The organism is Micromonospora sp. RTGN7 (genome assembly GCF_033804645.1).
Classification (GTDB): domain Bacteria; phylum Actinomycetota; class Actinomycetes; order Mycobacteriales; family Micromonosporaceae; genus Micromonospora.
The window spans coordinates 57,672-115,342 of record NZ_JAPZLF010000019.1; the positions used below are offsets into that span (position 1 = coordinate 57,672).

General features: G+C 71.2%; 46 protein-coding genes (2 of these 46 cut by a window edge). 36 read left to right on the forward strand and 10 right to left on the reverse strand.

The features are described from left to right. Together SNR22_RS23465 and SNR22_RS23470 are read right to left on the reverse strand one after the other, a co-directional pair. Positions 1–1,793, reverse strand: partial view of an amino acid adenylation domain-containing protein gene (locus SNR22_RS23465; protein WP_320068810.1) — the start only. It extends 2,167 nt beyond the left edge of the window; only the first 1,793 of its 3,960 coding nucleotides appear in the window; the start codon lies at positions 1,791–1,793; the stop codon falls past the left edge of the window. A 233-nt stretch (positions 1,794–2,026) separates the two neighbouring features. Beyond that, on the reverse strand, positions 2,027–2,920 hold the full coding sequence (locus tag SNR22_RS23470) for a DUF2306 domain-containing protein (protein ID WP_320068811.1): 894 nt from the start codon (positions 2,918–2,920) through the stop codon (positions 2,027–2,029). Between the two features lie 158 nt (positions 2,921–3,078). Here SNR22_RS23470 and SNR22_RS23475 point away from each other — a divergent pair, with 158 nt between their 5' ends. Next, positions 3,079–3,528 (forward strand): DUF6069 family protein, encoded by a 450-nt coding sequence (locus SNR22_RS23475; RefSeq protein WP_320068812.1) that lies wholly within the window; start codon positions 3,079–3,081, stop codon positions 3,526–3,528. A gap of 124 nt (positions 3,529–3,652) precedes the next feature. Here SNR22_RS23475 and SNR22_RS23480 read toward each other — a convergent pair whose 3' ends face one another. Next, a complete protein-coding gene (locus tag SNR22_RS23480) occupies positions 3,653–4,531 on the reverse strand; it encodes a DUF2306 domain-containing protein (RefSeq protein ID WP_320068813.1) in 879 nt (292 codons plus the stop codon). A gap of 156 nt (positions 4,532–4,687) precedes the next feature. Here SNR22_RS23480 and SNR22_RS23485 point away from each other — a divergent pair, with 156 nt between their 5' ends. Both SNR22_RS23485 and SNR22_RS23490 read left to right on the forward strand, forming a co-directional pair. After that, positions 4,688–4,981 carry a hypothetical protein gene (locus tag SNR22_RS23485; protein WP_320068814.1) on the forward strand — a complete coding sequence of 98 codons (294 nt, stop codon included), beginning with the start codon at positions 4,688–4,690 and terminating at the stop codon, positions 4,979–4,981. A 58-nt stretch (positions 4,982–5,039) separates the two neighbouring features. Beyond that, positions 5,040–5,399, forward strand: a complete 360-nt coding sequence (locus SNR22_RS23490) for a Rieske 2Fe-2S domain-containing protein (protein ID WP_320068815.1) — start codon at positions 5,040–5,042, stop codon at positions 5,397–5,399. Position 5,400: 1 nt separating this feature from the next. On the opposite strand, the gene SNR22_RS23495 is transcribed toward SNR22_RS23490, so the two are convergent. Next, entirely contained in the window at positions 5,401–5,982 is a 582-nt protein-coding gene (locus SNR22_RS23495) for a GNAT family N-acetyltransferase (RefSeq protein WP_320068816.1), read from the reverse strand. 344 nt (positions 5,983–6,326) lie between these two features. On the opposite strand from SNR22_RS23495, the gene SNR22_RS23500 reads away from it, so the two are divergent. The 3 genes from SNR22_RS23500 to SNR22_RS23510 all read left to right on the forward strand — a co-directional run bounded on the left by SNR22_RS23500 (position 6,327) and on the right by SNR22_RS23510 (position 8,801). Continuing rightward, positions 6,327–7,145: a basic amino acid ABC transporter substrate-binding protein gene (locus SNR22_RS23500; protein WP_320068817.1), complete on the forward strand. Its 819-nt coding sequence runs from the start codon at positions 6,327–6,329 to the stop codon at positions 7,143–7,145. A 79-nt stretch (positions 7,146–7,224) separates the two neighbouring features. Then, the gene (locus SNR22_RS23505; protein WP_320068818.1) at positions 7,225–8,019 is read left to right on the forward strand and encodes an amino acid ABC transporter permease; all 795 of its coding nucleotides are present in this window, start codon (positions 7,225–7,227) and stop codon (positions 8,017–8,019) included. Positions 8,020–8,024: 5 nt separating this feature from the next. Then, complete coding sequence (locus SNR22_RS23510; protein WP_320068819.1) at positions 8,025–8,801, forward strand: amino acid ABC transporter ATP-binding protein; 777 nt, start codon at positions 8,025–8,027, stop codon at positions 8,799–8,801. A 22-nt stretch (positions 8,802–8,823) separates the two neighbouring features. Here SNR22_RS23510 and SNR22_RS23515 read toward each other — a convergent pair whose 3' ends face one another. Next, a complete protein-coding gene (locus tag SNR22_RS23515; RefSeq protein WP_320068820.1) occupies positions 8,824–9,321 on the reverse strand; it encodes a flavin reductase family protein in 498 nt (165 codons plus the stop codon). Positions 9,322–10,009: 688 nt separating this feature from the next. Here SNR22_RS23515 and SNR22_RS23520 point away from each other — a divergent pair. The 13 genes from SNR22_RS23520 to SNR22_RS23580 all read left to right on the forward strand — a co-directional run bounded on the left by SNR22_RS23520 (position 10,010) and on the right by SNR22_RS23580 (position 27,864). Next, positions 10,010–11,737, forward strand: a complete 1,728-nt coding sequence (locus SNR22_RS23520; protein WP_320068821.1) for a non-ribosomal peptide synthetase — start codon at positions 10,010–10,012, stop codon at positions 11,735–11,737. A 132-nt stretch (positions 11,738–11,869) separates the two neighbouring features. Continuing rightward, the gene (locus SNR22_RS23525; RefSeq protein ID WP_320068822.1) at positions 11,870–14,803 is read left to right on the forward strand and encodes a condensation domain-containing protein; all 2,934 of its coding nucleotides are present in this window, start codon (positions 11,870–11,872) and stop codon (positions 14,801–14,803) included. Between the two features lie 5 nt (positions 14,804–14,808). Further along, positions 14,809–15,135, forward strand: a complete 327-nt coding sequence (locus SNR22_RS23530) for an acyl carrier protein (RefSeq protein WP_320068823.1) — start codon at positions 14,809–14,811, stop codon at positions 15,133–15,135. Then, positions 15,132–18,572, forward strand: coding sequence for a thioester reductase domain-containing protein (locus tag SNR22_RS23535; protein ID WP_320068824.1), 3,441 nt, complete (start codon positions 15,132–15,134; stop codon positions 18,570–18,572). Before SNR22_RS23530 ends, SNR22_RS23535 begins: the two co-directional genes overlap by 4 nt. Then, positions 18,569–19,417, forward strand: a complete 849-nt coding sequence (locus SNR22_RS23540; protein WP_320068825.1) for a 3-hydroxyacyl-CoA dehydrogenase family protein — start codon at positions 18,569–18,571, stop codon at positions 19,415–19,417. The genes SNR22_RS23535 and SNR22_RS23540 overlap by 4 nt, the downstream gene beginning before the upstream one ends. Then, positions 19,414–19,692, forward strand: a complete 279-nt coding sequence (locus tag SNR22_RS23545) for an acyl carrier protein (protein WP_320068826.1) — start codon at positions 19,414–19,416, stop codon at positions 19,690–19,692. The genes SNR22_RS23540 and SNR22_RS23545 overlap by 4 nt, the downstream gene beginning before the upstream one ends. Beyond that, a complete protein-coding gene (locus tag SNR22_RS23550; RefSeq protein WP_320068827.1) occupies positions 19,685–20,794 on the forward strand; it encodes an acyl-CoA dehydrogenase family protein in 1,110 nt (369 codons plus the stop codon). Before SNR22_RS23545 ends, SNR22_RS23550 begins: the two co-directional genes overlap by 8 nt. Beyond that, on the forward strand, positions 20,791–21,753 hold the full coding sequence (locus SNR22_RS23555) for a 3-oxoacyl-[acyl-carrier-protein] synthase III C-terminal domain-containing protein (RefSeq protein WP_320068828.1): 963 nt from the start codon (positions 20,791–20,793) through the stop codon (positions 21,751–21,753). Before SNR22_RS23550 ends, SNR22_RS23555 begins: the two co-directional genes overlap by 4 nt. 14 nt (positions 21,754–21,767) lie before the next feature. Then, complete coding sequence (locus SNR22_RS23560; protein ID WP_320068829.1) at positions 21,768–22,886, forward strand: HAD-IIIC family phosphatase; 1,119 nt, start codon at positions 21,768–21,770, stop codon at positions 22,884–22,886. Next, positions 22,883–24,439, forward strand: a complete 1,557-nt coding sequence (locus tag SNR22_RS23565; protein WP_320068830.1) for an amino acid adenylation domain-containing protein — start codon at positions 22,883–22,885, stop codon at positions 24,437–24,439. The genes SNR22_RS23560 and SNR22_RS23565 overlap by 4 nt, the downstream gene beginning before the upstream one ends. Continuing rightward, positions 24,436–25,761, forward strand: a complete 1,326-nt coding sequence (locus SNR22_RS23570) for an MFS transporter (protein ID WP_320068831.1) — start codon at positions 24,436–24,438, stop codon at positions 25,759–25,761. Before SNR22_RS23565 ends, SNR22_RS23570 begins: the two co-directional genes overlap by 4 nt. Before the next feature lie 7 nt (positions 25,762–25,768). Continuing rightward, a complete protein-coding gene (locus SNR22_RS23575) occupies positions 25,769–26,824 on the forward strand; it encodes a MupA/Atu3671 family FMN-dependent luciferase-like monooxygenase (protein WP_320068832.1) in 1,056 nt (351 codons plus the stop codon). Positions 26,825–26,829: 5 nt separating this feature from the next. After that, positions 26,830–27,864, forward strand: a complete 1,035-nt coding sequence (locus SNR22_RS23580) for a helix-turn-helix domain-containing protein (RefSeq protein ID WP_320068833.1) — start codon at positions 26,830–26,832, stop codon at positions 27,862–27,864. A gap of 32 nt (positions 27,865–27,896) precedes the next feature. On the opposite strand, the gene SNR22_RS23585 is transcribed toward SNR22_RS23580, so the two are convergent. Together SNR22_RS23585 and SNR22_RS23590 are read right to left on the reverse strand one after the other, a co-directional pair. Then, positions 27,897–28,850, reverse strand: a complete 954-nt coding sequence (locus SNR22_RS23585; RefSeq protein WP_320068834.1) for a 3-oxoacyl-ACP synthase III family protein — start codon at positions 28,848–28,850, stop codon at positions 27,897–27,899. A 17-nt stretch (positions 28,851–28,867) separates the two neighbouring features. Continuing rightward, positions 28,868–29,722 (reverse strand): NAD(P)-dependent oxidoreductase, encoded by an 855-nt coding sequence (locus SNR22_RS23590; RefSeq protein ID WP_320068835.1) that lies wholly within the window; start codon positions 29,720–29,722, stop codon positions 28,868–28,870. 179 nt (positions 29,723–29,901) lie between these two features. Between SNR22_RS23590 and SNR22_RS23595 the strand changes: the two genes are divergently transcribed. From SNR22_RS23595 to SNR22_RS23605, 3 genes are all read left to right on the forward strand, one after another. Beyond that, positions 29,902–30,309, forward strand: coding sequence for a RidA family protein (locus tag SNR22_RS23595; RefSeq protein WP_320068836.1), 408 nt, complete (start codon positions 29,902–29,904; stop codon positions 30,307–30,309). A 24-nt stretch (positions 30,310–30,333) separates the two neighbouring features. Continuing rightward, entirely contained in the window at positions 30,334–31,152 is an 819-nt protein-coding gene (locus tag SNR22_RS23600; protein ID WP_320068837.1) for a class I SAM-dependent methyltransferase, read from the forward strand. Between the two features lie 498 nt (positions 31,153–31,650). Next, a complete protein-coding gene (locus tag SNR22_RS23605) occupies positions 31,651–34,044 on the forward strand; it encodes an ATP-binding cassette domain-containing protein (RefSeq protein ID WP_413775691.1) in 2,394 nt (797 codons plus the stop codon). A 112-nt stretch (positions 34,045–34,156) separates the two neighbouring features. On the opposite strand, the gene SNR22_RS23610 is transcribed toward SNR22_RS23605, so the two are convergent. From SNR22_RS23610 to SNR22_RS23620, 3 genes are all read right to left on the reverse strand, one after another. After that, on the reverse strand, positions 34,157–35,962 hold the full coding sequence (locus tag SNR22_RS23610; RefSeq protein WP_320068839.1) for a S8 family serine peptidase: 1,806 nt from the start codon (positions 35,960–35,962) through the stop codon (positions 34,157–34,159). Between the two features lie 48 nt (positions 35,963–36,010). Next, positions 36,011–37,768, reverse strand: a complete 1,758-nt coding sequence (locus tag SNR22_RS23615; protein ID WP_320068840.1) for a hypothetical protein — start codon at positions 37,766–37,768, stop codon at positions 36,011–36,013. Between the two features lie 398 nt (positions 37,769–38,166). Further along, positions 38,167–39,273, reverse strand: a complete 1,107-nt coding sequence (locus tag SNR22_RS23620) for an IS630 family transposase (RefSeq protein WP_320068841.1) — start codon at positions 39,271–39,273, stop codon at positions 38,167–38,169. 198 nt (positions 39,274–39,471) lie between these two features. On the opposite strand from SNR22_RS23620, the gene SNR22_RS23625 reads away from it, so the two are divergent. The 14 genes from SNR22_RS23625 to SNR22_RS23690 form a co-directional block, all read left to right on the forward strand. Next, positions 39,472–39,720: an acyl carrier protein gene (locus SNR22_RS23625; protein WP_320068842.1), complete on the forward strand. Its 249-nt coding sequence runs from the start codon at positions 39,472–39,474 to the stop codon at positions 39,718–39,720. After that, entirely contained in the window at positions 39,713–41,269 is a 1,557-nt protein-coding gene (locus tag SNR22_RS23630; RefSeq protein ID WP_320068843.1) for a class I adenylate-forming enzyme family protein, read from the forward strand. The genes SNR22_RS23625 and SNR22_RS23630 overlap by 8 nt, the downstream gene beginning before the upstream one ends. Positions 41,270–41,352: 83 nt before the next feature. Then, positions 41,353–42,072 carry a Phenylacetic acid catabolic protein gene (locus tag SNR22_RS23635; RefSeq protein WP_320068844.1) on the forward strand — a complete coding sequence of 240 codons (720 nt, stop codon included), beginning with the start codon at positions 41,353–41,355 and terminating at the stop codon, positions 42,070–42,072. Positions 42,073–42,095: 23 nt separating this feature from the next. Next, positions 42,096–43,226 (forward strand): radical SAM protein, encoded by a 1,131-nt coding sequence (locus SNR22_RS23640; RefSeq protein ID WP_320068845.1) that lies wholly within the window; start codon positions 42,096–42,098, stop codon positions 43,224–43,226. Positions 43,227–43,256: 30 nt separating this feature from the next. Beyond that, entirely contained in the window at positions 43,257–43,514 is a 258-nt protein-coding gene (locus tag SNR22_RS23645; RefSeq protein ID WP_320068846.1) for an acyl carrier protein, read from the forward strand. Continuing rightward, a complete protein-coding gene (locus SNR22_RS23650) occupies positions 43,511–44,350 on the forward strand; it encodes an SDR family oxidoreductase (RefSeq protein WP_320068847.1) in 840 nt (279 codons plus the stop codon). Before SNR22_RS23645 ends, SNR22_RS23650 begins: the two co-directional genes overlap by 4 nt. Positions 44,351–44,390: 40 nt before the next feature. After that, positions 44,391–47,333, forward strand: coding sequence for a 3-phosphoshikimate 1-carboxyvinyltransferase (gene aroA, locus SNR22_RS23655; protein WP_320068848.1), 2,943 nt, complete (start codon positions 44,391–44,393; stop codon positions 47,331–47,333). Beyond that, positions 47,330–48,478: an acyl-CoA dehydrogenase family protein gene (locus tag SNR22_RS23660; protein WP_320068849.1), complete on the forward strand. Its 1,149-nt coding sequence runs from the start codon at positions 47,330–47,332 to the stop codon at positions 48,476–48,478. Before aroA ends, SNR22_RS23660 begins: the two co-directional genes overlap by 4 nt. Further along, on the forward strand, positions 48,475–49,269 hold the full coding sequence (locus SNR22_RS23665) for an SDR family oxidoreductase (protein WP_320068850.1): 795 nt from the start codon (positions 48,475–48,477) through the stop codon (positions 49,267–49,269). The genes SNR22_RS23660 and SNR22_RS23665 overlap by 4 nt, the downstream gene beginning before the upstream one ends. After that, a complete protein-coding gene (locus SNR22_RS23670; RefSeq protein WP_320068851.1) occupies positions 49,266–51,275 on the forward strand; it encodes an FAD-dependent oxidoreductase in 2,010 nt (669 codons plus the stop codon). Before SNR22_RS23665 ends, SNR22_RS23670 begins: the two co-directional genes overlap by 4 nt. Continuing rightward, positions 51,272–53,242: an ATP-binding cassette domain-containing protein gene (locus SNR22_RS23675; protein WP_320068852.1), complete on the forward strand. Its 1,971-nt coding sequence runs from the start codon at positions 51,272–51,274 to the stop codon at positions 53,240–53,242. The genes SNR22_RS23670 and SNR22_RS23675 overlap by 4 nt, the downstream gene beginning before the upstream one ends. Further along, positions 53,239–55,029: an ABC transporter ATP-binding protein gene (locus SNR22_RS23680; RefSeq protein ID WP_320068853.1), complete on the forward strand. Its 1,791-nt coding sequence runs from the start codon at positions 53,239–53,241 to the stop codon at positions 55,027–55,029. Before SNR22_RS23675 ends, SNR22_RS23680 begins: the two co-directional genes overlap by 4 nt. A 58-nt stretch (positions 55,030–55,087) precedes the next feature. After that, positions 55,088–56,356, forward strand: coding sequence for a cytochrome P450 (locus SNR22_RS23685; protein WP_320068854.1), 1,269 nt, complete (start codon positions 55,088–55,090; stop codon positions 56,354–56,356). Continuing rightward, positions 56,349–57,671: the 5' portion of a condensation domain-containing protein gene (locus tag SNR22_RS23690; RefSeq protein ID WP_320068855.1), read on the forward strand. Its footprint extends 450 nt past the window's final position; only the first 1,323 of its 1,773 coding nucleotides appear in the window; it begins with the start codon at positions 56,349–56,351; the stop codon falls past the right edge of the window. Before SNR22_RS23685 ends, SNR22_RS23690 begins: the two co-directional genes overlap by 8 nt.

Consider the following 57,671-nt stretch of genomic DNA (forward strand, 5'->3'; position numbering starts at 1 on the left):
TTGCCCCGCTGCGGTGGTCGCCCGTCGCCCACCATGTCCTCGGCGGTCAGGACCAGCTGGGCGCCCGCGTCCCGGGCCGCCTGCGCGGTCTCCGGCTGTGCCACGACCACCTCGGCGCCGGCGTCACGCAGCATGAAGGCGAGCCGCCCGGCGGGCAGCGACGGGTCGAGCGGCAGGTACGCGGCACCGGCGTACAGGGTGCCGAGCAGGCCGGTGACCATGTCGACGGAACGCTCGGCGCACACGCCGACGACGTCCCCGGGACGCACACCGGACGCGGCCAGCGTCGCGGCGACCCGGTGGGCGGCGGCGGCGAGCTCGTCGTAGCGCACGGTCGCCCCGTCGGTGATCAGGGCCGGTTCGCCGGGTGTCGCCCGGGCCTGCCGGTCGAGCAGCTCGGTCAGCGTGCACCCGGCGTCCGGATAGTCGCGTACCGGGCCGCGGCCCACGGCATCCCCACCGGCTGCGGTGTCCGGCTGGGCGGCGGCCGCCAGTTCGCCGACGCGCTGTGCGTCACCCATTGCGGCCAGTACCCGCCCGAAGCTCTCCAGGATCTCCTCGGCGGCGCCGGGCGCGAACCGGTCGCGGTGGAAGCGCACGCGGACGGTGAAGCGCGGCTCCGGCGTGGCGACCAGCACGAGCGGCTCACTGGTCTTCTCCACCGCGTCGAGCGGCCGGAACGACAGCCGCTGCGCCAGATCGCCCATCTGCAGCGACATCGAGTAGTTGTCGAAGATGACCAGGCTGTGGAACAGCGGTGCGGAGCCCGGGGCGCCGATCCACTGCTTGATCTCGGCGAGCGGGCTGTACTCGTACCGGCGGATCGCGGTGTAGCGGTTCTGCACGTCGCGCAGCCAGTCACCCACTGCGCCGTCGCGCGGGACCGCCACCTGTACCGGCAGGGTGTTGGTGAAAAGACCCATCATCTGCGCGACGCCGGGCAGTTCCGGAGGCCGGCAGGAACTGGTGACCCCGAAGGTCACCGCGTCCCCGCCGCCGTAGCTCTGCAGGATGAGCGCCCAGGCGGCCTGCAGCATCGTGTTGAGCGTGACGCCGTGGCGGGCGGCTGCCGCGCGCAGTCCCACCTGGACGGTGTCCAGCAGGTCGATCACCCGCTCGTCGACGGTGACGCCGGGGCGGCGGGGATCCGGCGGCAGCAGCGGTGCCAGCTCGCCGGTGCCGGCCCGGCCGGGCAGCGTGCGCGCCCAGAAGTCCCGCGCCGCCGCGATGTCCTGCTTCTGCAGCCAGGCGATGTACTCGCGGTAGGGCGGCGCGGCGGCGGGTGGTGGTGTGCCCAACGTGCGGCTCAGGTACCGCTGCAGCACGTCCCGCATGAAGATCGGTACGGACCAGCCGTCGAGCAGCAGCAAGTGATGCGTCCACACCAGGACGAAGTTCTCGTCGCCCAGCTGGACCAGGTGCAGCCGCTGCAGCGGCGGCACCGCCGGGTCGAAACCGGCGGCGAGGTCATCGGCGAGCAGTTGGTCCAGGCGCTGCTGCTGGTCGGCAGTGCCGGACCAGTCGACCCGGGTAACCGCCGGTGGTGCGTCCCGGTGCACGACCTGCAGCGGCTTGTCCAGTCCCTCCCAGTGGAACGTGGTGCGTAGCGCGGTATGCGCACGGACCGTGTCCTCGCACGCCGCCACCAGCGCGTTGACGTCCAGGCGCCCCTCGATTCCGAAGCTGCGCTGGTTCACGTAGACGTCGGTGTCGGCGTCGTACAGGCTGTGGAAGAGGATGCCCTGCTGCAGCGGAGACAGCTCGTAGATGTCTTCGACGTCGGCGGCGGCCATCGTGACTCCCTTGCTCCGCGATCGGGGGCCGATCGACCCGTCGAGCGCGTGACTCTCCGTCGGCTCCGCGCGCGGGGTCCGGCTGTCTGGCAGCGACGGTACCGACTGTGACATGCCCCGTTGCGTCCCGTGAAGGAGTGACGGGTACGGGGCCTACCGCTGAAAACACTTCGGAGCCGGTGCCGACCTGCGGAGGACGGCACCGGCTCGTACGGGTGTTCCTCGAACGTCCGTCATGGAGTGGAGACGGTCTTCTCCACCTCGCGCTCGGCCTGGCTCTCGTGCGGCTCCGGGGCGGCGGCCTGCGCGGCCGGGGGCAGTTGCTCACCGCTGGCGGCCGGCGGCTCGATCAGCCGCTTCGGGCGGCGCATGCGCTCGTACTCCAGGTAGCCCTCGACGATCAGGATGGAGATCAGCAGGCCGAGCCAGTTGACGTTGGATTCCTTGACCTGGAGGTAGATGTCCAGGTTGCCGTTCAGCCGGGAGTGGTACTGCGTGGAGACGAGCAGCTGCACGAACGGGTCGATGGCAATCACCACCAGCACCGAGCAGGTCAGTGCGTAACTACGGAACATCCAGCGGCGGTGCTCGGCGATCCGGCCCTGCCGGCGCAACGCGAGACCGAACAGGGTGACGCCCAGCCACAGCAGGGAGAGGGCGACCTGGGAGAACGCGGTGGCGACGCTGAACGGGTAGAACGCCGTGACGAGCAGCGCGAGGACGGTGGCGGGGACGACACCGGCGAAGACGTAGACCCGGCCGACCGTGCGGTGCACTCGTGGGTGCCGGGTGCGCAGGCCCCGCCACACCTGCAGGACTCCGGCGACCAGCGCGATCGACGCACCGGCGATGTGGCTCAGCAGCATCCAGTAGTACAGCGGATGTTCCTCGGGTGAGAGCTCGATGTTGGCCCTCTCACGGGCCTGGCTGCCCAGGTTGGGATCGAATTGACCCCAGCGGGACCAGGTGATGCTGAGCGACACGAGGATGCAGAAGGCGACGATTCCGAGGAAGACGTAGCGCCGGCGCCGCGGGCGGCCCGGTCGGTCGGCCTGGACCGCTAGATTCTCCCTCTCCTCGCCCCTCGGCGGCGAGTCGCCCGACGAACGATCCTTGACGTGTTCCATGGCATCACCGTGGTCTGCGCATGCAGGATAGGCCCGTCCTCTCTTTACGGGACGTTGGCGGGGCCCCAGCTGGGCGTTAGCTTCGGTCGGTGATCAACCCCCAGACGGGGCACCCGCAGCCCAGGGGTTGCGAGACCACCACGGCCCGAGGAGTCGTCATGCAGAAGACGTTGGCGGTGAACCGCTTGCTCGGCATCGAATCGCGCTTCTGGGGGAGGGCCGCCGCGATCGCCTGCGCCATCCTGGTCAACTGGGCCATCCGGACCCTCGGATGGCTGGCGGGCGCCGACTTCGTGGTCATCGACCACGGTGGGATCACCTATGTGACGTACACCGTCCTGGCCGTCTTCACCACCGCCGTCTCCGTGCTGGGCTGGGTCATCCTCGCCGTGCTGGAGCGGATCACCCGGTTCGCCAAAACCATCTGGACGACCGGCGCTTGCTTTCTGCTCGCGCTCTCCGGCGTGCCCATCGTCGTGTTCGCGAACGCCAACCTGTTCACCAAGATTTGCCTTGCCATCATCAATATAGCCACCGCCGTCGTCGTCGTGTCCGCCATGCGCAGTACCACCCTGCAGCGGCGGGTCAGGACCCCGAGCGCGGCCTGAGCGACCCCACGTGAAGTGGGCCAGGTCCTCTCGTCGAGTGCCTTCACCGCACAGCAGGTCATAACTTGCCCCCGCTTCTCGAAGTACGAGTCGGTGTCGGTCCCGCGCCCGGTGCCTGTGCCTGTCATGGAGTGGAGACGGTGCTCTCCACCTCGCGCTCGGCCTGGCTCTCGTGCGGCTCCGGGGCGGCGGCCTGCGCGGCCGGGGGCAGTTGCTCACCGCTGACGGCCGGCGGCTCGATCAGCCGCTTCGGGCGGCGCATGCGCTCGTACTCCAGGTAGCCCTCGACGACCAGGATGACGATCAGCAGGCCGACCCAGTTCTCGTTGGAGTCCTTGATCTGGAAGTAGATGTCCAGGTTGCTGTCCAGCCGGGAGTGGTACTGCGTGGAGACGAGCAGCTGCACGAACGGGTCGATGGCCAGCTCCACCAGCACCGTGCAGGTCAGTGCGTAACTACGGAACATCCAGCGGCGGTGCTCGGCGATCCGGCCCTGCCGGCGCAACGCGAAGCCGAAGAGGGTGACGCCCAGCCACAGCAGGGAGAGGGCGACCTGGGAGATCGCGGTGGCGACGCTGAACGGGTAGAACGCCTCGACGAGCAGCGCGAAGCTGGTGGCGGGGATGACGCCGGCGAAGACGTAGACCCGGCCGACCGTGCGGTGCACTCGTGGGTGCCGGGTGCGCAGGCCCCGCCACAGCTGGAGGACTCCGGCGGCCAGCGCGATCGACGCACCGATGATGTGGCCCAGCAGCATCCAGAAGTACAGCGGATGCTCCTGGGGTGAGAGCACGATCTTGGCCTTCTCACGGGCCTGGCTGCCCATGTTGGGATCGAATTGACCCCAGCGGGACCAGGCGATGCTGAGTGCCGCGAGGACGCAGAGGGCGATGAATCCGAGGAAGATGTTGCGCCGGCGCCGTTGGCGGCCCGGCCGCTCGGCCTGGACCGCAAGATTCTCCCATTCCTCGTCGCCTGACGAGGGTTCCTTAACGTATTCCATGGCATCACCGTGGTCCGCACACCCGGGATAGGCCCGTCCTCTCTTTACGGGACGTTGGCGGGCCCCGGCTGGGCGTTAGCTTCGGTCGATGATTGACCCCCGGACGGGGCAGCTGCAGCCGAGGGTTGCGAGACCACCACGGCCCGAGGAGTCGTCATGCAGAAGACGTTGGCGGTGAACCGCTTGCTCGGCATCGAATCGCGCTTCTGGGCGAGGGCCGCCGCGATCGCCTGCGCCATCCTGGTCAACTGGGTCATCCGGACCATCGGATGGCTGGCGGGCGCCTGTTGTCTGCTCGCGCTCTCCGGCGTGCCCGTCGTGTTCGCGGACGCCAATCTGTCCACCAAGATATTCCTTGCCATCATCAACACGGCCACCGCCGTCATCGTCGTGTCCGCCATGCGCAGCACCACCCTGCAGCGGCGGGTCAGGACCCCGAGCGCGGCCTGAGCGACATATGGCACCGCACGAGACACCCGAGGCTGACCAGTCTGCGGCCCGTCCCCTGTTGACCCACACCTGGGTGCGGGGCGCCCGCGCCACCGAGGTCCGGCACCGGCGGGTGCTGATGTGGCGAGCCCCGGCTGAGGGCCCCGGCAGCACGCTGCCGCAGGTCGTGCTCTTGTGGCGCACCGCCGACGGCACCGCTGTGGCGACCGATGCGCGCTGCCCGCACCGGCAGTACCTCATGCGCGACGCGCGCATCCGCGGCGACGCGGTCGAATGCCCGCTGCACGGCCATCTCTTCGGCCCGGACGGCCGCTGCGTGAACTTCCCGCGCGCCGCTGCGGCGCGGACGCTGGAGACCCGCGAGGCCGACGGGTACGTGTGGCTGGCCGAGCCGCAGCGGCCGGAGACCGCCAGCTAGGTCAGCCCGCGCTCGGCGCAACGACGCGGGCGAGCACCCAGTGGTGCTTGCCGATCTTGCGGGCGCGCTCGAAGCCGTGCTGCTCGAACATCGAGGCCGTGCCGTTGTGCAGGAACGACGACGACGTGGAGCGCCCGTCGGTGTCCTCCGGGTAGCTCTCCACCATGCCACCGCCCAGGCGCGCGATCTCCTGCAGCGCGCCGGCGAGCGCGGCCGAGGCCACCCCTTTGCGGCGCAGCTTTTTGTGCACGTAGACGCAGGTGATCCGCCAGTCCGGCAGCTGCGCGAGGCCGGCCTCGTACGACCTGCGGTGCTTGATCCGGGGCAGCTCGGCGGTGGGCCCGAACTGGCACCAGCCCACGCAGTCCGCGCCGTCGTACACCAGCGTCGCGTGGGCCTGCCCCGCATTGACCCGCCGCTGCTTGTCCGCCTTGTTCTGCTCCGGCGTCCGTCCACGCCCAACACCCTCGGTGTGGAACGCCATGCACCAGCAGCCGCCCCAGACGCCGTTCTGGCCCTCCACGAGCCGCGCGAAGTCGGGCCAGGTCGTCTCGTCGAGTGCCTTCACCGCAAAGCCGGTCATGCATGCCCCCGCTTCTCGAAATCCGGGCGAGCCTTCCACGCAGGGCGGGAGTCTACTTCCGTCGTCACTAGGATTCCATCCGGACTCCTCAGCCACGGGAGGTTCTCGGCTGCGAAGGGGTGTCAGGTCGTCGCCGCCCTTGCTGGCCGTCGCGAGCAGTACGCCTGCCTTGATCCGCGGTCGAGTGCCGGATTCGCTGCTTGTGTCGGCGGCCGGCGTGGGCCCCCACAATCCGGGCGTGAGCTGGGTGCGGCTCGTGAAATCAGGTACCGTCCCGTGTCGCACCGTCTTGTACGAACCTGGCTGTCCGCCACAAGGGGGAGCCGAACCGGAGGGACAGAGCCGTGAGGTTCCAGAGCGCAGTCCGCAATGCCGGCCTCATCGCGACGATCGCCGCCCTGGCGGTCAGCGCGGGGTGCGCCAAGAGCGATGACAGCGAGGTCCAGGCGAGCGGGGTCAAGCTGGTCCAGGCGGGCAAGCTGACCGTCTGCACCCACCTGCCGTACCCGCCGTTCCAGTCCAAGGACGCCAGCGGCAAGGTGACCGGGTTCGACGTCGAGGTGATGGACCTGATCGCCAAGGAACTGGGTGTCGAGCAGACGATCGTCGACACGCCGTTCGAGGGGATCAAGTCCGGCCAGGACCTGAACACCGGCAAGTGTGACGCGGCCGCTGCCGGCATGACGATCACCGAGGAACGGCAGAAGGTGATGAACTTCTCCGATCCGTACTTCGATGCGACCCAGGCGATGCTGGTCAAGACCGGCAAGCCGTACAAGTCGCTCGACGACCTCAAGGGCAAGAAGCTCGGCGTCCAGGCGGCCACCACGGGCCGTGACTACGCCCGGAAGTTCGAGAAGGAGAAGAGCCTCCAGCTCGTCGAGTTCGAGGATCTCGCCGCGCTGCAGCAGGCCGTCTCCAACGGCCAGGTCGAGGCCGCCATCAACGACCTGCCGGTCTGGACCGAGTACCTCAAGAAGAACCCGAACGGGTTCGAGGTGGCCGCCGAGTTCGACACCGGCGAGCAGTACGGGTTCTCGGTGAAGAAGGACAGCAACGCGGAACTGCTCAAGAAGATCAACGAGGTGCTGGCCAAGGCCAAGCAGGACGGCACCTACGACACGCTCTACGAGAAGTGGATCGGCAAGCGGCCGAGCGCGTGATCCAAGCTCCCGGCAGGAGGGCGCGCGCCCCGCGCGCCCTCCGCCTGGGCAACCTCCGGGAAGGCAAGGAGCGACAGACGTGAAGCTGCGACGCCGCCAGCGAGAGCGGCTGTCCCTCTGGCTCCAGTACCTGGCCTTCGTCGCCATCATCGCCGTGGTGATCTACGCCGCGGACTGGGGCAGGCTCAGCGACGCGTTCTTCCGCGTGGACATCATCAAGTCGATGTTCCCGACGATCATCACGGTCGCGCTGCGCAACACGATCCTCTACACGCTGGGTGCCTTCGCCTTCGGCCTCGTGTTCGGCACCATCCTCGCGCTGATGCGGCTGTCCCGGGTGGCTCCGTACCGCTGGGTGGCAACGGCGTACATCGAGCTCTTTCGGGGCTTGCCCGCGCTGCTGGTGCTCTTCCTCGTCGGGTACGGCATTCCCATCGCCTTCCCGGAGCGGGAGATTCCGGGCGGCGTCTTCGGTTCGATCGCGATCGGTCTCGGGTTGACCGCTGCGGCCTACATGGCCGAGACCATCCGGGCCGGCATCCAGGCCGTGCCGAAGGGGCAGATGGAGGCGGCACGCACGCTCGGCATGTCGCACTTCACCGCCATGCGCACGATCGTCATCCCGCAGGCGTTCCGGGTCGTGATCCCGCCGCTGACGAACGAGCTCATCCTGCTCACCAAGGATTCGTCGCTGGCCTACGTGCTGGGCGTGACGGCACAGACCATCGAGGTCACCAAGTTCGGCCGGGACATGCTGAACGACCGGGTGAACGTCACGCCGCTGCTGGTGGCCGGCCTCGCCTACCTGATCATCACCCTGCCCCTGTCCCAGGTGGTACGACGCCTCGAACTCCGATACGCCAAGGCTCGGTGACCCGTATGACGACCACGCAGCCCCGCCCCGCCGTCGAGATCCGCGACCTGTACAAGTCCTTCGGGCCGCTCGAAGTGCTCAAGGGCATCGACTTCGAGGTCGGCCAGGGCGAGGTGGTCTGTGTGATCGGGCCGTCCGGGTCCGGCAAGTCGACGCTGCTGCGCTGCGTCGACCTGCTGGAGGAGCCGACCGCCGGCAAGATCTGGGTGAACGGGGTCGAGATGACCGATCCGGATGTCGAGATCGACGCGGTACGCCGCGGCATCGGCATGGTCTTCCAGTCGTTCAACCTGTTCCCGCATCTGACCGTGCTGAACAACCTCACCATCGCCCAGCGCCGGGTGCTCCGGCGAGGCCGCGCCGAGGCCGAGCGGATCGCGCGGGACAACCTGGAGCGCGTCGGCCTGACCGACAAGGCGGACGCGTTCCCGGCGCAACTCTCCGGCGGGCAGCAGCAGCGGGCGGCGATCGCCCGATCGCTGTCGATGGAGCCCAAGCTGATGCTCTTCGACGAGCCGACCTCCGCGCTCGATCCGGAACTGGTCGGCGACGTGCTCGCCGTCATGCGCAAGCTGGCCGAGGACGGCATGACGATGATGGTGGTCACGCACGAGATGGCGTTCGCCCGGGACGTCGCCGACCGGGTCGTGTTCATGGACGGCGGCGTGGTGGTCGAGCAGGGGCCACCGCAGGAGGTGCTCGGCGCGCCGCGCCACGTGCGGACCCGCTCGTTCCTCTCCCGGGTCCTCAATCCGACCCATGTCCCGGGCGGCCTCGACTGACCAGCGGAAACGCCGGTCGTGGTCACGCCACGAAACCGCCGTACCGGCCCCGGTGGAACACCAACGGCCGGCCGTCGACGCCACCGTGCAGGTGATGTACCCGTACCACCACGATCATGTGGTCGCCCGCCTCGTGCTCGGCCTCGACCGAGCCTTCGATCCAGGCCACCACCCCGTCCAGCACCGGTGCCCCGCCTGGCGAGAGTTGCCAGTCGAGCCCGCGGAAGCGGTCCTCCACGGCCGCGGCCATCCGGTGACAGATGCCCTGCTGCCCGACGCCGAGAATGTTGATGCAGAGTCGCTCGGCGGAGCGGATCGCCGGCCAGCTGCCGCTGCCGTTGCTGACGCAGAACGAGACCAGGGGTGGGTGCAGTGAGACCGAGACGAAGGAGTTGACGGTCAGCCCGACCGGGAGCTGGGACGTCGGGTCGACGGCGGTCACCGTGGTCACCCCGGTGGCGAAGTGGCCCAGCACTCGACGGAACTCGGTGGGGTCTGTTGCTGTCGCGGATGGGTTCACGAACCTGCCCTCCCGTCCAGGTCGCCGCTTCGGGACCGAGCTGGTCCGGGCGATGGCCGTGTGGTCTGCGCAAGTGGGTGACGCGGTGGTCTGCGGAAGTGGGTGACGCGAGCGGGAATGTTCCCGCGAGGCGACGTCCGAACTGTAGTCACCCGGCATTGAGGCGGCAAGGGTGTGCAACCCGGCCGCGATGTGAGTGGTGCTGAACTGGCGGTTCTTGACGGATTGTCAGGATTTATTAATGGAATGTTAACGGATGGCGGGCTGACCTGCACGTTACCGGGGAATGAGTCTCGCGCGCCTCCGGCGTGCGGGTGATCCTCGCCCGTCCGCAGGTCGTGCCCGATTCACCCGGGGCCTTCCGCCGGCGCGCACGAGGCGCGCTAACAGGGAAAACGCCGCGAATTCCGGCGGAGGGATCGACCTCCCGGCATAACGGTCACACCCGTCCTGGCGCGCAGATCCTGTCGGATGAGCCGACGGGATGCAAGCCAAATACCGACGATCATATTGTGACATAGGTCACCACTGCTTGCCGTTCGCAGTTGATACGTTACTTACAGCCGCCAATGAATCGCAGATTGCGATGCAGCTGATCTTGCGTTGTTTGATACATGCGGCATTCATCAGGGGGATTGTCTTGCCGTCGGTCGACTCCGGGCTCGTCCACTCGCTTGTGGCGCACTGGGTGCAGAGCACTCCGAACAGCGCTGCCGTCCTTGATCCCGCATCCGGTGAACTCCTCAGCTACGCGCGGCTGTGGCAGGTCTCGGGCGAGCTGGCCACTCACCTCACCGAGCTCGGCGTCAGCCGGGGCGACGTGGTGGCACTGTCCCTGCCGAGGGGCTGTCCGCTCGTCGTGGCCATGCTCGCAGTGGTCCGCGCCGGCGCCGCCTACCTGTCCGTCGACCCGAGCGCCCCGCCCGAGCGGGTCCGCGAGACCCTCGACGCCGCGGCGGTCACCGTCGTCGTCGCCGAGCGGGACGAGCCGTGGTTAGGCACCGCCCGCCGGGTGGACCCGTCCGCCGTACCGCCCGCCCCGCCCACCGCACCGCCCGCCCCGAACAACGTCGGCACCGACGACCCCGTCTACGTCATGTTCACCTCCGGGTCGACCGGCACCCCGAAGGGCGTCGTCGTTCCGCACCGCGCGGTGTGCCGTCTCGTGGTCGAGCCGTTGTTCTGCACGGTCGAGCCGGGGCACCGGGTGGCCAACACCTCGAACCCCGCCTTCGACGCCCACACCTTCGAGACCTGGGGGGCGCTCGCGGCGGGCGGCTGCGTGGTTCCCCTGCCCGCGGTCACCGACCTGCCGTTGGACGAGTGGACGGCGCTGCTCACGGAGCTGTCCGTCGACGCGCTGTTCCTGACCACCTCGCTGTTCCACATCATCGCCCGGGAACGGCCGGCCGCGCTGCGTACGGTCGGCACCGTCCTGGTCGGCGGCGAGCAGCTGGACCTCGTCGCGGTACGCCGGGTCCTCGCCGCCGCGCCCCCTGGCCGCCTGGTCAACGGCTACGGCCCGACCGAGACGACGACCTTCGCGACGTACTTCGACTGCACCGAGGCGTCCCTGGCCGGCCGGGAGCGGATTCCCGTCGGGGTGCCCCTGCAACGGACCACCCTGTGGATCCTCGAACCGGGTCTCGCCGAGGTGGCCGACGGTGCGGTGGGCGAGCTCTGCATCGGCGGTCCGGGCGTGGCCCTGGGCTACCTGGGCCGCCCCGACCTGACCGCCGAACGCTTCGTCACCCACCCCGGCACGGGCGAGCGGCTGTACCGCTCCGGCGACCTGGCCCGCCGGCTGCCCGACGGGGCCTTCGAGGTGCTCGGCCGCCGCGACCGACAGGTCAAAATCCGGGGCTTCCGGATAGAACTGGACGAGATCGAGCTGGCCGCGACCGCGACCGGCCTGGTGGGCGCCGCGTTCGTCGAGAAGGTCGGTGAGGGTCCGCAGGCGCTGCTCGCCGCTGCCGTCGTCCCGGTGGCCGACCGGGTCGACGTCGCGGAGTTGGCCCGGCGGCTCGCCGCCCGCCTGCCCGAGTACATGCTGCCGGCCCGCTGGCTCCCCCTGGCCGAGCTACCGCTCGGGTCGACCGGCAAGGTCGACCGGGGCGCGATCGCCGCCCTGCTGGCCGAGGCGGACCCGACGCCGGGCGGCGCAGCGCAGGCCGGGCCGGAGACGGACGACGTGACCGCCGCACTACGGGCGATCTGGCGGGACGTGCTGGGCAGCGAACCCACCGACACCCGCAACTTCCTGGAGATGGGCGGCAACTCCATCATGGCCGTCCAGCTCGCCGGGCGGGTCCGGGAACGGATCGGAGTACGCGCCGAGCCGCACGACGTGCTGCTGGCCGAGTCGTTCGGAGAGCTCGCCGACCAGCTCCGGCTCGCCCGGGGCCGACCCGACTGACCGGTCACCCCGACGCGGCCGTCCCCGGAAGCAGCAACCGGACCGACGGGCATCCGGCCGGCCCGGGGAGGCGACGAGGACGAGTCGAGCCGACGACGAGAGGACGTGAGTGTGCACCCCTCCCCTGTGACGGTGACGCCGGCGAGGCCGGAGGACCCGGGGCGCGGCCCGCTGTCGTACGCGCAGGAGCGGCTCTGGCTGATCGACGCCGCGGCGCCCGGGGCGGCCACCTACAACGTGCCGGTGCTGCTGCGTTGGCAGGAACGGCTCGACCCACGCGCGCTCGGCGACGCGCTGCGCGCCGTGGTGGCCCGCCACGAACCGCTGCGCACCTCCTACCGACTGCGGGCCGACGCGCCGGAGCAGGTCGTCGGGGCGCCGGTGGATGTCCCGGTCCAGGTCGTCGAGGCCACCGGGAGGTCCTGGCGGGAGGTGGACGACGAGGCGCAGCGGCTTACCCGGGAACCGTTCGACCTGGCATCCGGCCCGATGCTGCGGTGCGCCGCCTTCGTCGGGCTGGCCGACGGTGACGCGGTGTTGCTGGTGCTGCACCACATCGCCTTCGACGGCTGGTCCATGGGACGCCTCTGCACCGACCTCGCCCACGCCTACGCCGCGGCCGTCGCCGGTGACCATCCGTCCCTTCCCGCGCCGGCGGCGCGTTTCCTGGACCTCGCCCGCGTCGACCGGGCGGCCCAGGGCGAACCGGCCGCCCGAGCCGAGCTGGAACAGCGCGCCGTCGAACTGGTCGCGGCCGGCCCTGCTCTCACCCTCGCCGGGGCGCTGCCGTCCGGGCCGGGGCGTCGGGTCGTCCGGGACGGGGCCGAGATCGTCGTCCCGTTGCCCGCCGAGACCTGGCTCCGGGTGGGGGAACTGGCCGCCGCCCACCGGCTGACCCCGTTCGTGGTGCTCGGCACCGCATTCCAGCTACTGCTGAGCATGTCCTCCGGCCGTCGGACGTTCCGCTACGGCGTGATCAGCGCCAACCGCCCCGGGCCGGAGGCCGACGACCTCGTCGGCTTCTTCGTCAACACGGTGCCGCTGCGGGCCGAGGTCGCCGCCGAGGGAACCTTCGCGCAGCTCTGCGCGCGGGCGCGCGGCGAGGCGTTCCGCGCCCTGACGTACCAGCGGCTCCCGTACCACCTGCTGACGGCCGCGGCCCGTACCGAACTGGTCGAGGTCGCCTTCGCGATGCAGAATTTCCCGGTTCCCGGTCCGGCGGTCCCGGTGCGCTGGGCGCTGCCCGAGGTGCTGCCCAACGGCACCGCCAAATTCGACCTGATGCTCACCGTCGAGGAGCGGCACGACGGCTGGCACGCCCGGTGGGAGTACGACCTCGCCCGTTACCCGCAGCCGGTCGTGGCGCAGTTGGCGGCGGCGTTCGCCCGGCTGCTCGACGCCGTCGTCGACCGGTTCACCGTCCCGCTCGGTGAGCTGTCCGCCTACAAACCGGAGGCTACCGGGGTGGCCGAGGTGGCCGTGGCGACGCCGGCGACCCCGGCGCCCGCTGCCGCACCCGAGCAGACGGTACGGCGTGCCGCCCGGCTCTTCGCCGAGGCGCTGGCCGACGTGAGCGACCAGGCGCCCGACGCGCTCGCCACCCGGCTGACCCCGGAGACGGACTTCTTCGCCATCGGCGGCCATTCCCTCCTCGTGGTCACCATGCTGCGCCGGATCGAACGGGACAGCGGCATCGTCCTGTCGGCGCGGGACTTCCTGGCCGACCCGACCGTCGCCGGCCTGGCCCGGCTGCTCGCCGCGCCGCCGACCGCACCGGTCACCGCAGCGGCCGACCCGGCCGGGCGGCAGGCCACCAGTCCCGCCCAGCAACGCTTCTGGTCGATCGACCGGTTGCCCTGGCTTCGGCAGGCGTACCTGGTCCCCACGGTGGTCGACGTCACCGGCGACCTGGACCATGGCCGGCTGCGGGCGGCCGTCGCCACCGTGCTGGCCCGGCACCCCGCCCTGCGCGCCCGGTTCCAGCTCGACCGGCGTGCACGGCGGGTCTTCTTCCGGACCGACGGCGCTCCGCCGGAGGTCACCGTGGTGGACGCGCGTGCCTGGTCGAAGGAGGAACTGGGCCGTACCGTCGGCGAGTACAGCTGGGCCGGCTTCGACCTGGCCCACGACGCCCCGGCCCGGGCGTACCTGCTCAACCGTGGCGACCGGTCGGTGACGCTGGTGCTCGTCGTGCACCACATCGTCTTCGACGGCTGGTCACGGCAGCTGCTGTTGCGACAGATCGGCGCGGCCTACCGGGGCGACGTGCTGTCGGAGACCGTCGACGCGGTCGGCCACACCGATCCTGACGACGTCGTCCAGGCGCACACCGAGGCGGTGGTCTCCGCGCTCGCCGACGCGCCCGTGGACATCGCGCTGCCCCATGACCGACCCCGCTGCGACACCCAGTCCACCCTGGCCGGCACGGTGGAGTGCCGGCTCGACGCCGAGCACACCGGGCAACTGCGCAAGGTGGCGGCCGACGCGGGCTGCAGCATGTTCATGGTCACCGCCGGGCTGCTCGCCGTGGCGTTGGCCCACACCACCGGCCAGCGGGACTTCCTCTTCGCGTTTCCGTGGTCGCAACGCACCGGGGCGCAGAGCGCGGACGCTGTCGGGATGTTCATCGACACGCTCCTGCTCCGGGCGGACACCACGGGCGATCCGACCTGGCCGGAGTTGCTGGCCCGGCTGCGCATCGCCAGCACGGACAGCTTCCGGCACTCGGCCGCGCCCTTCGACGCGGTGGCCGCCGCCCTGCACCCCGACCGCGACCTGGGCCGGCCGCCCGTGACGCCGGTCTATCTGAACGCCGAGGATGACGAACTCGTCGCACCCGACCTGGGAGCGGGGGTCGTCGCGGCGGCCCGTCGGCTGGACCCGCTGCACATCAAGTACGAACTCGAACTCACCGTCACCGACCGGCAGGAGGAGCTGCGGTGGGAACTCGCGTACGCGACCGCCCTTCTCGACCCGGCCACCGCGGCGGCGGTCCTGGACGCGATCACCGCGGCCGCGCACGACCTGATCCGCAACCCCACCGCACGTCCACTGGAGGGACATTGACCACCATGACGGAGGACCAACTGTTCGAACACGTGCGGACGGCCTGGGCGGAGGTGCTCGACGTCGACGACCCCGCGACGCTGGACCCGGACCGCAACTTCCTGGAGCTCGGCGGCAGCTCACTGCTGCTCATCATGCTCTGGGAGGACCTGCACGAGCTCTCCGACGGGCCACTGCGGGTGTCCGACCTGTTCCAACACTCCACGATCCGCTCCCAGGCCCGGTTGTTGGCGGGGGGAGCGGAGGCGCCCCGGCAGCAGGTCACCGGGGCCAGCGACCGGCGGGCCCTGCTGGGCCGGGCCCGCCGCGGTGAGGTGACCCAACCGTCATGAGTGCTATCTCCGACACCGACATCGCGGTGGTGGGCGTCGCCTGCCGTTTCCCCGACGCCTGGACCCCGGAACAGTACTGGCGCAACCTCGACACCGGCACGGTGTCGATGCGGGAGCTCAGCGACGAGCAACTGCGCGCGGCCGGCCACCCGGAGGAGGCGATCCGGCAACCGGGGTTCGTGCGGGTGGGCGCGACGCTGCCCGGCGTGGCCGACTTCGCGGCCGACTTCTTCGGCTACACCCCCCGCGAGGTGGACGCCATCGACCCGCAGCAACGCATCTTCCTCGAGACGTGCTGGCAGGCGCTGGAGTCGGCCGGCTTGGCGCCCGGCAGCGACCGGCTGGTGACCGGCGTCTTCGCCAGCAGCGCCGCCGGCAACTACTCCGCCGCGGTCTTCGCCGCCAAGGTCCGCGATCAGGGCCTCGCCGCGGCGATCGGCGACCTGGACCTGACCGTCGGCGGGCAGGCGGACTTCATGACCTCCCGCACGGCGTACAAGCTCGGCCTGCGTGGGCCGTCGGTGAGTGTGCAGACCGGCTGTTCCTCGTCCCTCTACTCCGTGCACTACGGGATGCTCAGCCTGTTGTCCGGGGAGAGCGACCTGGTGCTCGCCGGTGGTGCCACCGTGGTGGAGCCGCTGCTCGGATACCAGCCGGTGCCCGGCGCCTGGGTCTCCGAGGACGGCTACATCCGCTCGTTCGACGCCAAGTCCAGCGGCACGACCTACGGCTCGGGTGTGGGGGTGGTGGCGCTTCGTCGGCTCGCCGACGCCCTGGCTGACGGCAACACCGTGCTGGCCGTGCTGCGCGGCTCGGCGGTCGGCAACGACGGCGGCGCCCGGCTCGGTTACGCCGCGCCGAACCTCGACGGGGTCGCCGACGTGATCGCCGCCGCGCTGTCGGTTGCGGACGTGCCGGCGGACCGGATCCGGTACGTCGAGGCCCACGGCACCGGCACCCCGTTGGGCGACCACATCGAACTGCTCGCCCTGACCAAGGCGTTCCGACGCAGCACCCCGGAGATCGGCTACTGCGGGCTCGGCTCGGTGATGTCGAACATCGGGCACCTGGGCCCGGCGGCCGGCATCGCAGGCCTGATCAAGGCCATCCACGTGGCCGGAACCGGGTCGCTGCCCCCGCACCCGACCTTCAGGTACCCGCGTGACCCCGCCGAGCTGGAGGAGAGCCCCTTCTTCATCGCCACCTCCCGGAGCGACTGCCCGGAACCCGACCGGCACGTGCTGGTGAACTCGATGGGGGTCGGCGGGACGAACGCGGCGGTGGTGGTCGCCGCACCGCCCGCGCCGACTCGCCCCGCGGCGCCGGAGCAGCCGGTGGTCCGGCTGACCGTCTCGGCCCGCAGCCGGGTCGAACTCGACCAGCTCTGCCGGGACCTGGCCGACCGGCTCGCCGACGATCCCACCCAGGCGGGCGACCTGGCGTACACCCTGCGCGTCGGGCGTGCCGCGTTCGACGAGCGGCGGGTGGTCACCGCCCCACCGGCCCGATTGGCCGCCGCCCTGCGGTTGCCCCGGCCCCCGGCCGTCCGCACGCTGCGCGCGGCACGCCGCCCGGCGGTCGTAGTGGCCGGTCCGCAGGCGTCGCGCGCGACGCTGGCGGGCCTGCGGGCCGCGCTGGCCGGGGCGGAGGTGGTGGACAGCCTCGACCTTGCCGGCGACCGGTTCGCGATCGTGCTGGGCGGGTCGGACGATCCGCCGGAGCCGGCGGCGACGCGGGGCGTGCTGGTGGCCGGGGACGCCGGAGCCGACGGGGTCGACGAGGCCCTCACCACGGCGTGGCTGCATGGCGTCACGGTTGACTGGGAGGCTGTGGCCGGGGGCCGGGGGCGCCGGCTGCGCCTGCCGACCTACCCGTTCCAGCGCAAGCGCTACTGGCCGCTGGACCACCTCGACGTTTTCCGCCGGGAGCCGACGGCCGCCGCCACCGCCGAGGTGCGGGCCGCCGCGGAGGGGTCGATCGAGGAGAGCGTCACCGCCGTCTGGCGTGAGCTGTTCGACCGCGACAGCGTCGGACTGGACGACGAGTTCGGCGCGCTGGGCGGCACGTCCCTGCTGTCGGTGCAGATGGTGCTGCGGATCCAGCAGCAGCACGGCGTAATGATCAATCTGCACCGGGCGGGCGGCAGCCGGGCCACCGTGCGGCGGCTCGCCCAGATCGTCCAGGCCGGCGCGGAGACCGGACCGGACCGGGAGGCCGCCGCGGACCGCGACGGTGCGCTCATCGACGCCGACCTGGCGCTGCCCCTCGGGCCGATGGCGTCCCGCCGGGCTCCGGGTCGCGACGTCCTGCTGACCGGTGCCACCGGTTACCTCGGCGCGTTCCTGCTGCACGAGCTGCAAGCGACCAGCCGGGGCCGGATCCACTGTGTGGTCCGGGCCCGGGACGAGCAGGAGGGCATGCGGCGGTTGCGGGAGGCCGCGGAACGGGTCGCGCTGCCCGCCCCCGACCCGGACCGGGTCTCCGTGGTGGTGGCGGACCTGCGCGACTTCGCCGGCACCGGATCGCCGCTGCTGGAGGGTGAACTGGCCGACCAGATCGGCCATGTGCTGCACTGCGCCGCCCGCGTCGTGTTCACCGAGCCGTACCGGATCCTGCGCGAGGACAACGTCCTGCCGATGGCCGGCCTGCTGAACTGGATGTGCCGGCACGGCATCCGGGACTTCAGCTACGTCTCCACCCTGGCCGCCACCGGCGCGGCGATGGGCGGCGCCGGCAGCCGGCTGGAGACCAGGAAGCAACCGCTACATCCCGACCTCGGCGGCTACGGCATCACCAAGTGGGTCGGCGAGCGGCTGCTGGAGAAGGCCGAGGAGATCGGCGTACGGGGTCGGGTGTTCCGGCCCGGGCTGATCATGGCGGCCCGGGACACGGGCGCCTGCAACCACAAGGACCTGGTGTGGTTGATGCTCGCCAGCGGGCTCGCCGTCGGCGCCCACCCGACCGACGACCGGGCCGAACCGGTCTCCCCGGTCGACGTGATCGCCCGGGCGATCGTCGAGCTCGCCCTGGCGCCGTCGTCGGTCGGCCGGGTCTACCACCTGGCCGACGAGCGATCCATCAGCACCCGCGAACTGTTCGAGATGCTCGGTGGCACGGGCCTGCCGACCGCACCGCTGCCGCTGCCGCAGTGGCAGCAGCAGGTGGCCGACCAGGCCCTCACCACCGGCAGCGAGGTGATGTCCGCCGTGGCGCTGTACGAGCTGGAGGGCCACGAGCTGGCGGAGGACGACGTGCAGGTCCGTGGCTGGCAGTCGTGGCTGCGCAAAAAGGGCCTGTCGTCGGCGGTCACCCCCGAGCAGCTGCGGCGCGGTCTGGCGTTCCTGGCCGAACGGCACGAGGAGTTCGCCGCACTCCTACCCGGACTCGCTGGCGGCGACACCGCCGGCGAACCCACCCTGATCGAGGAGCGAGCATGAAGCACAGACACGTCGCCGTGCTCGGCGCCGGGGTGATGGGAACCGCCATCGCCACCCTCGTCGTGGGCCACGGCCTGCCCGTCACCCTGGTCGACGTCGACCCGGACCGGCTGGCCCGGGCCCGGACGGAGGTCTCCAGCCAACTGCGGCTGGCACAACTGATTGGCGCGATGCGGCCGGAGCGGACCGGCGACCTGGTCACCACGACGGAGCTGGGCGACATCGCGACAGCCGACGTGGTGATCGAGGCGGTGACCGAGCTGGCCGAGGTCAAGGCGAAGCTGCTCGCCGAGGTCTCCGCCGTGGTCGGCCCCGACGTGCTGGTGCTCTCCAACACCTCCGCGATCCCCGTTGACGAGCTCGCCCGGTCGCTCACGCATCCGGAGCGCACCGTCGGCGCCCACTTCATGAACCCGCCGTACCTGATCAAGACGGTGGAGGTGATCCGTGGGCCGCGCAGCTCCGATGCGGCGATGAGTACGGCCCTCGACCTGTTGGCGACGCTCGGCCGGGAGGCCGTGGTGGTCGGCGACGGCCCCGGCTTCGTGATCAACCGGGTCCTGCAACGCATGATCAACGAGGCCGCCCGGATCGCGGACGAGGGACTGGCCACCCCGGAGGCGATCGACGCCCTGTTCACCGGCTGCCTCGGGCACCGGACCGGGCCGCTGGCCACGGCCGACCTGATCGGGCTGGACAACGTGGTCGACTCGCTGCTGGTGCTGCACGAACGCACCGGCGACCCGGGCTACGAGCCGTCCGCCCTGCTGCGGACAAAGGTCGCCGCCGGCGACTTCGGGCGCAAGACCGGACGCGGATTCTACGAGCACAGGGGGACGAAGTGAGCTCATCCACCGACCGGCAGTTGCTCACCGGGGAGGCGATCCGATCGCAGCTGACGGAGTTCCTGAATCGGCAGACGAAACGGGAGGTCGCACCCGACCTGGACATGTTCGCCTCCGGCCTGGTCTCCTCGCTGTTCGCGCTGGAGCTGGTGGTGCACATCGAGTCCACGTTCGGGATCACCATCGCCGGCCCCGACCTGCGCCTGGACAACTTCCGGACCGTCGACGCGATGACTGCGCTGGTGCTCCGGCTGCGCGAGGAGTCCGATGAGTGACGGCTGGGCCGAGGCGGAGGCGATGGTCGCCGAGGCCATCGGCGACCAGGCCGAGGCCTGGGACCACAACGGCCGGCTCCCGGTGGACACCCTGCGGGAGCTCGGCACCAAGGGCATCCTGTGCGCCCAGGCGCCGCAGAAGTACGGCGGCCTCGGCCTGTCGAGCCTCGACAACGGCGAGCTGACCGCGCGTACCGGAGCCCGGTGCAGCTCCCTGCGCAGCGTGCTGACCTCCCAGGGGATGGCCGCCTGGACGATCCAGCGACTGGGCACGGCCAAGCAGCGCGGCGCCCACCTGGGCGCGCTCACCTCCGGCAGCCTCGCCGGCGTCGCCTTCAGCGAACCGGCCGCCGGCAGCGACCTGGCCGCGATGACCACCCGGATCACTCCCGACGGCTCCGAGGTGGTGCTGGATGGGCAGAAGACGTGGATCACCGTCGCGGCCTACGCCGACCTGCTGGTGGTCTTCGGGCGTCTCGGTGACGAGGCGGGGGCGGTGCTGGTGCCGACCGACGCGCCCGGCGTGCGGATCGAGCGGGTCGCCGAGCCGCTCGGCTGCCGGGCCGCGGGACACGCCGACGTCTGGTTCGACGGCGTACGGCTGCCGCGGGACGCCGTACTCGGCGGCACAGCCCTGCCGCTGGGCCTGATCGCCACCACCGCCCTGACCTACGGCCGGGTCTCCGTCGCCTGGGGGTGCGTCGGCATCCTCCGCTCCTGCCTGGCGGCGGCCGCCCGGCACGCGGCGACCCGCCAGCAGGGCGGCACGCCGCTCGCGGCGCACCAACTCGTCCGCCGCCACCTCGCCGAACTGTCGGTCGCCGAGCAGGCCGCGACGCGGCTGTGCGAGCACGCCAGCCGCTGCTGGGACGCCCGCACCCCCGACCTGGTCAGCGCCGCGGTGCTCGCGAAGCACTTCGCGGCGACCAACGCGGCGGCCGGCGCGAGTACGGCGGTGCAGGTGCTCGCCTCGGCGGGCAGCCGGAACGGGCACCCGGTGGCCCGGGCGTACCGGGACGCCAAGCTGATGGAGATCATCGAGGGAAGCAACGAGGTGAGTCAGCTGATGCTGGCCGAGCACGCGCTGGCGGTGTGGTCATGAGCATCGGGATCGGTGCCATTCACTGCGTCCTGCCGGAGGCCTCCACGCCGGTGACCGAGCTGCCCGAGGTCGAGACGCTGCGGGCGGAGGAGGCGGAGTTCGTCCGCTCCAGCGGCATCGACCGGGTCGGGGTGTTTCCCGACGCGCCGACCACCGACTTCGCGATCCGCGCCGCTCAGGAACTGGGTAAGACCACCGCCCTGGATCCCGACGTGCTGATCATGGTCGGATCCCGCTCGCCGGACGTCCTGCTCGGCTCCGACTCCGGTCGGCTCCAGGCCGAGGGCGGCTTCGGCCGCGCGTTCGCGTTCGTCCTGGACGGCCTCGGCTGCACCGGGTCCAGCGCTGCCTGGGCACTGGCCCGGGACCTCCTGCTGGCCGACCCGGGCCGGGACAGCGTGCTGATCACCCACGCCAGCCGCCCCACCGGTGTCGACCGGGTGCGCTACCCGGTCACGGTGATCGGCGACGGCGCGTACGCGATGACCGTGGTCCGGGGTGGTCGTCCGGTGCTGGTGGCCCATCGCCAGGAGAGCGACGGCGCCTTCCACGACCTCTTCCGGGTCGACTACAAGCAGGCCCCCTGGTACGAGTGGCGCGAGGAGTGCCAGTCCCCGGACCGCTACCGCTTCGAACTGGCGTTGCACAGCCGGCAACGCTTGAGCCGGATGGTCGATGAGGTGCTCGGCGACGCCGGGATCAGCAAGGGCGACGTGGCCGCGACCCTGATGCAGAACGTGACGGCCAGCGCGTACGGGTTCTACCACTCGCTGCTCGGTCTGCCCATCCATCCGGTCTGCCAGCGCCTGCTCACCGAGCACGGCCACCTCGGCGCCATGGACGTCGTGCTCAACCTGGACCGGCTGCTCACCGGCGGCGAGGTCGCACCGGGCGACCACGTCCTGGTCCTCAACAACAGCCCCGTCGCCGCGTGGGCGGCCACGGTGTGGCAAGTCTGATGAAGGGAACCACCATGAGCCAGACACCGGTGACGATGGTGAAGTGCCTCGTCTGGGACCTGGACAACACTTTGTGGACCGGCACCCTGCTGGAGGACGACACCGTCTCGGTCCCGGCGGCGATCCGCGAGACGATCATCGAGCTGGACGCCCGCGGTGTGCTGCTCTCCATCGCCAGCCGCAACGACCACGACCTTGCCTGGGCGCGGCTGACGGAACTCGGCCTGGCCGAGTACTTCGTCGCCCCCCAGATCGGTTGGGGCCGCAAACCCGCCTCGATCAGGGCGATCGCCGACGAGTTGCAGTTCGCGCTCGGCACCATCGCCTTCATCGACGACCAACTGACGGAGCACGCCGAGATCAACCACCACCTCCCCGAGGTGCGCTGCTACCGGGCGGACCAGGCCACGGAGCTGCCCGGGCTGCCGGAGTTCACCCCCGCCGCGGTGACCGTGGACTCGCGGCGCCGCCGGCAGATGTACCAGGCGAAGTTCCGGCGCGACACGGCCCGGGAGGGGTTCCAGGGCGCCGACGAGGAGTTCCTGCGCAGCCTGGAACTGGTCATGGTGATCGACCGCGCCGGACCCGAGGACATCTCCCGCCTGGAGGAACTCACCCTGCGGACCAGCCAGATGAACGCGACCGGGGTGCACTACTCCGACGCCGCGCTGCGCGGGCTGCTCGACGACCCGGACCACGAGGTCCTGGTCGTCAGCATGTCCGACCGCTTCGGCCCGCACGGCGCGGTCGGTGTGCTGCTGCTGGAGCGGTTCCCCCACGTCTGGCATCTCAAGCTGCTCGCCACCTCCTGCCGGGTGGTCTCCTTCGGGGCGGGCGCGGTGCTCCTGCGCTGGATCAGCGACCAGGCCGCGCGGGCCGGGGTGCACCTCGCCGCAGACTTCCGCCCGACCGAGCGAAATCGGATCATGGAGGTCGCCTACCGGTTCGGTGGCTTCGCCGGCGAGGACTGCGAGTGCCTCGCCGACCTGCCCGCCGACCGCCAGGACGGCGTCCAGCTGCTGCACCTGCGGCCCGAGCCGGCCTGCCCGCCGGCCACGCTGCGGTTGCGCGCCCCGTCGCTGACCGATGCCGAGCCCGACCTGCGGGACTGGTCCGAGGTGGTGCCGGCATGAGCGCGGAAACCCTCTACGAGCTCTTCGCCTCCACCGCTGCCCGTACCCCGGACGCGGTGGCGGTGGAGACCGACGACGGGCCGCTGACCTACGCCGAACTGCACCGCTGCGCGCTCGGCCTGGCGGAGCTGATCGTGTCGCGCCACGGCGGGGTGCCGACCCGGGTGGCACTGCTCGCCGCGCACAGCGTGGCCGCGTTCGCCGGTTACCTCGCCGCCCAACGACTCGGCGCCGCGGTCACCCCGCTGAACCCGGCCTACCCCGTGGTGCGCAACCGGATGGTCTGCGACCTGGCCCGCCCGGACGTGCTCATCGTCGACGACTCCGGCGAGGTCCAACTGGGCACCGGCCTGGCCGGGGCCGCCCCGACGGTGCTGCCGCTGACCGACGGGCAGGTCCGCGAGGCGGCTGCGGGGGGCGACTCGCTGGCCCCCCACCGGGCCGCCGCGGACGACACCGCGTACATCCTGTTCACCTCCGGTTCGACGGGCCGACCGAAGGGTGTGCCGATCACGCACCGCAGCGCCATCGCGTACGTGCGGCACAACGTCACCCGGTTCGCGGTCGGCCCCGAGGCGCGGGTGTCGCACACCTTCGACCTGACGTTCGACCCGTCGGTGTTCGACCTCTTCGTGACCTGGGCCGGCGGCGCCACCCTGGTCGTCCCGCGCAAGGCCGAACTGCTCAGCCCGGTGGAGTACCTGCGCGACCGCCGGATCACCCACTGGTTCTCGGTGCCGTCGGTGGTCTCCGTCGGCGACGAGCTGGGCACCCTGCCCTCGGGGCAGGTCACCGACCTGCGCTACAGCATCTTCATCGGTGAACCGCTGACCTACCGGCAGGCCGAACGCTGGCAGGAGATCACGCCCGGGGCGGTCATCGCGAACGTGTACGGGCCCACCGAACTGACGGTCGCCTGCACCGAGTTCCGGCTGGACCTCGACCCGCTGCGCTGGCCGATGACCTCGAACGACACGGTGCCCATCGGGCCGATCTACGACTTCCTCGACTACCTCCTCGTCGACGAGCACGGGCGGGCCGCGGAGGAGGGCGAGTTGTGTGTGCGGGGCGTGCAGCGCTTCGACGGCTACCTGGACTCCAGCGACGACTTCGGTCGATTCCTGTCGTATAGTCCGGACGGTGCCGAGCCGTACCAGGGCGGTGGACTTAGCCCCGAGCACTACTACCGGACCGGTGACCGGGTGCGGGTGGAGGACGGCAACCTCGTACACCTCGGCCGGCTGGACAACCAGGTCAAGGTCCGCGGCTACCGGATCGAGCTCGGTGAGGTTGAGGCGGCGTTGCGTCGACACGACGACGTGACCCAGGCCGTCGTCATCCCGGTCAACCGAACAGGAGAGACGGAATTGGTCGGCTTCTACACCGGTGTCGAGGTGCCGGGGCTGCGGCGGTGGCTGCGCAAGCAGGTGCCGGTGCACATGGTGCCGCGGACGCTCACCCGACTGCCCGCGATGCCCCTCAACGCCAACGGCAAGATCGACCGTGGGGCGCTGCGCGACTCGCTCGACCTGGCGAAGGTCGGCCCGGCGTGACAGCGGCGGCCCGGCTCCGCGAAGCGGTGGCCGAACTCGTACCGCCGGCGGGCGTGGTCCGCGTCCTCTCGATGTCCAACCTGGCCAAGACGACGGCGCACGGCATCATCATGTCGGTCAGCGTCCTCTACTTCACCGGCTCGCTCGGCATCTCGGCGACCAGGGTGGGGTTGGCCCTGACCATCGGGGCGGCGGTCGGCATGCTGGTCGCCATCCCGGCCGGTCACGCCGCCGACATCTTCGGTCCGCGCAACGCCACGGTGATCGCGATGGCCGCCCTCGGCGTCGTCTCCTGCGGGTACGCCTTCGTCAGCAGCTTCTGGTGGCTGACCGCCGTGGCCTGCCTGGTGCTGGCGGGTGAGTCGGCCACCGACGCGTCGCGGGGAGCGCTGGTGGCGGGGGTGGTGCCCCCGGAGGAACGGGTCCGGGCCTGGTCCTACTTCCGCTCCGTGGCGAACCTCGGGGTGACCTTCGGCGCGGTGATCGGCGGGGTCGGGCTCTACTTCGACTCCCAGAACGCGTACCGAGCGCTGCTGGCCCTCGCCGGCCTGCTCTTCATGGTCGCCGGCCTGGCCTACCTTCGGGTGCCGGCCGTGCCGGCCACCCGCAACACGGAGGCACGACCCACGCTGGTCGTCCTACGCGACCGGCCCTACGCGGCCTTCGTCGGGCTGAACGCGCTGCTGATCATGAATGGGCCGCTGCTCACCGTTGCCCTGCCCATCTGGATCGCCCAGCGCACCGACGCCCCGATCGCGATCTACCCGGCGATCCTGGTGATCAATACCATCTGTGTGGTGCTGCTCCAGGTGCGGGTCAGCCGAGGGGCGGAGAACGTCGCCGGCGGTGCCCGGGCCCTACGCCGGGCCGGGCTGGTGCTGGCCGGCTGCTGCGTGTTGTTCGCGGTGTCCGGCGGGCTGCCCACCTGGGCGGCGGTGGCCGCCCTGCTCGCCGGCGCCGTCGTCCATGTCCTCGGCGAGATGCTGCACAGCTCGGGGGCCTGGTCGCTCGCCTACGGGCTGGCCCCGGAAGGTAGCCACGGCCAGTACCAGGGGCTGTTCGGGATGTCCACCCAGGTGGGCTCGACCGTGACCCCCTTCGCCGCCACGGTGCTCATCATCGGACTCGGCTGGCCCGGCTGGCTGGTCTTCGGCGCCGTCATGTGCGCGGCAGGGCTGCTCGCCCCGGCCGTCGTGCGCTGGTCCACCGCCCTACGCGGCGAGCCGGGCGCCGGGAACGACGCCGACATCACCGCGACCGATCCCGCGACCGATCCCGCGACGGTGGTAGCGGACGACAACCTCTCGACCGACAGGAGCTAGCGGCGAAATGGACTTCAGCCTCTTCTACTTCGCCAACGACAGCAGGCAGGGCGAGACCGACCGGTTCCGGCTGCTGCTCGAGGGCGCCAGGTTCGCCGACGTCAACGACTTCGCCGCGGTGTGGACCCCGGAACGCCACTTCCACCCGTTCGGTGGCCTGTACCCGAACCCCGCGGTTACCAGCGCGGCGATCGCCGCGGTCACCAGCCGGGTGGCCATCCGCGCGGGGAGCGTCGTCGCCCCGCTGCACCACCCCCTGCGGATCGCCGAGGAGTGGGCGGTGGTGGACAACCTCTCCAACGGCCGGGCCGGCGTCTCGTTCGCCTCCGGCTGGCACGCCGCCGACTTCGTGCTGCGCCCGGAGGCGTACGCCGACCGGCGCACCCGCATGGTCGAGTACGCCGAGCAGGTCCGGGCGCTCTGGCGGGGAGAGGCGATCACCGCCACGGACGGGGTGGGCGAGAGCCGGCAGGTCCGCGTCTTCCCCCCACCGGTGCAGGCCGAACTGCCGATCTGGCTGACCAGCGGCGGGTCGGCGGACACGTTCCGCAGCGCGGGTGAGATGGGTGCCGGCCTGCTTACCCACCTGCTCGGGCAGGACCTCGACGACCTGGCCGAGAAGATCGCGGTGTACCGATCGGCCGTCGCAGCCAGGCCCGGCGACTGGCCGGGCCACGTCGCCCTGATGGTGCACACCTACCTCGGTGACGACGAGGAGCAGACCAGGGACCTGGTCCGGCCTGCCCTCAGCGACTACATCCGCAGCTCCCTGCACCTGGTGCTCGGTTCCCGGCTGGACGGCAAGCGGGGCCTCGACCCGGCGAAACTGCCCCCGGAGGAGTTGGAGTTCCTGGTGGAACGCTCGTTCAACCGGTACTTCGACGACGGCGGCCTACTGGGCACCGTGGATAAGGCCCACCGGGTGGCCCGACGCCTGCGGAGCATCGGGGTGGACGAGGTGGCCTGCCTCATCGACTTCGGGCTGCCGGACAAGACGGTGCTGGCCGGCCTGGATCACCTCAACGACCTGCGCGCCCGGGTCGCCGCCGAGCACGACGCCTGACCGTTGTGCCGCCGCGGGGACGGCCGAAGGCCGAGCTCACCCTCTCGGACGCGGAGCGTCGTACGCTGCAGGGCTGGTCCGCCCAGCCGGGCCGCGCCGATCGGCGGGCCCTGCGGGCGCGGATCGTGCTGGCCAGCGCCGCGGGCCTGACCAACACGGACGTCGCCGACGGGCTCGACGTGACGTCGCGGACGGTCGGCAAGTGGCGGGCCCGCTTCGTCCGCCATCGGCTGTCCGGCCTGGCCGACGATCCGCGGCCCGGCGCCGGCCGGCGGATCACTCCGGCGCAGATCGAAGCGGTGCTGGTCAGGACGTCGCAGACGGCGCCGCCGAGCGGCGCCGACCAGTGGTCGACCCGGTCGATGGCGGACGCCGTCGGGCTGAACCAGACGGCGGTTTCCCGGATCTGGCGGGCGGCCGGGCTTGGGCACCAGCCCCTGCCCACCTGGCGTCTCTTCCAGGATCCGGAGATCGGGGCGCGGATACGGCAGCTCGCCGGACTCCGCCTGACCGGCACGGAACGGATCGTTGCGCTGGCACTGGAGCGTCGGCCCACCCAGTCGATCACCGGCTGTGACCCCGGCGAGCGGGCGGCGCTGGACCGGAGACGCGATGACCTTCTCGCCGCGCTTCGGGCCATCCCCCTCGCGCGATCCGGCCCCGCCCCGGACGGCCCCGACCCAGGCCTGCTGCGCTTCCTGATCGGGCTCGACACGCGTGTCCCGCCCGACCAGGAGGTGCATGTCGCCCTCTGCGGTGGGCGGCCGACCGTCGAGAACCCCGCAGTACGCGACTGGGCCGCCGCCCGTCCGCGGTTCCACCTGCATCCGGTACCGGTGCCGGACACCTGGCAGCGGCTGGCGGAACGGTCGCTGGCCCGGCTCGCCCGGCGAGGCGCGCTGGCCGGCACCGCCGGGCTGGCGGCCTCGCTGCCCGGCCGGGCGCGGGCCGGCGAGACCGATCCCGAGCCGTACGTCTGGTTCGCGCCCTCCTCCGGGGAGGGATGGCGGCGGGTGCCGGCCCGAGCGTCGGTGTGCTGAGCCGGTCAGCGAGCGTCGGTGTGCTGAGCCGGTCAGCGGCAGCGCAGGGCGCTCACTCCCCAGGAGAAGCCCATGCCGCTGCTGGCCACCAGCACCACGTCCCCCGGGGAAAGCCGGCCGTCGTTGCGCAGGTCGGCGAGAGCGAGGAACGGGTCGGAACCGCCCATGTGCCCGTAGCGGTGGTAGTTGAAGACCGACCTCTCGGCCGGGATGCCCAACGCCGCCAGCACCCGCTCGTGCATGTTCCGGTCGCCCTGGTTGATCAGGAAGTAGCGGATCTCGGCCAGCGAGAGGTCCAGGGTGGAGAGGGTGTCATTCGTCAGCTCGACGAAGTTCCGCAGGTAGGCGTCCGAGAGCCCCTTACGGTGACCACGCCGGCGCATCCGGACCCGGTCGTCCTCGATGTCTCCGGAGTAGTAGTCGGCCCAGGAGGGGTCGGTGCGCATCTGCGAGTGCAGCAGGTCGAACGCGCCGTCCCTGCCGACCAGGAGCGCGGCGGGGGCGTCGCCGAAGTTGAACAGCGCCTTCGACTCCGGGTCCGCGTAGTCGACCAGTTGGCTGAGCCGATCACCCAGGATGACCAGGACATGAGCGGCTCGGCCGAGCTCGACCTTGTCCGCGGCCAACTGCACCGCCGTCATGGCTGCGTTGCAGAAGTTCGACACCTCGAAACAGTGCGCCCGTTCGATCCCCAGCTCGGCCGCCACCTTCGCGGCCGGCGACCAGAAGGGCTGGTCCCACTCGCCGGAACCGGCGTAGAACACGAACCCGATGTCCTCCGGTGCGACGCCGGTCCGCTTGAGCAGGACACGCGCGGCATCGACGGCCAGTTCCCAGGCCGGTTCGTACTCACCCAGGGCGGGAAAGCGATCCGCGTGGGTGATCTCCAGGATCTGCGCGAGGGTCAACCCGGATGCGCGCTGCATGTCTCGGGTGTCGACCTGCCCCGTGGGCAGCCGAACCTCGAAGTCGACGATTGCCGCCACGCCCAACTCCTTCCCGGTCAGTGTCCGTGAACGGTGGCCCCGTCGGCCAACCTCCGGATGATCGCGCTGATGTCGTTGCCGCCCAGCCCGGCGTCCAGCCCCTGCGCCAGGCTCCGTTGCGCCGCGCCGATGACGCCGTCCGCCGTGGCCCCGGCCGCCAGGGCCAGTCGCAGGTCCTTCTCCGCCAACCCGAGCGCGAAGAGAGCGGGCTGCTCCGCGACGCCCACCCGGGGGCGCATCACCCCGATCAGTGGTGCCAGCGTCGTACGGGTCAGGGCGTCGAAGGCGACGTCACGCCCGACACCGAGCCGCTCGGCCAGCCCCAGCGCCTCGCCCAGCAGCACGATCGCGTTGATGGTCGCGACGTTCACCACCAGCTTGACCGCCGCGCCGTCGCCCAACTCGCCGGTGTGTTCCACGTGGCCCAGCACGGACAGGACCGGGGCGCAGTGCGCGATGTCCGGCGCCGACCCACCGGCGAAGATGTGCAGCTTACCGGCCTCCGCCTGCGGGACACTGCCGAGCACCGGCGCGTCGACCAGCGCCACGTGTTCGGGCAGCCGCTCGCGCAACAGGGTCACCGCGTCCGGGCCGATGGTGGACATCTCGACGACGGTGGTGCCCGGCTCCAGGGTCAACTCTCCGAGGACGGTGAGCACCGCGTCGGGGTCGCTGAGCATCGTGATCACGACGCGACGGCCCTGGACGGCCTCCTGAGCGCTGGTGGCCGCCTGGGCGCCCGCCGCCCGCGCCGGCTCGTCGCGGCCGCCGGTCCGGTTCCAGACCGTGACGTCGTGACCGGCCTGGGCGAGGCGGACCGCCATGGGTAGACCCATGCGCCCGAGTCCGAGGAATGCGATGCGGGACTGCATTGCGGAAGAATAACGCACGGGCGCGGCAGGAAAGCAACCACGCTTTATATAGAACGTACTTGTGACTCACCGTCGATCGTCGCGGAAAATGTCCACCGTCGTTGGACGTGGTAATGTGCCGAGTGCCCGTCCCCGTGGCGGGTGACCTCCCTGACAGCACGGCGGCAAGGTGGCGGACAATGCAGAAGAGACTGGTGAACCCGGCAGAGGCTCCCGCGCCCGCGGGCCCCTACTCGCAGGTCGCGGAACTCGACCTCGGAAGCGGCAAGCTGCTCATCCTGTCCGGCCAGGTCGCGCTCGACGACGCCAACAAGGAGATCGTCGGAGCCGGGGACATGACGGTTCAGGCGGACCGCACCCTGGAGATCATCGGACGCCTGCTCGCGGCGCACGGCGCGACCTTCGCCGACGTGGTCAACATCCGCACCTACCTCACCGACATGGGCCACCGCGCCGAGTACGCGGCGGTGCGCGCCAAGTACTTCACCGGCGACCTGCCCACCAGCACCACCGTCGAGGTCTCCAAACTCTTCCGCGACGAGGCGTTGATCGAGATCGAGGTCACCGCCGCCGTCAGCGCGGCCTGACCGATCGGTGACGAGGAGTCCCGGATGCGCCTCGACCGAACCGTGGAACCGGAGTTCCAGCAGCTCGTGACGACCCTACGGGTGCCCGAGATGGGCACCGACGTGGTGGCGCCGCTGCTGGTCAACCTGCTCCACATGCTGCGCCCGCAACGGGTGCTCGAAGTCGGCATGGGGTACACCACCCCGTTCCTCGCCACCGCGCTCGCCGACATCCGCGAGCAGAGTGTCGCCGAGGCACGGGGGCTGGCCGCCAAAACTGCCCGCCACCGCGACGCCGGCCTCGACGACGGTTGGCTGAACGACGAGCCGGCCCTGGCGGCCCCCTCGTTCCACCTGGAGCCGTACGCGCCACGCCTGGTCGCGGTGGACGACCTGTCCAACGCCTTCTCGTCGGCCGACCGGGTCCTGGAGGTGCTCCGCGAGCTGCGGGTGGACGACCTGGTCACGGTGGTCAACGCCGACGTGCGGGACTGCGCTGAGAAGCTTCCCCCGGAATACGACGTCATTGACCTCGCCTGGGTCGACGCGTGGGAGTGCCTCTACTTCTTCGACCATTTCTGGGAACGCATCAACCCCGATGGTGGGGTGCTGCTGATGCACTACCTGATGACATATCCCGAGGGCGAGGCGATTCTGCGTTACCTTCGCGAGTTCCAGCGGTCCAACCCGGGTGAACTCGAGATGGTGAACCTTCTGGAATCGCACAAGCTGACGCAGAACAGCGTGACGATGCTGCGCCGTACGAGCGGCGCGCGGCGACGCAACTACGGCGGCTCGGGCGGTACGGTGAAATATTCCGCGCAGCTACGCGAGGACGCCGAGGCGCAGTCACGCCTCGTGTGATCCGAGCGCCCGCCGGCGTAGCCGGACGGCCGACCCGGGTTCGTCCTCCCGTCCACAGACGTGACCACCGCACTGGCCCCGCCGCGGGTGACGCGATTCCGCAGGTGACCAGCAGACCCGCCGCGGCGCAGCAGCTGCGTGACCTGGCGCACGGTCGGACCGGTGGGTCAGCCGGGCACATCGATCCTTTTGGCGCCGCCGGCCACCGACCCGGGTGTCACCGTCGATGAGCGGCGTGTCATCGCGGAGATGATGGCGAAGGGCACGTACGGCTGGATCATGTTGGCGACCCCCGACCTCGACGGCGCCTTCGAGAGGGTGCAGGCCTGCGGTGCCGAGGTGGTCCAGGAGCCGAGCGGGCAGCCGTACGGGGTTCGTGGCTGCGCTTTCCGCGACCAGGCCGGCAGGGACCGGATGTGTCGCTCGAAGCTGGTTAGATCGGTTCAAGCGACGCCGACGGAGACCGCGAAGGCGGCCCGCGTGACAGATGGAGACACCATGAGCACGGCCGCGAGGACGGATACACCTCTGCCTGTGCCGCAGGTTGCCGGCAGCCGAGAGCACATCCGCGTGCGGGGCGCGCGCGAGAACAACCTCAAGGACGTCAACGTCGAGATCCCGAAGCGCCAGCTGACGGTCTTCACCGGCGTCTCCGGCTCGGGCAAGAGCTCGCTGGTGTTCGGCACGATCGCCGCGGAGTCGCAGCGGCTGATCAACGAGACCTACAGCGCCTTCGTGCAGGGCTTCATGCCGACGCTGGCGCGGCCGGAGGTCGACGTGCTCGAAGGGTTGACGACCGCGATCATCGTCGACCAGCAGCGGATGGGTGCCAATCTCCGCTCCACCGTCGGCACCGTCACCGACGCGAACGCGATGCTGCGGATTCTGTTCAGCCGGCTCGGGAAGCCGCACATCGGCTCGGCTCAGGCGTTCTCCTTCAACGTCGCCTCGATCAGTGGAGCGGGTGCGGTCAGCCTGGAGCGCGCCGGACGGACCGTGAAGGAGCGCCGCGACTTCAGCATCACCGGCGGCATGTGTCCCCGGTGCGAAGGCCGGGGCGCGGTCACCGACATCGACCTCACCCAGCTCTTCGACGACTCCAAGTCGATCGCCGAGGGCGCCTTCACCATCCCCGGCTGGAAGTCGGACAGCTGGTGGACCGTGCGGATCTACGCCGAGTCGGGCTTCCTCGATCCGAACAAGCCGATCTGCAGGTTCACCAAGAAGGAGATGCACGACTTCCTCTACCGGGAGCCGACCAAGGTGAAGGTCGAGGGGGCGAACCTCACCTACGAGGGGCTGATCCCCAAGATCCAGAAGTCGTTCCTCGGCAAGGACCGGGAGGCGATGCAGCCCCACATCCGGGCCTTCGTGGACCGGGCGGTCACCTTCACCACCTGTCCCGAATGCGACGGCACCCGGCTCAGCGAGGCGGCCCGGTCGTCGAAGATCGAGGGGATCAACATCGCCGATGCCTGCGCGATGCAGATCAGCGACCTCGTCGGGTGGGTCCACGACCTGAACGAACCGTCGATGTCGCCCCTGCTGGCGGCGTTGGGTGAGATCCTCGACTCGTTCGTGGAGATCGGGCTGGGCTACCTCTCGCTCGACCGGCCGTCGGGCACCCTGTCGGGCGGCGAGGCGCAGCGCGTCAAAATGATCCGTCACCTCGGCTCTTCGCTCACCGACGTCACCTACGTCTTCGACGAACCCACCATCGGGCTGCACCCCCACGACATCGCGCGGATGAACGGCCTGCTGCTGCGGCTTCGCGACAAGGGCAACACGGTGCTCGTCGTGGAGCACAAGCCGGAGGCGATAGCCATCGCCGACCACGTCGTCGACCTCGGCCCCGGCGCCGGTACGGCGGGCGGCACCGTCTGCTTCGAGGGAACCGTGGAGGGGCTGCGGGCCAGCGGCACGGTCACCGGCCGCCATCTCGACGACCGGGCCACCCTGAAGGAGAAGATTCGGACGCCCACCGGCACGCTGGAGATCCGTGGGGCGACGGCACACAACCTGCGCGACGTCGACGTCGACATCCCGCTCGGGGTGCTCGTCGTGGTCACCGGGGTCGCCGGTTCCGGCAAGAGCTCGCTGATCCACGGCTCGGTGTCAGGGCGGGACGCAGTGGTGTCGGTCGACCAGGGGGCGATCCGGGGCTCTCGGCGGAGCAATCCGGCGACGTACACCGGGCTGCTCGACCCGATCCGCAAGGCGTTCGCGAAGGCCAACGGCGTGAAGCCGGCGCTGTTCAGCTCCAACTCCGAGGGTGCCTGCCCCCACTGCAACGGTGCCGGCGTCATCTACGTCGACCTGGGGATGATGGCGGGGATCGCGACCACCTGCGAGGAGTGCGAGGGGAAGCGGTTCCAGGCATCGGTGCTGGACCACCACCTGGGCGGGCGTGACATCAGCGAGGTGCTCGCGATGTCGGTGACGGAGGCCGAGGAGTTCTTCGGCGCCGGGGAGGCACGCACGCCGGCGGCGCACGCCATCCTCGGCCGGCTCGTCGACGTCGGGCTCGGCTATCTCAGCCTCGGCCAGCCGCTCACCACGCTCTCCGGCGGCGAGCGGCAGCGGCTCAAGCTGGCCACCCAGATGGCCGAGAAGGGTGGTGTCTACGTCCTCGACGAGCCGACCACCGGCCTCCACCTTGCCGACGTCGAGCAGTTGCTCGGCCTGCTCGACCGGCTCGTCGACTCCGGCAAGTCGGTCATCGTCGTCGAGCACCACCAGGCGGTGATGGCGCACGCCGACTGGATCATCGATCTCGGCCCCGGCGCCGGTCACGACGGCGGCCAGATCGTCTTCGAGGGCACCCCCGCCGACCTGGTTGCTGCCCGCCGCACCCTCACCGGCGAGCACCTCGCGGCCTACGTCGGCATCTGACCGGGGCTCTCGCGGACACTGAGCTGTTACCACTCGGCCCCACCCGACCGGGGGGGGGGCGGCCCCCCCCCCGGCCCTGCCCCCGGCAACAGGGACACGGCCATCCACATCGCTATTCGCTGACGGTGGACGCCGGCCGGGGTGCCGCGCTCCTTTTCGTCGGATCTGCCGGTGCAGACGGTCCCCGGTGGCGCCCGTTGGGATCGACAGCGGCTTGACCGGCCGGGGGTGCCGCGCCCCCGGCGCTTGCCTGGTTGGGCGTTCCACCCGCTGAGCTGCTGGCGGGGCCGTCCTGGTCCGGGCGCATCAGCCGGCGCACCCGCAAGGCCAGTAGTCCGGCGGCGCCCAGCCCGATCACGCCGATGATGATCAGCGCCATGGTCCGGGCACCGGAGGTGGAATCAGACGTGCGCCGGTCCGCCGGGGCGACCGCCTGCTGCTCCTCGGGCAACTCGCGGGTGAGAGCGGCGACGAGATTGATCATTCCGTGCCCGTAGCGGTTGTCCGGCACCGCGTCCGACATCTTGTCGGCGGTCACCTTCACCCGGTGGGTGATCTGAGCCGCGTCGAGGCCCGGGTAGGCGGACCGGACCAGGGCCGCCTCGGCCGCCGCGAACGCCACCGCATAGGAGGTGCCGTCGCTGGCCAGCACTCCGGTTCCGGTCACTCCGAGGGTCGTCACGTTCAGGCCCGGCGCGACGACATCGACCGCGCCGGGTCGGTAGGAGGCGGCCGGCTGGCCGCCCACTCCGACACCGCCGACCCGGAGCACCCCGCCGCCACCATCGGCCAGGTCCGGGCCGGCGGGCGTGGCCGCAGTCGGCGCGCCGACCACCACCACGATGTTCCGGCTGACGGCTGTCGCGATGGCCTTCGCCACTGCGGCCTCACCCATGTTCACGTAGGACCCGAGTGCGATGACCGTGGCACCGGCCGAGGTGGCGACCTCGATGCCGGCCGCCTGATCGGCGGCCTTGGCCTTCGGCCTGGTGGTGACGACCCGCACCGGCAATACGGTGGCGTCCGGCGCGATGCCGGACAGCGGGCTGCCCTTCGTGGGCTGGGCCGCGATGATGCCCGCCATACCTGTGCCCGAACTCAGGCAGTCGGTGTTGCCACGGCCGCTGCCGGAGACGACGTCCGCCCCGATGGCCACGTGCCCGGCCAACTGCTCCAGGCTGCCGTCCACGCCGGAGTCCACGATCGCCACCAGCTGACCGTTTCCCCTGCTGTGCGCCCAGGCCTGATCCGGCGTCAGACGCTGTGCCGCCCAGTTGGACGGAGAGTTGGAGGTCTTCGCAGCGACACACTGGCCCTTCTTGTAGGTGGGCTTGGGCGCCGAGCTGGGCACCACGGCCGGGTTGCCGGCACGGGGAAGCACCGGGACGTTCGTCGGTGCGCCCGCCGATGGCGACTGCCCGGGCGCAGCCGGGCCCGTGCCCGAGCCCGGCGCGGAGCCCGTGCCCGAGCCCGTGCCCGGGGCCGAGCCCGTGCCCGAGCCCGGGGCCGAGCCCGAGGCTACGGGATTCGCGCTCTTCTGGGGCAGCAAGCCGTACTGCACGCCGCTGCCGACCGCGTCCCAGGGCAGCACCAGGTGCCAGCCGGGGCGCAGGGTCTTGGGGTCGCTCAGCTTGCCGCCGTCGAGCTGCGGGCGGCCGACGTTCAGGCTGAAGATCTCCACGGACCGGTCCGCGGTGCCCAGGAACCGCTGGGAGATTCCGCCGAGCGTCTCCGGGGCGCCCTGGTAGGACGACGTGACGGTGTAGTACTTCAGGTACTCGGCGCTGCCCAGGGGCGCCGCGCCGGCGGGGAGGCCGGCCAGCAGCAGCCCCGTCATGACCGCGACGAGACCCGCCACCGCCGCGGTCACCGTGCCGTACCGGCGGCCGGTGCCGTCACTCATCTGGTCAACAGCCACCGTTGGTCCTTGGCGTAGGTCTGGGTTTGACATTGCGACCTCTGATTCCTAGCCCCACGTGGCGTTGTCGAGCTGGAAATGCCCGGCCCAGTTGGGGTAGGTGGTGCCGACCGCCTGGAAGGTGACCTCGATTCGGCTTACCGATGACACCGAGGACCAGTTGGTCAGGCCTACCGAGAGGGTCGTCCAGGTGTTGGGTTGGGGGTAGGAGGTCATGATCACCCGGCTGCCGTCGCTACCGGTCAGCGCGACGATCGCGCGATAGCTGGTCGCGCCCTGGACCCCGCCCCAGCAGTTGAACTGCACCTTGAACGTGGACTTCTTGGACATGTCGATCGGCCGCGCGGGCACGATGTACGTGCTTCGCGGGCTGGTGCTGGGGATGAACTCGTTGACGGCCTGTAGGCAGGAACCGGAGTAGCAGGTTCTCGGACCGTTGGCGAACGAGGTGACTCGCTCCACCCGAGCAACGTTCTGGCCGGGCTGCCAGCCCATGGTGCCGGATTCGAAGTTGTAGCCGGTCGGCGCGGCAGGCGAGTTGGGTCGCGGGGCGGCCGGCGCTGCCGGGGTGGCGGGCGACGGGGCGGCGGGCGACTGGCTGCCGGACGCCGTGCTGGGTGACGGCGAGGGTGACTTCGAAGGCGAGGCCGAGACGGCCGGCGAGGGCGTGCTGCCGAGCCGCTTGTCCTTCGTGTAGTAGTCCACGTAGCTCAGCGTGCGGTTGATGTCACTCTGCAGTGATGGTGCCTGGGGTGCGCCGCCTGCTGCGCGGACGGCGGCGGGCCCCCATTGGAACGCGGCCAGGGCGAGGGTGTGGGGGTCGCCTGCGGTCAGCGCGGAGAGCTGCCCGGACAGGTCGCACATGACGGTGCCGAGCATGGGGATCGCCGTGTGGGGGTCCCAGGGTGAGGCGGCTGGGGCGTTCGACGCGGCCACGTACTGGGCCCAGATCTCGGGGAGGAACTGGGCGATGCCCTGGGCGCCGTTGTCGGAGCGCAGGTTCGGGTCGAAGTTGGAGGCGGCCATGAGTTGGGCGGCGACCCGTGCCGGGGTGACGACGCGGCAGATATGGCCGGCGCGGACGACGTCGTCGACGTACTCCTCGGGCAGGGGCTTGGCGAGCGACGCGGCAGCGGCCAGCGGGGCGCCCGGCGACGCGGCGGCGCCGTCCGAACCGGTGAACTGGGGGTGACGGGCGTACCACTCGGCGTACCCGGATGTGGTGTCGACGTAGGCCTTGGCGCTGGCCGGCACCGCCTTGGCGTCGAGCACCGGTTGCAGCCCGGCACGGGTGGCGGCGACGGCAGCGCGCCACAGGTCGCCGGAGATTCCGGCGGCTCGGAGTTGACCGACCATCTCACAGGTGTGGTGGGCGAGGGCGATGATGTTGGCCCGTCGATCGGCGAACTGGGCCTTCGGCCATGGCTCCCACCTGCGCCAGGTGGTGTCGTCGAGGCCGGCGATGCCCTGGACCTTGCCGACTCGCTTGACGGCGGCGTCGAAGCCGCTGGCGGCCATGACCTGTGCGGCCAGGCGCGGTGCCGTCAGCGTGGGGCAGGAGAGCGCGGCGCTCTGGACGGTGGACAGGTCACCGGCGGGGACCGGCTTACCGGCCAACCGGTCCTCGTCGGCCCGGGCCGGGGCGAACTCCAGGAGGCCTGCCGCAGCCAGCGCCATCACCAGTACCATGGCCAGGCCCACGTCGGTGGGCCGTACACGACCCCGCCCGCGGGCCGACCGGGCCTCCGGACGGGCGGCTCCGGTGTCGCGTTGGGTCAACCGTCGAAGCAGCGCGGTCACCTTCACGGATCGCTCTCCCTGTACTTCTGCAGTCGTTCACGGCGAGCGAAACCCGAGGTTGGCTCGCCTTTTCGGCGCAACAATATCCGACCCGGACGGTTCGGCCGAGGGTCAAAAGTCCATCGGAGGCCCACGATGGACCCTGCGCCTCCCAGGCGGGAGCGGGTGTGACCTGGCAGATTCCCACGTATCGCCGCCAATGGTGCTATTAGGATATTTCGCCCATTTTGCACATGTCGGAGCGGGCGGTGGAGGCGGCGGATCGTCGGGCGTCCGCCCGCCCGGCGGAACGTCGCGCGGTGCACTGGAGGCCCAGTTCGACAATCAGTCCGCGGTCACGGTTCCCGCCGCGTTCGTCGTCGCCGGGCGTCGGGGCGGCATCCGCCCAGTGGGACTCCCCGACATCAGGTGAGACCTTCCCGGAGGCCGGTGGGCGTGGATGCGCCCGAAATTCGTTGAAGATGTCTGGCCAGAGAATCGCGAATATCTTCGGCGCTTTTCTTCCATACGACGGGTTTCGGATGCTGAGACCGGCTTTCGGAGCAGGCGTGAACGTCGGTTTCCAGGGAGTTTGTCGCGGCGTCCAAATCGGGGTGGGGGATATTCTCCCCGAAAAGGGCGAACCAGCGTTCGGTCTGTGTGATCCACGACGGGCCGGCCGGGGTGAAATGGATGTGGAAGCGGGGATGTCGGGCCAGCCAGCTCCGCATCGTCGCGGAACTGTGGATGTCCACGTTGTCGCAGAGGACGTGCACATCCAACTCGGCGGGCACCGCGGTGTGGATCGCGAGGAGGAACCCGCGGTACTCGTGGGTGCGCCTGCGCCGACCCGGTTCGCCGGCCACGGGCCCGCCGGTCGTGTCGGGTGCCGGCACCGGGCCGCGCGTGCCGGGGCCCCGCGTGCGCCCGCCCGGCAGGTCGGGCTCGGTCGGCGGCGCCAGGCGGAACCTGTCGGGGGCTCCGGTCCACGGGCCCTCGTCCGTGCAGAGCGCCACCGCCCGCGCCGGCGCGTTCTGGTACAGGCCGACCACGTCGACGACCCTCACCACGAACTGCGGATCTGCGATCAGTCTGAATCCGTCCTGAAGGTGCGGGCGAAGGTCGAACCGCCGCCAGATCCGCCCGACCGTCGAGGCGGACAGGCCGCTGTGCGTGGCCATCGACGCCCGGGACCAGCGCTTCGTTCGCTCGGGCGGGGAATCGAAGGTGGCGGCGACCAACTGCTCCACCTGGTCCTGACGGATCGTTGCCGGCCGTCCGGCCCGTGGCTCGTCGGCGAGCCCGGGCATCCGCCTTGCCAGAAACCGGGACCGCCACTTGCCCACCGTCGGTAGTGACACGCCGAATCGGGCCGCGACCTCCCCGTTCGTGATGCCGTCGGCGCAGGCCAGCACGATCCGGCAGCGCAGCGCGTACGCCTGTGTCGAGTGGGCCGCCCGCGCCCCCCGTACCAACTGAGCCCGCTCTCCCTCACTGAGAGCCAGCTCGGCCCTCGGCCGGCCCTTCCTCATGCGGCCGATCATACATAAACGGCAACGAATTTCAGGCGCGTTTTTTCGGCGCTTTGTGGATGGCCAACTCCGGCGCTGTCCCTTCTGGACAGCTTCTGGTGCCCTCGGTATGGTCCCGACGAGTACCAGAGCGACGGAAACGCTCGCTACTGCAAGGTCGCGGTGGCCGTGGAACGACTTGACATGGAGATTTGCCCAGTGACCACCAACGATCTTAGAACGCAGATGACATCCATCTGCGCCGAGGTGCTGAACCGGTCCACGGTCGGGTCGGACGAGGACCTCGTCACGCTGGGCATGGACTCGGTGGGCGCGGTGGAGATCGTGACGCGCGTCGAGACGGCCTACGGCGTGGACGTCGTCGACGTCATCTTCGACACCCCCACGGTGAGCCGCCTCTGCGACGTGGTGCGGGGGGCCACCCTCAGTGGCGCACCAGATGCCTAGCCCGCTGGACGAGCCCGATCTCGCGGTGACCACGAACCTGCTCGACCTCGTCTCGGCCGCAGCGGCCCGGTACGGCGACCGCCCGTACCTGGTTCCAGCCGAGCCCGGGGGGCGAACGGTGAGTTTCGCGGACGTCCTGACCTTCACGAGGGGCTGCGCCGCCCTCCTCGACGAGCACGGGGTGCCGCCGGGCGCCCGGGTGGCGGTGGTCCTGCACAACTCCTCACTGGCGGCGCTGCTGTTCATCGGCATCATCGCCGCACAGCGCATGTTCGTGCCGCTGAACCCGAGGTCAGGGCCGGGCGAGCTGGACACGCTGCTCGCCCACTGTGGGCCCGCGCTCGTGTTCGGGCTCCCGTCGGCCGCCGCGCGGGCGGGACAGGGGTCACGCTGGGTAACCGTGGACGACGCGGAGGCCGTCCTTTCCGACGTTCTCGCGCGGGGCGCGACGTACCAGGGCGAGCTGATCTCGGCCGGCGGTGCGTCGGACGCCGAGATCGTCTACACCTCCGGCTCGACGGGGGTCCCCAAGGGCGTCGTGCTGTCGCACCGGAGCCTGCTCGCCAACTCCCTGGCCATGGGCGAGTGGGCCGGCGCGGGGCCCGAGGACGTCTTCCTCAACGTCGTTCCGCTGTTCCACGCCGGCGGGCAGGGATTCCCGATGCTGACCCCGCTGTGGAGCGGCGGACGGTCGGTCTGCGTGCGCTCCGAGACGGCGTTGGTGCGGTTCTGGAGCTACGTGGACCGGCACGACCCGACGTGGACGCTGGTGGTCAACGCCTACCTCGCCAACCTGGTGGACCGTCCGCAACGACCGGCCGGGAGCCGCCTCAGGGGTGTCCTCGCCGGCGGCTCGGCCCTCAGCCCGGCGTTGATCCAACGCTTCGAGGACACCTTCGGCATTCCCGTTCACCAGGTGTACGGCATGACGGAGATGACCTCGCTGACAACGGTCGAGCCACGCGACCGCAAGCCGGGGGAGCGCCGGAGTGCCGGGCTGCCTGTGCCGTTCGCCAGGGTCCGTGTCGTCGGCCCGGACGGCCGCGACGTCCCGCCGGGCGAGAACGGCGAGGTCCTGCTGAGCGGGCCGAGCATCTTCACCCGCTACGAGAACGCGCCGGAGCTCACTGCGCAGCGACTCGACGACGGCTGGGTCCGCAGCGGCGACCTGGGCCACCTCGACGAGCGTGGGGAGCTCTCCATCGTCGACCGGATCGACAGCATGGTCATCGTCAGCGGCGAGAACGTCTATCCCGCCGAGATCGAGAACGCGGTGCCGCAGCTGGAGGGCGTCGAGGACGGTGTGGTCGCCGCGCTGCCGCATGGCGTGACGGGTGTGGAGCTGGTTCTCGTCTACAGCCTGCTGCCCGGCGCCGTAGCCGACGCCGACGCGTGGCGGGCGACGTTGCTGAGGTTCCTCAGCGCGGTCAAGGTGCCGCGCAGGTTCGTCGCCCTCCAGGAGTTGGGCCTGAGCAGCTTTCCTCGTACCCCGCTCGGCAAGATCCAGAGACCGGAGGTGCGGCGTCTGGCGCTCGAACACCTGACGTGAGCAGGTCCCGGGGTCGGAGGACGACTCCGTTTTTCTTTCCGCCCACACAGACGTGTGGAAGTCGACAGGAGGTGGTTTGCGTCATGTCGGTCGAGATCCTCGCTGACGAGGAAGTGGTGGTACGCACCCCCGAAGAGCTGAAACGTATGCCGCGTGCCTACCAGAAGGCGCTCGTCAGCCAGATAATGATCAATACGGAGGGCGAGCTCTCCGGCGGCGATGACTACACCATGATGTTCCTCCCGCTGGCACCCAACGCCGAAGAGCGTCAGGTGTGCGCGGAGCGGGCGGCGGAAGAGTACGACCATTACAAGATCGGCAAGCGGGTGCTCGCCGAGATCGGCATCGACACGACCTACATGGAAGTGCAGACGATCGAGGAACGGCGACTCTTCTCGGACAAGCGGCTGCACGAGTGCACGACGTGGGCCGAGCGCGGGATCTACTCCTACATCGGCGAGGAGAGCGCGCTGCTGATGATCAAAGAGTTCGCCGAGGGCAGCTACAAGCCGTGGGCCGACGCCGTCCGGACGATCGTCCTGGACGAAAAGATCCACATCGCGCACGGCGCCCGGGTGTGCCGCAACCTGGCGGTCACCGACGAGGGCCGCGAGCAACTCCAGGTGGCCTTGAACCGGTTGTGGCCGGTGTTCCAGGGCCTCTTCGGCACCCCGGACTCCGAGCGCTCGAAGCGGGCGGTCCGGTACGGCCTGCGGAGGACCACCAACCGCGAGGCGATGGAGAAGTGGCTCCACACGGTCACGCCCCGAATCCACGCGCTCGGACTTGTCGTACCGAACTGACAACCGGAAGGGACGACCGCGTCATGCCCACCCCTGTTGCGATCAATCCACGGCCGCCGTCCCGGCGGGAGGCCAAGGCCAAGCTGCAGTCGTTGCTGGCGGGCCGCCCCGATCTGGCTGAGCGGCTACATGTCATCCGGGACATGGGCCTGCGGGTCACCGCGTCCGAGGTTCACCTGACGACCACCTGCAACATCCGGTGCAAGGGATGCTGGTACTTCGAAGGGGGCTTCGACTCGGCGGTCCCGGAGACGTCGGACCCGGTGGTGATCTCCGAGTTCGTGGACCGGCTCGTCGCGCGGGGCATCACCCAGGCGACCCTGATCGGCGGCGAGCCCACGCTGGTCCTGCCCCGGGTCAGGCCGTTCGTCGAGCGGCTCCCGTACGTCACGATCTCCACCAACGGGATCCGACCGCTGCCGCGGGCGGGGTTCGAGAACGTCGCGGTGGCGATCAGCCTCTTCGGCGGGGGCCCGCTGGACGACTCCCTGCGCGGGTACCGCCCGAACGGATCGTCGTTCACCGGGCTCTTCGAGACCGCCCTCGGGCACTACCGCAACGACCCGCGGGTGATCTTCGTGTACGCGCTGTCCGAGGAGGGCCTCCAGTACGTCGAGCCGACGGTGCGGGCGATCCAGGACAACGGGAACCAGGTCACCTTCAACTTCTACTCCGAGCACGGCAGCGACCACGCGCTGCGGATCGAGAACGAGCAGCGCACCCTCTCCGAGGCGCTGCGGATCAAGCAGAAGTACCCGGACACGGTGGTGAGTCATCCGTACTTCATCGAGACGCTCATCACCGGGCGCAGCCACTGGGGTGGGCAGTTCGGGTACGACGTCTGCCCGAGCATCAGCGTGGACCATCCCGACCACGCCGAGCGGATCCGTAACGGCAACCCCGTCCTGGACGGCTTCGTGGTCTACGGCGCCGACTACAAGACGCTCCAGTTCTGCTGCACGTCCGGCAACTGCTCGGACTGCCGTGACAGTCAGGGCGTCTACAGCTGGCTCCTGGTCAGCTCCACCCGGTTCCTCGACGACGTGAACCGGCTGGAGACCTGGCTGGACCTGGCGGAGAGCTACTGGCGCCAGTGGTACTGGGCGCAACTGCATGCCGACAACTTCGCCCGCCGCGCGCCGCTGGCCGCGTAGGCACCCGCCCCGACAGAAGGAGTGTCCCGCATGTCTTCTCCCTCTTCTCAAATCACCACGTCCGTCGTCGAGGAGCGGCTCCGCGCCGAGCTGATCGACCTCGGCGTCGACGAGGAGGCGATCACCCCGGAAGCCAAGTTCGACAAGCTCGACATCGACTCGCTGGACATCGCCGACCTCATGGCCATGGTGGTCAAGGAGTTCAACGTGGAGATCCCGCGCAGCGAGCTGGCCGACGTCACGGTCGGGCAGCTCGTCGAGCGGATCGTCGCGGGCGCGTCGCATTGACCTCGTTACTCAGCCTGGCCGGGCGCACCTACCTGGTCACCGGGGTCCTCAACAACGAGTCGATCGCCTGGCACGTGGCGGCTGCGCTCCAACGGGAAGGCTGCGAGGTCATCCTGACCTCGTTCGGGCGGGTGGCCCGAATCACCAGGAAGGTGGCCGACCTGCTGCCGACCCGCCCCGAGGTGCTCGACCTGGACGTCATGTCCGACCAGAGCGTCGCCTCACTGGCCGCCGACATCGAGAGCCGCTGGGGACGGCTCGACGGCGTGCTGCACAGCATCGCCGCCGCGCCGCCGGACGCGCTGGGCCCGGGCTTCGTCGGCGCGCCGGCCGGCGGCGTGCTCGACGGCTTCCGGGTGTCGTCGTACTCGTTCCAGCAGGTCACCACCGCGCTTGCGCCGCTGCTCCGGGGTGCTCCGGGCGGCGGCGCGGTGGTGGGGCTGACCGTCGACTCCACCCGCGCCCTGCCCGGCTACGGCTGGATGGGCGTGTACAAGTCGGCGCTGGAGGCGATCTCCCGGTACCTGGCGCTGCACCTCGGGCCGGCGGGAATCAGGGTCAACCTGGTCGCCGCGGGCCCGGTCGAGACGGTGTCGGCGCGTGGGGTGGGCACCTTCTCCGAGCTGGCCGAGCAGTACGAGCGGTGGGCGCCGCTGGGCTGGGACCGGACCGATCCGGCGCGGGTCGTCGGTGCGGTCCTCTTCCTGCTGTCGGACCTGTCCCGGCAGACCACCGGGCAGGTGGTCCACGCGGACGGCGGGATGCACGCGGTGTTCGGCGGAGTCGGCGTACCCCCTGCGGCGACGCCGTCGCCCGGCCGCACCGCGACCGTCTGACACCACTGGGGGAACGAACGTGCGTCTTGTCGTCAAGGGGATGAGCGAGCCCCTCGCGGGGGAACTCGACATTCCGGCATCGAAGTACCACGCTCACCGTGCGCTGATGCTGGCGTCACTGGTGGACGGAACGAGCCGTATCCACGGCGCCTGCGGCGCCGGCCATGTGCGGCACACCATCAGCGCCCTGCGTGGCCTCGGCACCTCCGTCACCGTCGACGGGGACACGTTCGTGGTGCGTGGTGGCCGCTACCAGCCGGTCCGCCCGGAGGTCTCGGTCGGCAGCTCCGGCACCACCCTCTACTTCCTGTCCGGGCTGGCTGCGCTGGCCGACGCACCGGTCACCATCACCGGCCAGAAGTACTTCCGGCGCCGGCCCATCCGCCCGCTGCTTGACGCGCTGGCCGGCATCGGCGTGCAGATCTCGTCCTCGGACGGGCTCCTGCCGATCCGGATCCCCGCCCGTCCGCCGACCGGGGGCCGGGTGGAGATCCCCGGCACCCTCTCGCAGTGGATCTCCAGCCTGCTGCTGGTCAGCCCGTTCGCGACGGGCCCGACCGTGGTCGACGTCGTCGGCCCGTTCAACGAACGCTCCTACGTCGACCTGACCATCGCGATGATGCGGCAGTTCGGCCTGCACGTGGCGGTACGCGCGGACGGGCGGCGGTTCGAGATCGACCCCGGGCAGCGGCCGACGCCTGCGGTGGTCCACCTGCCGCCGGACGTCGGCGCCGCAGCTTTCGGCCTGGCGGCTGCGGCCCTGCATCCCTCCGACGTCCTCTTCCGGGGGCTGCCGGCGGCCGGCCCGGGCGAGGTGGACCACCCCGAGGCTGAACTGCTGGAGCTGCTGCGGCAGATGGGTCTTCCGCTGCTGCGCGACCCGGCGACCGGCTGGGTCCGGGTACGGCACGACGGTGCGCGGCTGGAACCGGTCCGGGTGGACTGCCGGGCGGTGCCGGACATGCTGCCGGTGCTCAGCGTGCTGGGCGCCCGCGCCCGTGGCACGACGGTGCTGGAGAACGTGGCGCACGTACGGCTCAAGGAGTCCGACCGGGTGACGGCGATGCTGCAACTCAACCGGATGGGTGGGCGGGTGCGGCTGGACGGGGAGACGCTCGTCTGCGAGGGGGTCGACCAGTTGCGGGAGTCCGACCTGTCGTCCTTCAACGACCACCGGGTGCTGATGGCGCTGGCGGTGGCCGCTTCCCGCGCCACGGGCGAGAGCCGGCTGACCTACCCGAACGCCCACCGGATCTCCTACCCGCGGTTTCTCGACCAGATGAACTCGATCGGGATGAACATGTCCGTCGACCGGGCGCCCGTCGGGTCCACGGCCGCCCCGAGGGCGCTGCCGTCCCCGGCCCGACTGGCCGCCTCCCCACTGCCCGATCTCGTACGCCGGCACGCCCGTTCGTGTCCCCACCGGAACGCCGTGATCGAAGCGGAGTCGCCGGGCCGCCCCGGCGGCGTACTCACCTGGCGTGAGCTGGACCGGCGCGCCGACGAAGCGGCGTCGTTGCTGCTGGAGCTGGGTGTGGGTGCGGGCGATGTGGTCGCCTGGCAGCTGCCGAACTGGCACGAGTTCGTCGTGCTCACGCTGGCCACCACCCGGATCGGCGCGGTGTGCTGCCCGCTGATGCCGTTCTTCCGCGAGCGGGAGGTCGAGGGCCTGTTGCGCCGCTCGCGGGCCCGGGTGTTCGTAGTCTGCGCCGAGTTCCGTGGGCGTGACCACGTTGCCGAGACCGCGTCCGTGCTGGCCGGGCCCGACGCCCCCGGCGTGGCGCACGTCCTCGTCGTCGGAGGCGCGGCCCCGCTGCCGGAGGCCACCGGGCCGGTGCGTTGGCAGCGGTTCGGCGAGGCGGTCGCCCGGCAACGCCCGGACCTCGCGGTCCTGGCCGCCCGGGCGCCCGCGCCGGACGCCCTCGCCCAGTTGCTCTTCACCTCGGGCACGTCGGGGGAGCCCAAGGGTGTGCTGCACCGCCTGGACACGCTGACCCGCGCCGCGGCCATGCAGGCCCGGCACCTCGGGCTGACCGCGGCCGACCGGTTGTACGTGCCGTCGCCGCTGGCGCACCAGACGGGATTCCTGTACGGGATGTGGGTCGGTTGTCTCCTCGGCGCGACCGTGGTGCTGGAGCCGGTCTGGAACGGCCGCGCAGCTCTGGCCACGCTCCACCGCACCGGCGGGACCTTCGTCCAGGCAGCCACCCCGTTTCTCGCCGACCTGGTCGACGCCGTCGAGGACGGCGGTGATCCGGCGCCGGCGCTGCGCGTCTTCGTCGCCACCGGCGCCGCGGTGCCGCGCGCACTGGCCGAGCGCGCCACCCGGATCCTGGGTGCGGCGGTGTGTGGCGCGTGGGGCTCCACCGAGTCCTGCCTCGGCACGCTCTCCGCGCCCACGGACGAGCCCGCCCGCGTCTGGGGCACGGACGGCCGCCCGTTGCGCGGCGTGCGGGTCCGGGTCACCGACGACGAGGGCAACGTCCTCGCCGTCGGCGCAGAGGGCAACTTCGAGGTGTCCGGTGCCTGCCTCTTCGCCGGATACCTCGACGATCCGGATCAGACGGCGGCGGCGTTGACGCCGGACGGCTGGTACCGCAGCGGTGACCTGGCGGTCATCGACGACGCCGGGTTCGTGCGGGTTACCGGCCGGGTGCGGGACGTCATCAACCGCGGCGGGGAGAAGATCCCGGTGGCGGAGGTGGAGCAGTTGTTGCACACCCACCCGGCGGTCCGCGACGTCGCGATCGTCGCCATGCCCGACCCCCGCCTCGGCGAGCGGGCCTGCGCCTTCGTGGTGGGCGGTGAGCCGTTCACGTTCGCCCGGATGCGGCAGTTCCTCGACGAGCACAAGGTCGCCAAGCAGTACTGGCCCGAGCGGCTGGAGATCGTGGCCGAGCTGCCCCGCAACGTCGTCGGCAAGGTGCAGAAGTTCGTGCTGCGCGACCGACTCAAGATGATCATCAGCGAGGAGACCCAGTGACCCAGGACGACGGCGGGGCGTTCGCGACACTCGCCTGCGAGGTCGAATCGTTCGTGCGTGGGCCCGGAGAGGAGTACGCCGAGGCCATCGAACGCACCCGGACGGTTCCGCCGGAACTCTGGCACGACCTTCGGGACCGTGGCTACCTCCGGCTGGCCGCGCCCGCCGAGCACGGTGGCGCCGGCCTCTCCTTCAGCCAGTACCTGCGACTGCTCGAGCTCTTCTCGATGTCACACGCCTCCCTACGGATGATCGTGCACGTCTGCAACGGCGTCTGGCGGGCCATGGACCAGTTCGCCACCGACGAGCAGCGCAAGCGGTTCGTCCTCCCGCAGGTCGCCGGCGACCTGCGGGTGGCGTTCACGCTCACCGAGCCGACCGCGGGCACCGGGGCGGACCTGCGTACCAGCGTGGTCCGCGACGGCGACACCTACCTCCTGTCCGGCGAGAAACACCTGATCACCTTCGGGGTCAGCTGCGACTACTGGCTGCTGTTCGCCCGGCTCGCCGGCACCAGCGGCAAGGACGGCACCCTCGCCCTGATGGTGAACCGCGACGTCGAGGGCGTCCGCATCGAGCCGATGGCCGACACCATGGGAGTACGCGGCACCGACCACGCCCACCTGATCTTCGACCGGGCCCCGGTGCCGGTGGCCAACCGTCTCGGCGAGGAGGGTGCCGGTCTCGCGGTCGCGCTGGGCGGATTCCTCACCCCCAGCCGCATCGGCGTCGCGATGACCTGCGTCGGCCTGGCCCGACGCGCCCAGGAGCTCGCGGTCGCCCACGCGGGCCGCCGGGTCACCTTCGGCAAGCCGCTGTCGGCACGCCAGGCCGTCGCGTTCGCGCTCGCCGAGAACGCCGCCGACCTCGAGGCCGCCCGCCAGCTGACCCTGTACGCGGCGCGACAGTGGGAGGCGGGCGCGACCGGCGCGGACGCGCTCTCCTCGATGGCCAAGCTGGTGGCCGTCGACATGCTGACCCGGGTTACCGACAAGGCCCTGCAGGTGCACGGCGGCATCGGCTACTGGGAGGGCAGTCCCATCGAGCGGGTCTACCGCGATGCCCGCGCGCAGCGGTTCGAGGAAGGCACCAACGAGATCCAGAAGACGGTCATCGCACGAGAGATCCTGGCGGGCCGACGGTGACGAACTTCGACGGCAGGACCGCACTGATCACCGGCAGTTCGCGTGGCATCGGACGGGCGCTCGCGCTCACCCTGGCCCGGGACGGCTGCTCGGTCGTGGTCAACTACAAGAAGAACGCGGAGCTGGCCGACCAGGTCCGCAAGGAGGTCGAGGAACTCGGCGCGCGGGCGCTCACCGTGGCCGCCGACGTCGAGCAGCCCGAGGAGATCGACCGGCTGTTCGCGGTCGTGGCGGCGGAGTTCGGCACGCTCGACTTCTTCGTGTCCAACGCGGCGGCCAGCTCGTTCAAGAACATCCTGGACCTCCGGCAGCATCACCTGGACCGCTCGTACGCGATGAACCAGCGGGCGTTCGTGCTCGGCTGCCAGCACGCGGTGCGGCTGATGCCCGACGGCGGCCGGATCGTGGCGCTGTCCAGCTACGGCAGCATCCGCGCCTACCCCACCTACGCCAACCTCGGCGCGGCGAAGGCCGCGATCGAGGCGTGGGTGCGCTACCTGGCCCTGGAGTTCGGCGGGCAGGGCATCAACGTCAACGCGGTCAACGGCGGCATCATCGACACGGAGTCGTCGGGGTACTTCTACGACGTGCCGGGCATGGCGCCGCTGGCCGGCGTGCTGCCCCGGATCCCCAAGGGGCGGATGGGCACCGCCCAGGAGATCGCCGACGTCATCGCCTTCCTGCTGTCGCCGGCGTCGGAATACATCACCGGGCAGACGATCGTCGCCGACGGCGGCCTGTCGATCGTCTCGCCGCCGTTCATGCAGGACCTCAGCGCGCCGCTGGCATGACGACCGCCCTGGGGAACGTGCTGCGCACCGGCCGCATCGGCAGCCTGGTGCTGCCGCATCGCATCGTCATGGGTGCCATGCACCTCGGCTGGGAGGCGTACGACGACGACGGGAGGGCGCTGGCCGCTTTCTACCTCGCCCGGGTGCGGGGCGGTGCCGGGCTGATGGTCACCGGGGGCGCGGCAGTGAGCCCGGCCGGTGCCGGCGGCCCCGGCTACGGCGTGCTCGACGACGCGCGGTTCCGCGCCCGACTCCGGCGCGTCGCCGCGCAGGTGCGCGAGGCCGGGGGCCTGCTTGCCCTCCAGCTCTTCCACGCCGGCCGGTACGCCAGACCGGCGTCGGACGGCCCCCGCCCGGTCGCGCCGTCGGCGGTGTACAGCACGTTCTCCCGGCAGACCCCGCACCCGCTCAGCCCGGCCGAGGTCGGGCGTACGGTGGCGGACTTCGCCCGCGGCGCCGGCCACGCCCGCGACCTCGGCTTCGCCGCGGTGGAGATCATGGGTTCCGAGGGCTACCTCGTCGACCAGTTCCTGTCCCCGCTGACGAACCGGCGCGACGACGAATGGGGCGGCGATCCGGACCGCCGGATGCGGTTTCCGGTGGCCGTGGTGCGGGCGGTGCGCGACGCGGTCGGCCCCGACTTCCCCGTCATCATGCGGATGACCGGCGATGACCTGATGGACGGCGGCACCGGCCGGGACACCGTGGCGTCGTACGCCCGCGCGCTGGTCGACGCCGGCGCCGACGCCCTGAACGTCGGGGTCGGCTGGCACGAGTCTCCCGTCCCCACGGTGCAGGCCGTGGTCCCGCCGGGGCACTGGGTGCCGGTGGCGGCGGCGGTCAAGGCGGCCGTCGGTGGGATTCCGGTGCTGGCGAGCAACAGGATCAACCGGCTGACGCAGGCCGAGGCCGTCCTGGCCGGCACGCCGCTGGATTTCGTGTCCATGGCACGGCCGTTCCTCGCCGACCCGGCCCTGGTCGACCGGTCCCGGCTCGGCCAGCCGGTGAACGTCTGTGTCGCCTGCAACCAGGCCTGCATCGACCGCTCGCTGGTCGACAGCCCGGTGTCCTGCATGGTCAATCCACGGGTCGGGCGCGAACACGAGCCGCTGGCGCCCGGCACGACGCCCGGCACGGTCGCCGTGGTCGGCGCGGGCCCGGCCGGGCTGAAGGCCGCCCACGAACTGGCGCTCGCCGGGCACCGGGTGACCGTCTACGAGGCGGACCGGGACCCCGGCGGCCAGTTCCGGCTGGCCTGCCGGGTGCCGGGCAAGGCCGACTACCTCGAAGCCATCCGGTACCTGTCGCAGGAGCTGGCCCGGCTCGGCTGCGTGGTGCACACCGGGCGGCCCGTCACCCCGGCCGACCAGGGCCTGCTGAGCGGCTTCGACGGGGTGGTCGTCGCCACCGGGGTGGTGCCGCGGCGGATGGACGTCCCCGGCGTCGACCTGCCGCACGTGCTCGACTACCCGTCGGCCTTCGCCGACGGGGCGTTGGGGGAGCGGGTCGTCGTTCTCGGCGGCGGCGGCATCGCCGTGGACCTGGCGCACCTGGCCAGCCACGACAGCCCCGGCGGTGACGGCGGGTCGGCCTCCCCGCCCCGGCAGGTCACCATTCTTCAGCGGGGCAGCCGGCTCGGGCACCGGCTGGGGCGCTCGACCCGGTGGGCGGTGCTGGCCGAGCTGCGACGGCAGCGGGTGGCACTCGTGCAGGGCGTCCGTGACCTGTGCATCAGCCGCGACGGGGTGCACTTCGCCGACGCCGGGGGGCAGGCCCGGATGGTCCCCGCCGACACGGTGGTGATCGCCGCCGGTCAGCTTCCCAACGACGGGCTGGTGGAGACGGTGCGCCGGGCCGGCGTCTGGCACCACGTCGTCGGCGGTGCCCGGGACACCACCGGGCTGGACGCGGTCCGGGCCTTCGACCAGGGACGCGCGGCTGCGGTGGCGTTCCAGCGGCTGCGGGACCGCACCGACCGACCCGCCGAGGTCGAGGAACGGGTATGACCGTCGACGGGTCGGAGAAGACCCCCGCCCTCGGTGCGCTCCGACGCACCGCCGTGGACCGGTGGCGAATCGTACGGCTGTTGCCGCACGCCGGCTGGGCGGCGGTGACCGCCGCCCTGGTCAACAACGTGCTGCTCGCCGTCGCGCCGGTGCTCTTCATCGTCGAGACGAGCCTGCTCATCGGCCGGCTGCCCGCCGCCGTACGCGAGGGCGTCGACTCGCCCGCCTTCGGGCGGCTGGTGACCGCGTTCGTCATCGCGGCCGCCGCCCTCAGCGCGCAGCAGTTGCTGGCCCAGTCACAGGTCACGACCGGGCTGCTGGTCCAGCGCCGGATCGACGGGTGGGTCGCCGACGAGCTGATGACCACCGCGTTGAGCAGTGTCAGCATGGAGCCGCTGGACGACCAGGCGCTCACCGACCAGTTGAGCGAGGCATCCCGCGAGGTCGAGCAGGGCATCCAGAGCCCGGGAGCCGCCTGCGCCGGGATGCTGGCCCTGGTCGCCCGCTACGGACAACTGGCCGGATACGCGGCGGTCGTCGGCGCCGTGTTCTCCTGGCTCGCGGGTGCCGGCCTGCTCGTCGCCGTCCTGGCGTTCCGCCACGGTCAGCGCGGTGGCCTGCGCAAGTACGCGGCGATCTACGGCACGATCATCGGCCGGGTACGCCGGTTGAACTACTTCCGTAACGTCGCCACGGGCCGGCAGGCCGCCAAGGAGATCCGGGTCTTCGGCCTCCTGCCGTGGCTTCGCGAGCAGTACCGGTCGGCGTACCTGGACTGGATGCGCCCCGTGTGGGCCGAGCGCCGCCGGGTCTATCTCAAGCCCTACTTCGGGTACACCGCGATCGGGCTGCTGGTCCTCGTCGCCCTGCTCGCCTCGCTCGGCCAGGCCGGCGGGCAGCGGCAGGTCGACCTCGCCCGGCTGGCCCTGGTGGTCCAGGCCGTTCTCGCGGCGATCCAGCTCGGGGAGTTCTATCCCGAGGCCGACACACAGACCCAGTTCGGCATGAATGCCTACCGGGCGGTCGGCGAGTTCCGCGCCGGGATGCTCGCCCGGTCGGCCCCGGCGGACCGGCCGGGCGGGAACGCCGCCCCCGCACCGCGTACACCCGGCGAGCCTCCCGCAGCGCGCGCCGCAGGCGGTCCGGCCGGGCCCGAGGTGATCAGGTTCGAGGCGGTGTCGTACCGCTACCCGAACCGGTCCGCACCGGTGTTCACCGACCTCGACCTCACCCTGCAGCCGGGGAGATGCACCGCGATCGTGGGGCTCAACGGCGCCGGGAAGACCACCCTCGTCAAGCTGCTGACCAGGCTGGCGACCCCGACCTCGGGGCTGGTCACCGTCGGCGGGCGGCCCATCGACGGGATCCCCGCGGCGCAGTGGCGCGGGAACCTCGCCGTCATCTTCCAGGACTACCTGCGCTACGAGGCCAGCGCGGCCGACAACATCGTCCTCGGCGCCGCCGGACACGCCGGCGACCTGACGGGCATCCGGGCGGCGGCCGACGCCGCGGGCATCCTGGGCGCGCTCGACGAGCTGCCGCTGGGACTGGACACCCCGCTGTCCGGTCAGCTCCGCGGCGGGGTGGACCTGTCCGGCGGCCAGTGGCAGCGGCTCGCCATCGCCCGGGCGCTGTTCGCCATCCGGCACGGCGCCTCGGTGCTGGTCCTCGACGAGCCGACGGCGAGCTTGGACGTCCGCGCGGAGGCGCGTTTCTTCGACGAGATCATCGCCGCCACGACGGGCGTGACCACGATCCTGATCTCGCACCGGTTCGCCACCGTCCGGCGTGCGGACCACATCGTCGTGCTGGCCGACGGGCAGGTCACCGAGGAGGGCTCGCACTCCGAGCTGAGACGTCGGGGCGGCCGGTACGCCCGGCTGTTTGAACTACAGGCGGCGCGGTTCCTGGACCGGCCGGAGGTCGGCCCGCCGGCGGCGGCCGGACCGCAACGGAGCGCCGGATGAAGCGCGGACTGCTGTCGGCTGCCTGGTCCCTGTGGCGGGCCTCCCTGGGTCAGGACCGGCGCAAGGCCAGCACCGCCCTGGTGCTGGTCGTCGCTGGCGCGGTGGCCTGGCCCCTGGTGGCGATCATGCTGCGGGTGCTGTTCGACGCCGCGAACGCCGGGCGGCCGGTCGCCGCGAGCCTCGCCGGGATCGCCGTGGCCGTCCTGCTGATCTCCGGGCTCACGCTCGGCCACTTCGCGCACATCGCCTACTTCGAGCTCTCGGAGCTGGACGTCCTGCACCTGCACCAGGACCTGATGGACGCCACCAACGGGTCACCCACGATGGCGCACTACGAGCGGCCCGAGCTCGCCGACAAGATCGCGATCCTGGAGGAGGACGTCGAGCAACTGCGGGTGGGACTGCAGGCGGTGCTGACCGGCGTCGGCCTGGCCGTGGCCATGGCGCTGACGACGGCGGTCCTGGCCTCCCTCGACGTGTCGCTGCTGTTGCTGCCGCTGGTCGCCGTGCCGCCGCTGCTGACCGGCCGGTGGGCGGAGCGGATGGTGAACCGGTCGCGGGAGGCCAGCGCCGAGTCGACCCGCCGCGCCCTCGGCCTGTTCCGCCTCGCCACCCGGGCCGCCTCCGGCCGGGAACTGCGGGTCTTCGGCCTGGAGCAGGAGGTCCGGCGCCGGCACCGCGACCTCTGGCAGGACACCACCCGACGCCTGTGGCGCACCCAGGCCGCGGCGAGCCTGGTACGGATGCTCGGGCAGTTGGCGTTCGCGGCTGGCTACATCGCCGCCGTCCTGGTCATCCTCCGCGACGCCGTCGCCGGACGCCGTGGCGCGGGCGACGTCATCCTGGTCGTCACCATCGCGGCGCAGGTCAACCAGCAGGTTGCCGCGGCGGTCGGTGTGCTCCAGAACCTCCAGCGGCTGCGCAGCGTCTACCAGCGGCTCGACGAGGTCCACGAGCTGGTCGGTGCCGGGGAGGAGGCGCGGCCGGCCGCCTCCCCGCCGCCGACCCAGCTGCGGGACGGCATCCGGCTGGTCGATGTCGCGCTGCGCTATCCCGGCGCGGAGCAGCCGGTGATCACCGGCCTCAACCTGCACCTGCCGGCCGGCGCGACGGTCGCCGTCGTCGGCGACAACGGCGCCGGAAAGACCACCCTGGTCAAGCTCGTGTGCGGCCTGCTCCGCCCGACGGCCGGCCGGATCCTCGTCGACGGCGTCGACCTGGGCGAGCTGTCGCTGCCGGGGTGGCGGGCGCGGATCGCCGCCGGCTTCCAGGATTTCGTACGGTTCGAACTGCCCGCCGGCCAGACCGTGGGCCTCGGCGACCTGCCCCGGCTGGACGACGAACCCGCAGTGCGTACCGCGCTGGACCGCGCCGGGGCCGGCGATCTCGTCGGAGAGCTCGAAGCGGGCCTGGACACCCAGCTCGGCACCAGCTACGCCGACGGGGCTGAACTCTCCGGCGGCCAGTGGCAGAAACTCGCGCTCGGCCGGGCGTTCATGCGCGACGCCCCGCTGCTGGTCGTCCTCGACGAACCCGCCGCCGCCCTCGACGCCGAGGCCGAGCACACCATGTTCGAGCGTTACCGGCTCCAGGCCGGCCGGGTCGCCGCCGACACCGGAGCGGTCAGCGTCTTCGTGTCACACCGGTTCTCCACGGTCCAGCTCGCGGACCTGATCGTGGTGCTCGCCGACGGCCGGGTCGCCGAGATCGGCACCCACGCGGACCTGGTCGGGGCCGGCGGCCTCTACGCGGAGATGTTCGAGCTGCAGGCCGGGGCGTACCGGTGACCCGGACCGGAGAGCACGTACGGCCCAGCGCAAACAGCGAACCCCGGAGGAGACGGCAGTGACCAGCGCGACGCACACCGAAGAGTTCGACCCCTTCTCCCCGAGCGCCATGGACAACCCCTACCCCGCGTACGCCGAACTGCTGCGCGCCGAGGAGCCGCTGTACCTCGCGGACCGCGACATGTGGCTGGTCATCCGGTACGACCACGTCCGCGCGGCGGCGAAGGACCACGCCAGCCTCTCCTCCGCCGAGGGGATCGCCTACCACCGCTCGACGCTGCCCGTGCTCTTCGGGCTCGACCAACCGGACCACACCCGGATGCGCGGGCTGATCAGGCACGACTTCTCACCCCGGGGAGTGCAGTTCTGGCGCCCGTTCATCGAGAAGGTCTGTGGCGAACTGCTCGACGAGGCGGTCGCCACGGGCGACATCGACCTCGTCCAGCAGGCGATCATCCTGCTGCCCGTGAAGGTCGTGACCACGATCGTCGGGGTGCCCAGCGACAACCTCGCCAAGCTCAAGCTCACCGCCGGGGTGCTGGAGAGCTTCATCGCCAACGCGAAGGTCGGCGAATCCGCGCCGGACGACCCCGACGAGAACGCGCTCCGGTTGCAGGCCGCCAAGTCCGCCCTCTCCTCGGTCGCCGGACTGTCCGGCTTCCTGGGCAACCTGCTCCAGGAACGCCGGGCGCAGCCGCCGCGCGACGACGTGGTCTCGAAGCTGTTCGCCGCCGCCGGGCGGGGCCGGGTGACCGAGAACGAGATCCTCTGGCTCTGCCTCACCCTGCTCGTCGGCGGCCAGGAGACGATGACGCACTTCCTGGGCAACATGCTGGACGCCCTGCTGAACCACCCCGACCAGTTCCGCCTGGTCCGCCGGCGGCCCGACCTCGTCGTGCCGACGATCGAGGAGACCGCCCGCTTCTACCCGCCCGTCCAGAACGTCTTCCGCACCGCCACGACCGACGTCGTCGTCGGCAACACCACCATCCCGAGGGACGCCCGGGTCGAGCTGTCGTTCGCGGCGGCGAACCGCGACCCGCGCAAGTTCCCCGACCCCGACGTGTACCGGATCAACCGGCGGACCGACGGCCACCTGGGCTTCGGGGCGGGCATCCACACCTGCGTCGGCATGCACCTGGCCCGCCTGCAGGCGGCCACGTTCCTGCGGATGCTCATCGAACGCACCGACGACATCGCGCTCATCGGCGAGCTGGTGAAGATCCCCAGCCCGGCGTTCCGGGGGCTCGACCACCTGCCGTTGCGCCTGACCCCGAAGTCCCCTCCGCCCGTGGCCGGAGAGAAGTTGGAGAACCCGAGTGAGTGACACGACCATCGGCGACGCGGTGCTCCCCGCCCCGGTCGGCCTGCCGTTCTGCGCGGGCGAGGACGCGGTCGGGCCGCTGACCTGGGCCCAGAGCGTGATGTGGGGTCCGATGCAGTGGTTCGGCAAGGAGGCGAACCAGTTCAACATCCCGCTGACGCTTCCGCTGCCCGAGCCGGTGGAGCAGGCCCGGCTGCTCGCGGCGCTGCGGGACCTGGTCGAGACGCACCAGACGTTGCGGACCCGCTACCTGGAACGGGCGGGCCAGCCGCAGCAATGGGTCGTCAAGTCGGGGTCCTACGCCGTCACGGTGGCCGACGACCGCGCCGACCCGGTTCGCGCCGGCGACGAACTGACCGCCCGGCTGGCCGAGACCGCGTTCGACCACGAGTCCGAGTGGCCGTTGCGGGTCGGCTGCGTGGTCGACCGGGACCGCCGAGTCACCGCCGTCGCGCTCGTCGGGTCGCATCTGGCGTTCGACGGCTGGTCGTTCCAGACCCTGCGCGACCTCCTGCTCGGCCAGCTCACCGCCGTCGCCGAACGCGCGCCGCAACCGGGCGTCCCGGCGTCCGACGGTGGCACCCCGCAGCCGCTGGAGCAGGCCGCCTTCCAACAGTCGGCGGCCGGCCGGCAGCAGAGCCAACTGGGGCTGCGGCACTGGGAGCAGGCGCTGTCGGCCGCGCCGGCCTCGATGTTCGACCTGCCTCGCGCGCAGACCGGCGACCAGCCCATCGAGCGGCACCTGCTGGACTCGGCGGCGGTCACGGTGGCGGCGGCCGCGCTGGCCGCCCGCACCCGCACGTCGTTCTCGACCGTGCTGCTCTGCCTGACCACGATCATCCTGACCGCCTACAACGGCCACGACACCGCCGCGATCAAGGTGATCGTCGGCAACCGCCTCGACCGGCGAAGCCGCGACCTGATCGCCCTCAACACGCTGAACGCCCTGCTGACGTTCACCGTCCCCGACGTCGACCTGCTCACCGCCATCCGGCAGCTGCACCGCCCCGCGTTCGACGCCTACCGCCGCGCAGAGTGCGACCCCGCCGCCGTCCGGAGGGTGGTCGAGGAGACGCGCCGGCGGCGGGGCGTGTCGTTCGACCTCTCCACCTACTTCAACAACGGACACCGGGGCAGCGACTGGGCCCCGACCAACCCCGATCCGGGGCCGACGCGGCTCGCCGAGCTCCGTCGCCACTCCCGCTACTCGCGGCTGGATCCGCTCTCCAAGAGCGACATGAAGTTCATGGTCGCCGCCAGCAACCAGGGCGACGGCCTGTGCCGCCTCGGGCTGCTGGTGGACACGGCGTACCTGCCG

What these genes read in the sequence shown, in the direction of transcription:
- SNR22_RS23470 (WP_320068811.1), bottom strand. Translation starts at nt 2,920, where the DNA reads ATGGAACACGTCAAGGATCGTTCGTCGGGCGACTCGCCGCCGAGGGGC.
- SNR22_RS23475 (WP_320068812.1), top strand. Translation starts at nt 3,079, where the DNA reads ATGCAGAAGACGTTGGCGGTGAACCGCTTGCTCGGCATCGAATCGCGC.
- SNR22_RS23480 (WP_320068813.1), bottom strand. Translation starts at nt 4,531, where the DNA reads ATGGAATACGTTAAGGAACCCTCGTCAGGCGACGAGGAATGGGAGAAT.
- SNR22_RS23485 (WP_320068814.1), top strand. Translation starts at nt 4,688, where the DNA reads ATGCAGAAGACGTTGGCGGTGAACCGCTTGCTCGGCATCGAATCGCGC.
- SNR22_RS23495 (WP_320068816.1), bottom strand. Translation starts at nt 5,982, where the DNA reads ATGACCGGCTTTGCGGTGAAGGCACTCGACGAGACGACCTGGCCCGAC.
- SNR22_RS23510 (WP_320068819.1), top strand. Translation starts at nt 8,025, where the DNA reads ATGACGACCACGCAGCCCCGCCCCGCCGTCGAGATCCGCGACCTGTAC.
- SNR22_RS23530 (WP_320068823.1), top strand. Translation starts at nt 14,809, where the DNA reads ATGACGGAGGACCAACTGTTCGAACACGTGCGGACGGCCTGGGCGGAG.
- SNR22_RS23535 (WP_320068824.1), top strand. Translation starts at nt 15,132, where the DNA reads ATGAGTGCTATCTCCGACACCGACATCGCGGTGGTGGGCGTCGCCTGC.
- SNR22_RS23540 (WP_320068825.1), top strand. Translation starts at nt 18,569, where the DNA reads ATGAAGCACAGACACGTCGCCGTGCTCGGCGCCGGGGTGATGGGAACC.
- SNR22_RS23550 (WP_320068827.1), top strand. Translation starts at nt 19,685, where the DNA reads ATGAGTGACGGCTGGGCCGAGGCGGAGGCGATGGTCGCCGAGGCCATC.
- SNR22_RS23555 (WP_320068828.1), top strand. Translation starts at nt 20,791, where the DNA reads ATGAGCATCGGGATCGGTGCCATTCACTGCGTCCTGCCGGAGGCCTCC.
- SNR22_RS23560 (WP_320068829.1), top strand. Translation starts at nt 21,768, where the DNA reads ATGAGCCAGACACCGGTGACGATGGTGAAGTGCCTCGTCTGGGACCTG.
- SNR22_RS23565 (WP_320068830.1), top strand. Translation starts at nt 22,883, where the DNA reads ATGAGCGCGGAAACCCTCTACGAGCTCTTCGCCTCCACCGCTGCCCGT.
- SNR22_RS23575 (WP_320068832.1), top strand. Translation starts at nt 25,769, where the DNA reads ATGGACTTCAGCCTCTTCTACTTCGCCAACGACAGCAGGCAGGGCGAG.
- SNR22_RS23590 (WP_320068835.1), bottom strand. Translation starts at nt 29,722, where the DNA reads ATGCAGTCCCGCATCGCATTCCTCGGACTCGGGCGCATGGGTCTACCC.
- SNR22_RS23595 (WP_320068836.1), top strand. Translation starts at nt 29,902, where the DNA reads ATGCAGAAGAGACTGGTGAACCCGGCAGAGGCTCCCGCGCCCGCGGGC.
- SNR22_RS23600 (WP_320068837.1), top strand. Translation starts at nt 30,334, where the DNA reads ATGCGCCTCGACCGAACCGTGGAACCGGAGTTCCAGCAGCTCGTGACG.
- SNR22_RS23605 (WP_413775691.1), top strand. Translation starts at nt 31,651, where the DNA reads ATGAGCACGGCCGCGAGGACGGATACACCTCTGCCTGTGCCGCAGGTT.
- SNR22_RS23620 (WP_320068841.1), bottom strand. Translation starts at nt 39,273, where the DNA reads ATGAGGAAGGGCCGGCCGAGGGCCGAGCTGGCTCTCAGTGAGGGAGAG.
- SNR22_RS23630 (WP_320068843.1), top strand. Translation starts at nt 39,713, where the DNA reads ATGCCTAGCCCGCTGGACGAGCCCGATCTCGCGGTGACCACGAACCTG.
- SNR22_RS23635 (WP_320068844.1), top strand. Translation starts at nt 41,353, where the DNA reads ATGTCGGTCGAGATCCTCGCTGACGAGGAAGTGGTGGTACGCACCCCC.
- SNR22_RS23640 (WP_320068845.1), top strand. Translation starts at nt 42,096, where the DNA reads ATGCCCACCCCTGTTGCGATCAATCCACGGCCGCCGTCCCGGCGGGAG.
- SNR22_RS23645 (WP_320068846.1), top strand. Translation starts at nt 43,257, where the DNA reads ATGTCTTCTCCCTCTTCTCAAATCACCACGTCCGTCGTCGAGGAGCGG.
- aroA (WP_320068848.1), top strand. Translation starts at nt 44,391, where the DNA reads ATGAGCGAGCCCCTCGCGGGGGAACTCGACATTCCGGCATCGAAGTAC.
- SNR22_RS23670 (WP_320068851.1), top strand. Translation starts at nt 49,266, where the DNA reads ATGACGACCGCCCTGGGGAACGTGCTGCGCACCGGCCGCATCGGCAGC.
- SNR22_RS23675 (WP_320068852.1), top strand. Translation starts at nt 51,272, where the DNA reads ATGACCGTCGACGGGTCGGAGAAGACCCCCGCCCTCGGTGCGCTCCGA.
- SNR22_RS23680 (WP_320068853.1), top strand. Translation starts at nt 53,239, where the DNA reads ATGAAGCGCGGACTGCTGTCGGCTGCCTGGTCCCTGTGGCGGGCCTCC.